Origin of the sequence: Streptomyces shenzhenensis, from assembly GCF_003688995.1 — a bacterium.
GTDB lineage: Bacteria > Actinomycetota > Actinomycetes > Streptomycetales > Streptomycetaceae > Streptomyces > Streptomyces shenzhenensis_A.
Genome location: NZ_PENI01000009.1, coordinates 114,585 through 172,255 on the forward strand (window position 1 = coordinate 114,585; position 57,671 = coordinate 172,255).

At 71.8% G+C, this 57,671-nt stretch carries 37 protein-coding genes and 1 pseudogene (2 of these 38 cut by a window edge); 30 read left to right on the top strand and 8 right to left on the bottom strand.

All coding sequences use genetic code 11. The features are described from left to right. The 7 genes from CTZ28_RS16840 to CTZ28_RS16870 all read left to right on the top strand — a co-directional run. Positions 1–657, top strand: partial view of a sugar ABC transporter ATP-binding protein gene (locus CTZ28_RS16840; protein ID WP_121890330.1) — the 3' portion only. It extends 891 nt beyond the left edge of the window; 657 of the gene's 1,548 nt are visible here — the last part of the coding sequence; its start codon lies off the left edge, out of view; the stop codon is at positions 655–657. Further along, a complete protein-coding gene (locus CTZ28_RS16845; RefSeq protein ID WP_121890224.1) occupies positions 654–1,655 on the top strand; it encodes an ABC transporter permease in 1,002 nt (333 codons plus the stop codon). The genes CTZ28_RS16840 and CTZ28_RS16845 overlap by 4 nt, the downstream gene beginning before the upstream one ends. A gap of 29 nt (positions 1,656–1,684) precedes the next feature. Then, positions 1,685–3,724, top strand: coding sequence for a hydantoinase/oxoprolinase family protein (locus CTZ28_RS16850; RefSeq protein WP_121890225.1), 2,040 nt, complete (start codon positions 1,685–1,687; stop codon positions 3,722–3,724). Next, positions 3,721–5,433: a hydantoinase B/oxoprolinase family protein gene (locus CTZ28_RS16855; RefSeq protein ID WP_121890226.1), complete on the top strand. Its 1,713-nt coding sequence runs from the start codon at positions 3,721–3,723 to the stop codon at positions 5,431–5,433. The genes CTZ28_RS16850 and CTZ28_RS16855 overlap by 4 nt, the downstream gene beginning before the upstream one ends. Then, positions 5,430–6,626, top strand: a complete 1,197-nt coding sequence (locus CTZ28_RS16860) for a metal-dependent hydrolase family protein (protein WP_183154431.1) — start codon at positions 5,430–5,432, stop codon at positions 6,624–6,626. The genes CTZ28_RS16855 and CTZ28_RS16860 overlap by 4 nt, the downstream gene beginning before the upstream one ends. Further along, a complete protein-coding gene (locus CTZ28_RS16865; protein WP_121890227.1) occupies positions 6,623–7,501 on the top strand; it encodes an LLM class flavin-dependent oxidoreductase in 879 nt (292 codons plus the stop codon). Before CTZ28_RS16860 ends, CTZ28_RS16865 begins: the two co-directional genes overlap by 4 nt. 201 nt (positions 7,502–7,702) lie before the next feature. Continuing rightward, the gene (locus tag CTZ28_RS16870; protein WP_121890228.1) at positions 7,703–8,380 is read left to right on the top strand and encodes a GntR family transcriptional regulator; all 678 of its coding nucleotides are present in this window, start codon (positions 7,703–7,705) and stop codon (positions 8,378–8,380) included. A gap of 5 nt (positions 8,381–8,385) precedes the next feature. On the opposite strand, the pseudogene CTZ28_RS48300 reads toward CTZ28_RS16870, so the two are convergent. Next, positions 8,386–8,641: pseudogene (locus CTZ28_RS48300) on the bottom strand (tautomerase family protein); the annotation flags it as partial. Between the two features lie 121 nt (positions 8,642–8,762). Further along, positions 8,763–9,356: an NADPH-dependent FMN reductase gene (locus CTZ28_RS16880; protein WP_121890332.1), complete on the bottom strand. Its 594-nt coding sequence runs from the start codon at positions 9,354–9,356 to the stop codon at positions 8,763–8,765. A 114-nt stretch (positions 9,357–9,470) separates the two neighbouring features. Between CTZ28_RS16880 and CTZ28_RS16885 the strand changes: the two genes are divergently transcribed. Further along, positions 9,471–10,307, top strand: a complete 837-nt coding sequence (locus tag CTZ28_RS16885) for a helix-turn-helix domain-containing protein (protein WP_121890229.1) — start codon at positions 9,471–9,473, stop codon at positions 10,305–10,307. Positions 10,308–10,363: 56 nt separating this feature from the next. On the opposite strand, the gene CTZ28_RS16890 is transcribed toward CTZ28_RS16885, so the two are convergent. The 4 genes from CTZ28_RS16890 to CTZ28_RS16905 form a co-directional block, all read right to left on the bottom strand. Continuing rightward, positions 10,364–12,334 (bottom strand): phosphocholine-specific phospholipase C, encoded by a 1,971-nt coding sequence (locus tag CTZ28_RS16890; protein WP_121890230.1) that lies wholly within the window; start codon positions 12,332–12,334, stop codon positions 10,364–10,366. A 30-nt stretch (positions 12,335–12,364) separates the two neighbouring features. Beyond that, entirely contained in the window at positions 12,365–14,128 is a 1,764-nt protein-coding gene (locus tag CTZ28_RS16895) for a hypothetical protein (protein ID WP_121890231.1), read from the bottom strand. Positions 14,129–14,550: 422 nt separating this feature from the next. Next, the gene (locus CTZ28_RS16900) at positions 14,551–17,199 is read right to left on the bottom strand and encodes a DEAD/DEAH box helicase (RefSeq protein WP_121890232.1); all 2,649 of its coding nucleotides are present in this window, start codon (positions 17,197–17,199) and stop codon (positions 14,551–14,553) included. Between the two features lie 525 nt (positions 17,200–17,724). After that, positions 17,725–18,009: an SHOCT domain-containing protein gene (locus CTZ28_RS16905; RefSeq protein WP_259471663.1), complete on the bottom strand. Its 285-nt coding sequence runs from the start codon at positions 18,007–18,009 to the stop codon at positions 17,725–17,727. A gap of 353 nt (positions 18,010–18,362) precedes the next feature. Between CTZ28_RS16905 and CTZ28_RS16910 the strand changes: the two genes are divergently transcribed. Further along, positions 18,363–20,582 (top strand): DUF262 domain-containing protein, encoded by a 2,220-nt coding sequence (locus CTZ28_RS16910; RefSeq protein WP_183154432.1) that lies wholly within the window; start codon positions 18,363–18,365, stop codon positions 20,580–20,582. Positions 20,583–20,767: 185 nt separating this feature from the next. Here the strand turns inward: CTZ28_RS16910 and CTZ28_RS16915 are convergent, their stop codons facing one another. Continuing rightward, the gene (locus CTZ28_RS16915) at positions 20,768–21,523 is read right to left on the bottom strand and encodes a GntR family transcriptional regulator (protein ID WP_121890234.1); all 756 of its coding nucleotides are present in this window, start codon (positions 21,521–21,523) and stop codon (positions 20,768–20,770) included. 278 nt (positions 21,524–21,801) lie between these two features. Between CTZ28_RS16915 and CTZ28_RS16920 the strand changes: the two genes are divergently transcribed. The 11 genes from CTZ28_RS16920 (at position 21,802) to CTZ28_RS16970 (ending at position 33,576) form a co-directional block, all read left to right on the top strand. Then, positions 21,802–23,028, top strand: a complete 1,227-nt coding sequence (locus CTZ28_RS16920) for an ABC transporter substrate-binding protein (RefSeq protein WP_183154433.1) — start codon at positions 21,802–21,804, stop codon at positions 23,026–23,028. After that, entirely contained in the window at positions 23,025–23,900 is an 876-nt protein-coding gene (locus tag CTZ28_RS16925) for a carbohydrate ABC transporter permease (protein ID WP_183154434.1), read from the top strand. Before CTZ28_RS16920 ends, CTZ28_RS16925 begins: the two co-directional genes overlap by 4 nt. Next, on the top strand, positions 23,897–24,736 hold the full coding sequence (locus CTZ28_RS16930) for a carbohydrate ABC transporter permease (protein ID WP_121890237.1): 840 nt from the start codon (positions 23,897–23,899) through the stop codon (positions 24,734–24,736). The genes CTZ28_RS16925 and CTZ28_RS16930 overlap by 4 nt, the downstream gene beginning before the upstream one ends. 41 nt (positions 24,737–24,777) lie before the next feature. Then, positions 24,778–25,941, top strand: a complete 1,164-nt coding sequence (locus CTZ28_RS16935) for a mandelate racemase/muconate lactonizing enzyme family protein (protein WP_220795353.1) — start codon at positions 24,778–24,780, stop codon at positions 25,939–25,941. A gap of 2 nt (positions 25,942–25,943) precedes the next feature. Beyond that, complete coding sequence (locus tag CTZ28_RS16940; RefSeq protein ID WP_220795354.1) at positions 25,944–26,894, top strand: aldo/keto reductase; 951 nt, start codon at positions 25,944–25,946, stop codon at positions 26,892–26,894. A 67-nt stretch (positions 26,895–26,961) separates the two neighbouring features. Next, positions 26,962–27,990 (top strand): Gfo/Idh/MocA family protein, encoded by a 1,029-nt coding sequence (locus tag CTZ28_RS16945; protein ID WP_121890240.1) that lies wholly within the window; start codon positions 26,962–26,964, stop codon positions 27,988–27,990. A 266-nt stretch (positions 27,991–28,256) separates the two neighbouring features. Continuing rightward, positions 28,257–28,478, top strand: coding sequence for a ferredoxin (locus CTZ28_RS16950; protein WP_121890241.1), 222 nt, complete (start codon positions 28,257–28,259; stop codon positions 28,476–28,478). A 121-nt stretch (positions 28,479–28,599) separates the two neighbouring features. Continuing rightward, positions 28,600–30,186, top strand: coding sequence for an ABC transporter substrate-binding protein (locus CTZ28_RS16955; RefSeq protein ID WP_121890242.1), 1,587 nt, complete (start codon positions 28,600–28,602; stop codon positions 30,184–30,186). Continuing rightward, positions 30,183–31,133, top strand: a complete 951-nt coding sequence (locus CTZ28_RS16960) for an ABC transporter permease (protein WP_121890243.1) — start codon at positions 30,183–30,185, stop codon at positions 31,131–31,133. Before CTZ28_RS16955 ends, CTZ28_RS16960 begins: the two co-directional genes overlap by 4 nt. Then, complete coding sequence (locus CTZ28_RS16965) at positions 31,130–31,987, top strand: ABC transporter permease (protein WP_121890244.1); 858 nt, start codon at positions 31,130–31,132, stop codon at positions 31,985–31,987. Before CTZ28_RS16960 ends, CTZ28_RS16965 begins: the two co-directional genes overlap by 4 nt. Further along, complete coding sequence (locus CTZ28_RS16970; protein ID WP_121890245.1) at positions 31,984–33,576, top strand: ABC transporter ATP-binding protein; 1,593 nt, start codon at positions 31,984–31,986, stop codon at positions 33,574–33,576. The genes CTZ28_RS16965 and CTZ28_RS16970 overlap by 4 nt, the downstream gene beginning before the upstream one ends. 62 nt (positions 33,577–33,638) lie before the next feature. On the opposite strand, the gene CTZ28_RS16975 is transcribed toward CTZ28_RS16970, so the two are convergent. Continuing rightward, positions 33,639–35,291, bottom strand: coding sequence for a (2,3-dihydroxybenzoyl)adenylate synthase (locus CTZ28_RS16975; protein ID WP_121890246.1), 1,653 nt, complete (start codon positions 35,289–35,291; stop codon positions 33,639–33,641). A 184-nt stretch (positions 35,292–35,475) separates the two neighbouring features. Between CTZ28_RS16975 and CTZ28_RS16980 the strand changes: the two genes are divergently transcribed. The 10 genes from CTZ28_RS16980 to CTZ28_RS17025 all read left to right on the top strand — a co-directional run. Continuing rightward, the gene (locus tag CTZ28_RS16980; protein WP_183154435.1) at positions 35,476–42,309 is read left to right on the top strand and encodes a non-ribosomal peptide synthetase; all 6,834 of its coding nucleotides are present in this window, start codon (positions 35,476–35,478) and stop codon (positions 42,307–42,309) included. Further along, positions 42,306–47,834 carry a non-ribosomal peptide synthetase gene (locus CTZ28_RS16985; RefSeq protein WP_121890247.1) on the top strand — a complete coding sequence of 1,843 codons (5,529 nt, stop codon included), beginning with the start codon at positions 42,306–42,308 and terminating at the stop codon, positions 47,832–47,834. Before CTZ28_RS16980 ends, CTZ28_RS16985 begins: the two co-directional genes overlap by 4 nt. Next, positions 47,831–48,988: a saccharopine dehydrogenase NADP-binding domain-containing protein gene (locus CTZ28_RS16990; protein WP_121890248.1), complete on the top strand. Its 1,158-nt coding sequence runs from the start codon at positions 47,831–47,833 to the stop codon at positions 48,986–48,988. The genes CTZ28_RS16985 and CTZ28_RS16990 overlap by 4 nt, the downstream gene beginning before the upstream one ends. Then, complete coding sequence (locus CTZ28_RS16995) at positions 48,985–51,039, top strand: Gfo/Idh/MocA family oxidoreductase (protein ID WP_121890249.1); 2,055 nt, start codon at positions 48,985–48,987, stop codon at positions 51,037–51,039. The genes CTZ28_RS16990 and CTZ28_RS16995 overlap by 4 nt, the downstream gene beginning before the upstream one ends. A gap of 9 nt (positions 51,040–51,048) precedes the next feature. Beyond that, a complete protein-coding gene (locus CTZ28_RS17000) occupies positions 51,049–52,314 on the top strand; it encodes a cytochrome P450 (RefSeq protein WP_121890250.1) in 1,266 nt (421 codons plus the stop codon). Continuing rightward, positions 52,311–53,141, top strand: a complete 831-nt coding sequence (locus tag CTZ28_RS17005) for a thioesterase II family protein (protein WP_121890251.1) — start codon at positions 52,311–52,313, stop codon at positions 53,139–53,141. Before CTZ28_RS17000 ends, CTZ28_RS17005 begins: the two co-directional genes overlap by 4 nt. A gap of 109 nt (positions 53,142–53,250) precedes the next feature. Further along, positions 53,251–53,979: a class I SAM-dependent methyltransferase gene (locus tag CTZ28_RS17010; RefSeq protein WP_121890252.1), complete on the top strand. Its 729-nt coding sequence runs from the start codon at positions 53,251–53,253 to the stop codon at positions 53,977–53,979. Continuing rightward, a complete protein-coding gene (locus CTZ28_RS17015) occupies positions 53,976–55,823 on the top strand; it encodes an ABC transporter ATP-binding protein (RefSeq protein ID WP_121890253.1) in 1,848 nt (615 codons plus the stop codon). The genes CTZ28_RS17010 and CTZ28_RS17015 overlap by 4 nt, the downstream gene beginning before the upstream one ends. Then, entirely contained in the window at positions 55,820–57,577 is a 1,758-nt protein-coding gene (locus CTZ28_RS17020) for an ABC transporter ATP-binding protein (RefSeq protein ID WP_121890254.1), read from the top strand. Before CTZ28_RS17015 ends, CTZ28_RS17020 begins: the two co-directional genes overlap by 4 nt. A 58-nt stretch (positions 57,578–57,635) precedes the next feature. Then, positions 57,636–57,671 carry the beginning of a salicylate synthase gene (locus tag CTZ28_RS17025; RefSeq protein WP_121890255.1) on the top strand. The gene runs 1,362 nt beyond the window's last position, so only the first 36 of its 1,398 coding nucleotides appear in the window; its start codon is at positions 57,636–57,638; its stop codon lies off the right edge, out of view.

Consider the following 57,671-nt stretch of genomic DNA (forward strand, 5'->3'; position numbering starts at 1 on the left):
GAAATCGCCCGCGCCCTGATCGGCGCGGACCGGGTCACCGCCGGGCGCGTCACCCTGGCCGGCCGCGCCCTCGGCCGCACGACACCGCGGCACAGCCGTGACGCGGGCCTGGTGCTGGTCCCCGAGGACCGGCACGGGCAGGGCCTCGTGCTCCAGCGCAGCGTCACCGAGAACATGACACTCGCCTCGCTGGGCCGCTTCTCCCGGCTCGGCGTGATCGACCGGCGGGCGGTCAGCAGGCAGGTCGACGAACTGGTCCGCCGGCTGGAACTGCGCCCCGCCAGGCCCGAATTGCCGGTACAGAGCTTCTCCGGCGGCAACCAGCAGAAGGCGCTGATCGCCAAGTGGCTGGTCGGCGACCCGAAGCTGGTGATTCTCGACGAGCCGACCCGCGGCGTCGACGTCGGCGCCAAGCTCGCCATCTACGAACTCATCGCGGACCTGGCGGCCCGCGGCATCGGAGTACTGCTGATCTCCTCGGAACACGAGGAAGTGCTCGGCCTCGCCCACCGGGCCCATCTGGTCAGCCGCGGCGAGGTCCTCGACGAGGTGGACCCGCGCCACCTGGCCGTCGAAGACGTCCTGCGGCGGCTGTTCGACGTCGCGGACACGGCCCCAGCAGGCGACGCAGGAAAGGCAAAGGAGCCCAGCCCATGACCGCCACCGAAACCGCGCCCGAGGCCGGCGCAGGCGCGGCCGCACCCGGCCACGCCCCGATCGGCCCGCGCGTCATCGCCTTCGCCCGGGACTACGCCGCACTGATCCTGCTGGCCGCGATCTTCGTGACGCTGTCGGTCATCTCGTCGTCGTTCCTGTCCTTCACCAACGTCATGAACATCCTCAACCAGAACGCGCCGCTCGCGATCATCGCCGTGGCCGGCACGTTCGTCATCGTCTCGGGGGCGTTCGACCTGTCCACGGCGGCGATGTACGCGGTGGCCAGCGTGGTCGCCGCGTCGATCGCCACCTCCACCGGCAGCACCTGGCCGGCCCTGCTCGCCGCACCGGCGCTGGGCCTGGTGATGGGCGCGCTCAACGGGCTCGCCGTGACCCGGCTGAACGTGCACTCCTTCCTCGCCACCCTCGCCTCCAGCCTCGTCTACAAGGCCGTCGCCGTGCTGGTCACCGGCGGCTCGCTGATCACCGTGACCACGAGCGGCTTCTCCGACCTCGGGCGCGGCCAGGTCGCCGGGATCTTCTACTCGGTGCTCATCCTGCTGGCCGTCTTCGCCCTCGCCTGGCTGCTCCTCAACGGCACGGTCTTCGGCCGGCACGTGTTCGCCGTCGGCGGCAACGCGGACGCCGCGCATCTCTCCGGTGTGCGCGTGGACCGGGTCAAGGTCATCGTGTTCGCGCTCAGCGGCCTGGCCGCCGGCATCGCCGCCGCGATCGGGGTCTCCCGCCTCGCATCCGGCCAGCCGCAGGCCGGCAGCGGCCTCGACCTGCAGGCCATCGCGGCGATCATCCTCGGCGGCACCAGCATCTACGGAGGTGTCGGCGCGGTCTGGCGCTCGCTGGTCGGCGTCTACCTGATCGCCCTGATCGGCAACGGCTTCGACATCCTCAACGTCAATCCGCAGATGAAAGACCTGGTCACGGGTGTCATCATCCTCGCCGCGGTGGCGCTCGCGGCCGCCGACCGCCGCCGGCGCTGACCGGTTCCCCGAACGCAGAAAGGTTCGACATGGCTGAAGTACGCGTCGCCATCGATGTCGGCGGCACCTTCACCGACGTGGTGAAACTCGTCCCGCACAGCGGGGAGCTGCGGTTCGAGAAGGTGGCCACCACCCCCGCCGAGCCCACCAAGGGCGTGCTCGCGGCCTTCGCCGCCGCCGAGGCCGCACTGAGCGAGGTGACCACCTTCAACCACGGCTCCACGCTCGGCCTCAACTCGCTGCTCACCCGCACCGGCGCCAGGGTGGCGGTGGTCGCCACCGCGGGCTTCCGCGACGTCTATCTCCTCGGGCGCACCGACCGGCGGCCGATGTACGCGCTCACCTACCGCAAGCCGGAGGCCCTGCTCAAGCGGCGGGACACCTTCGAGGTGACCGAGCGTTCCCTGTTCGACGGCAGCGTCGCCACGCCGTTCGACGAGGCCGGCGCACGCTCGGTCGCCGCCGAGATCGCCGCCGGCGGCTATCAGGCGGTCGCGGTCGCCTTCCTGCACGCGTACGCGAACCCGGCGCACGAACTCGCCATGCGGGAGGTGCTGCACGAGGTCGCACCCGGCGTCGAGGTGACCCTCTCGCACGAACTGTCCGGCGAGTACCGGGAGTACGAGCGCACCTCGACCGCCGTACTGGACGCCTACATCAAGCCGATCATGCGGACCTATCTGGAAGCCCTGACGCGGCGCCTTGACGAGGGCGGCTTCACCGGCCGGTTCCTGATGTCGCGCTCCGGCGGCGGTGCGATGACGGCCGCCGCGGCGACCCGGCAGCCGGTCAACCTGATCCTGTCCGGACCGGCCGGCGGCGTCGTGGGCGCCGCCTCCCTGGCCAAGGTCATCGGCATCCCCGACCTGATCACCATCGACATGGGCGGCACCAGCCTGGACGCCTCGCTGGTCCTCGACGGCGAGCCGGTGCTGCACCAGGGCGCCGAGTTCGAGGGCCTGCCCATCAACACCACGTCCCTGAACATCCACACCATCGGCGCGGGCGGCGGCTCCATCGCCTGGCTGGACGCGGCCGGTGCGCTCCAGGTCGGCCCGCAGAGCGCCGGGGCATCCCCGGGACCTGCGGCGTACGGGCGGGGCGGCACCCAGCCCACCTTCACCGACGCCGCGCTGACACTCGGCTACATGGGCAGCGACGTACCGCTCGGCGGCTCGCTGGTCCTCGACCACGATCTCGCCGCCAAGTCGTTGCAGCCGGTCGCCGACCAGCTCGGGATGAGCCTGCGCACGGTGGCCCGCGGCATCGTCCGCATCTCGACCACCAAGATCGTCGGCGCGGTCCGGGCGATCACCGTCGAGCTCGGCCGCGACCCGAAGGACTTCGCGCTGCTCTCCTTCGGGGGCGGCGGCGGCCTGGTCGCCGTGGACGTGGCCCGCGAACTCGGCATCCCGACGGTCATCGTGCCACCGGGCCAGGGCGCGTTCTCGGCACTGGGCATGCTGATGGCCGACGTGCAGCACGACTACGCACGCACCGACGTCCTCCCCCTCGCCTCGACCCCGGACACCTACTTCGAAGAGGCGTTCACCGCGATGGAGGCCGAGGCGGACACGGCCCTCGGCGACGAGGGTTTCGCCCCCGAGAAGCGCAGCCTGCACCGCTCGGTCGACCTGCGCTACGCCGGCCAGGAACACGCGGCGACCGTGCCCTACCCGGAGGGGGACGTCGCCGACAGCCTCGCGGCAAGCTTCCGCGAACTCCACGCACGGCTCTACGGCCACGTCATGGACGACCCGGTCGAGATCGTGACGCTGCGGCTGCGCGCGGTCGGCCTGGTCGACAAGCCCGCCTGGCCCCTGCACCCCGAGCGCACCGCCGGCCGGCCGCCGGTGCTGGGCCGGCGCCAGGTCTTCGCCCACAGCGACACCGGTGTGCCCTACCAGCTGGTCAGCCGGGAGTCCCTGCTGGCCGGCGACGTGATCGACGGACCCGCCGTGGTCGCCGAGCACACCGCCACCACCGTGCTGCACACCGGCGACCGGTTGCGCGTGGCCGAACACGGCGAACTCGTCATCAGCGTCAACGCCGAGGAGAAGGACCAGTGACCGACGCGATCACCCTCGAGGTCATCCGGCACGCCCTGCTCGCCACCGCCGAGGAGATGGCCCGCAACCTGTGCCGGACCGCCTACAACACCGTGGTCTACGAGATCCACGACTACGGCATCGGCGTGCACGACGCGAACGGCAACGTGGTCGCCGACGCGCCCGGCATCGCGATCTTCACCCGGGGCAACGACCACGGGATCCACCGCGCGATCGAGCACCTCGGCGCCGACAACATGGCACCCGGCGATGTGTTCCTGCTGAACTACCCCTACTGGTCGTCGGCGCACACACTCGACACCCTCGTCTTCGCACCGATCCACGCCGACGGACAGCTCATCGGCTTCGCCTCGTGCCGCATCCACGTACTCGACCTGAAACAGAAGAACCCCGGATACGTGCTCGACTCGACCGACATGTATCAGGAAGGCATGTTCTTCCCCGGCTCGCGCCTTTACCGCGCGGGCGAACCCAACCAGGAGATCTTCGACATCATCCGCTTCAACTCGCGGATGCCCGAGCGGACCATCGGCGACCTGCAGGCCCAGGTCTCGGCCTGTGTGACCGGAGTGCGGCGCACCCAGGAACTGGCCGCCAAGCACGGCACCGACCACCTCGTCGCCGCGATGCGGTCGATCAACGACCACGGCGAGCGGCTGGCCCGGCTGGCCCTTGCCCGGCTGCCGCGCGGCACGTGGAGCGCCACCGACATGGTGGACTCCGACGGCGTCGACACCGAGCGCGAGATCCTGCTCAAGGCCACGGTCACCATCACCGAGGACGAGTTCGTCGTCGACTGGACCGGCAGTGAACGCGACGTACGCGGCCCCATCAACCTGCCGGTGGGCCAGACGATCGCCCTGTCCAGCCTCGTGTTCAAGGCACTGACCACACCGGACACCCCGGTGGTGGCCGGCAACTTCGCCCCGCTGCGGGTGATCACCGACCCCGGCAGCGTCATGCACGCCGTGCCGCCGATGCCCACGTTCACGCTGTGGACCGGGCTGCTCGCCGGCGAAGTGATCCTGAAGGCGCTCGCCCAGGGCATGCCGGAACGCATCCCGGCCTGCTCCGGCGGCGACGTCTCGTCCATGATGGGACTCGGCACGAACCCCAGAACCGGCCAGCCCTGGCTCGAAGCGACCAACGAGGCCGTCGGGTTCGGCGGCCACGCCGGCGGCGACGGAGAAGACGGCATCATGCACATGTCCGAGCCGGGGTGCCGCAACAATCCGGTCGAGGTGCTGGAACAGAAGTCGCCCATGTTCATCGAACGCTACGGCTATGTGCCCGACACGGCAGGCCCGGGCCGGCACCGCGGTGGCGTCGGCGTCCAACGTGTCTACCGGTTCACCGCGCCGTCCACCGGCATCGCGCTGGTCTACCGCACCAAGTCGGCCCCGTGGCCGATCGCCGGCGGGGAACCCGCGACCCCCGCCCGGATCGTGCTCAACCCGGGCACCGACCGCGAGGTCGTCACCCGCGGCAGCTACAACACGCTCGAAGCGGGGGACGTCCTCGCCAACGTCACCGGCGGCGGGGGCGGCTACGGGCCCGCGTCCGCACGCGAGCCCGCGAAGGTGCTGGAGGACGTGATCGACGGCTTCGTGTCCGTCGAGGCGGCCCGGTCCGCCTACGGGGTCGTCATCACCGAAGGACCGTGGGCCGTCGACGAGCCGGCCACGGCACGGCTGCGGGCGGCCCGGTGAGCACGGCCGACCTCATCATCACCGACGCGCTGCTGCACGAGGACGAGCCCGCCGAAGCCGACGTCGTCGTCCACGACGGACGGATCGTGGCCGTCGGCCCCGGCGCGGCCAAGGGCCACACGGCGGCACGGACCCTCGCCGCCGCAGGAGCATCACTCCTGCCGGGCCTCATCGACGCACACTTCCACGCCTACGCGACAAGCCTCGACGCATGGCGGCTGGAGAACACACCGCTCAGCTACGTGGCACTGGCCGGCGCCCGGAGACTGCGCCGGGCACTGCACCGCGGCTTCACCACGGTCCGTGACGTCGCGGGCGGCGACGCCGGCCTGGACCGGGCCGTCACCACGGGACTGATCGAGTCCCCCCGGTACCTGTGGACCGGCCCCGCGATGAGCCAGACGGGCGGCCACGGGGACCCGCGCGCCGCCGACACCGGCATCTGCTTCCACTCCGGACCCATGAACCAGGTCGTCGACGGCGTGGACCAGCTGCGGGTCGCGGCCCGCGACCGGTTCCGCCGCGGCGCGCACGCCCTCAAGATCATGACCTCCGGCGGCGTGGTGTCGCCCACCGACCCGATCCGGGTGCCGCAGTACTCGGCCGAGGAGATCCAGGCGGTCACCGGGGAAGCCCGGCGCCGCGGCAGCTACGTCGCCGCCCACGCCTACTCACCCGAGGCGATCCGGCACTCGATCGCCAACGGGGTGCGCTCCATCGAGCACGGCAACCTGCTCGACGAGGACACGGCCACCGCGATGGCCGCGGCACAGGCCTTCCTCGTACCGACCCTCGCGGCCTACGACGCGATGGCCCGGCGCTGGCAGGAGGTGGCCCTGAGCCCCGTGCAGCGCGCCAAGAACGCCGAGGTCCTCGACTCCGGCCGCATGGCGGTGCAACGGGCCCGGCAGGCCGGGGTGCGCATCGGTTTCGGGACCGACCTGATGGCCGACCTGGAGGACGACCAGCTGCGCGGACTGGAACTGCAGGCCGAAGCGATCGGCTGGCAGGCGGCCCTGCGCTCGGCGACCCGGACGAACGCGGAGCTCATCGGCCGGCCCGACCTGGGCCGCATAGAGGTGGGCGCGACCGCCGACCTGCTTCTGCTGGCCGGCCCCCTCACCGAGGACGAGACCCTGCTCTGGGACGAGCGAAAGGCCCGCACCGTGGTGCAGGGGGGAGTGCTGAAATGACGGTTCCTGTCCTGTCCTGCCTGGTCCTGCCCGACCAGGCCCCGGCGGAGTTCCTGGCCCGGGTACGCGACGCGGAACAGGCCGGCGCGCGCACGGTCTGGACGTACGACCACCTGTCCTGGCGGGACCTGGCCGACGGCCCCTGGTTCAGCACGGTGCCGCTGCTCGCGGCGGCGGCCGGGGCGACCTCCACCGTGCGGCTCGGCGCGCAGGTGGCCACGCCCAACTTCCGGCATCCGGTGCCGTTCGCGAAGGAGGTCATGACCCTCGACCATGTGGCCGCGGGACGGCTGGAGCTGGGGGTGGGAGCGGGCGCGGAGGACGCGGACGCACGCGTGCTCGGCCAGACACCGCTGTCACGCAAGGAACGCGGCGACCGTTTCGAGGAATGGGCGACACTGCTCGCCACCCTGCTGGAACAGGACCGCACGGAGTTCCACGGGTCCTTCTACAGCGCCCGCGACGCACGCATGATCCCGGGATGTGTGCAGCGGCCCCGGGTGCCGCTGACCGTCGCCGCGGCGGGCCCACGGAGCATGCGGCTGGCGGCACGTCTGGGCTCGGCCTGGGTGACGTACGGGCCGTACCGCCAGTCACCCCCGCCGCAGGAGTGGCTGGCGGCGATCGCGGAGCAGAGCCGGAGCCTGGACACGGCGATCGCCCAGGTGGCGCCGGGCAGGCGGATCCGCCGCATCGCACAGGTGGCGCTCGACGAAGCCCGCCCGTTCAGGGACGCGGACACCTACCGGCGGTTCGCCGAGAACGTGGCGGCGGCGGGATTCGACGAACTCACCGTGCACTGGCCCCGCCCCGACGGCCGGGGCGTGCCCGCCGCCGCCCTCGACATGGTCGTCGCCACCCACCACGGACCCTGAACGGCGGGCGGTTCCGGCGGGATCCGCCCGCCGGAACCACCGGCCGCCGCCCGCCCGCCACGTCACACAACGCGACCCCCGGGGCGGGCCGTGTCCCGGTGACGGCCATGCCGCCCGGCCCGGCGGACGACCCGATCGGTAAGATGTGCCATTGCACTGGGAAAGACAGGTATCGGCCGCTCATAGGTGATGGGGATATTCATGGTGACCGCGGACAGCGACTCTCTGGCTCCGCTCGCGCCCGCGAGCAGCCTGCGTGAGCGGGTCGAGGAGGCGATCGCCGCGGCCATCGTCTCGGGCCAGATGCCCGCCGGTGAGGTGTTCTCCGCCCCCACTCTGGCCGCCCGCTTCGGTGTCTCGGCCACACCCGTCCGCGAGGCGATGCTCAACCTCGCCAAGCGCGGCCTCGTCGACATCGTCCGCAACAAGGGCTTCCGGGTCACCGCGGTGAGCGAGAGCGAACTGCGCGCGATCGTCGACGTACGCCAGCTGCTCGAAGCACCGGCGGTCAGGCGGCTCGCGGGGGGACTGTCCAAGGCCGACCTGACCCGCCTGCGCGGCCTGGCCGAGGAGATAGTGCGGGGAGCCCGGGACGCCGACCTGACCCACTACCTACAGGCCGACACGACCTTCCATCTCACGCTGCTGGAACTGGCCGGCAACCCGAGACTGCACGACATCGTGGCCGATCTGCGTGCGCAGACGCGCCTGACGGGCCTGGCGGACATGGTGGCGACGGAGGAGCTCCAGGCGTCCGCCCGGGAACACCTCGACCTGCTGGACCTGCTGGAGGCGGGGGCGGCCGAGGAGTGCGAGCACCTGATGGTCCGGCACATCGGCCATGTGCTGGGCTGGTGGGCCGGCCACACGGAGGCGTGACACCCCGCCGTGGCCGCCGGGAGCGCGGCGGCTTCCAGGACGGTCCGGGTGACGTCCCCGACCAGGCCGGCCCTGCGGCGCTCGGACAGCGCGCCCCTGGGGCGCGGTCACGTCCACGAGGAAACGGGGCAGGTCGTCCCCGGCCGTGGTCTGCGCTCCTTCGGGCAGTTCGATCAGGTAGCTCCAGGCCTGGGCGCGGAAGAACGCGGTGTCGGGCGCGCCCTCCCAGCGCAGCAGTACGGCGGCCAGATCACCCCGGATAGCAGCAACTGGCCGCCGAGGCGGTGCAGCACACGGGAGAGACGGCCGCCCGCATCCTGCGCAGGGAACTGGACGCGGGACCGGCCGCCGGTCAGCGCGCGTTCCTGTATGGGATGCCGCCTCACACCGGATAAGGAACGGCCGCGCGGGCCGAGCGGAGCGCGCCCGCCCACCAGGCCAGCCGGCCGAGCAGGGCCTGGGCGTAGCGAGAGGCATCGGGATCGAGCGGACGGCCCTCCCGCCACGTGCTGAAGTGGTTCGGGAAGACCAGACCGTCGCGGATGGTCACGGCCTGCAACTCGGTCAGGACGTTCTCCAGATGCAGCACCGCGTGCCGGCCGCCCGCCGCTCCGCCGTAGCTGACGAACGCGACGGGTTTGGCCGTCCACTGGGTGAAGTGCCAGTCGATGGCCGCCTTCAGGGACGCGGGATAGCTGTGGTTGTACTCGGGCGTGACCATGATGAACGCGTCAGCACCCGCCAGGGCCTCCGTCAGGCGCGCCAGGCCGGCCGGCCGTGGGTAGTCGGCGCCGGCGGCCTTCGGCGACACGGCGGGCAGGGCCAACGGGATGTCGAACGCGGCGAGATCGACGACGTCCACGTCAAATCCACTGTGGCGCCGGGCCTGTTCGGCGACCCAGGCGGCCGCCACCGGCCCGAACCGCCCTTCGCGGACGCTGCCGACGATGATCACCAACTTGTGCGTGCTGTCCATGCCCACCACGGTCGGGCCTTCGCCACGGTCGCGGCCAGACCGTGCTCAGGATGGCCCCCGCAGGGCCACCCTCAGGCCCTCCGTGACCGGCCGGTGCCGCCGTATCCTCTCCTCATGGGCACGCCGTTGGGGGATTTCGTCCGGGCCAAGCGTGACAGCACGCAGCCGCAGTCGCTGGGGCTGCCGGAGCGCGGACGCCGCCGGTCACCGGGGCTGCGCCGGGTGGACCTCGCCACCCGGGCCGGTATCAGCGTCGAGTACCTGACCCGCATCGAGCAGGGACGTGACCGCAATCCCTCGGTGGCCGTGGTGAACGCCCTCGCCGACGCGCTCGTCCTCGGCCCGCCCGAGCGCGACCATCTGCGCTACCTCGCGAAGATCACCGGCGGTGTGTGTTCCGCCCACAGCCGCGCCGCACCACCGCGCCGGGACGTGCGACCGTCCGTCCGGCAGACGCTCCGCCTCCTGGAACCGGGCCTCGCCACGGTGACCAACCAACTGGGCGACATCCTCGCCCACACGAGCGGATACGCGGCCGTGACCGGCGCGGCCGGGCTGCTCGACGGCGACAGCCCGAACCTCACCCGCTACGTCTTCACCGACCCCCGCGCCAGGACGTTCTTCGCCGACTGGGACGCGGTCGCCGACGAGCAGGCCTTCGACCTGTGGCGGGGGCCGTCCGCCGAGAGCTTTGCGTGGTTCACCGCACACCTCGCCCCCGTGGCCGGCCCCGACTTCACCCGCCGTCTGCACGGCCACACGGTCCCGCAGCGCGGAGTCCTCCGCCTCGACCACCCGGCCGGACACAGGCTCAACCTGCTGCGCGAGACACTCGAACTCCCCGCGGACGCACAGCAGGTGGTCGTCCTCCTCCCCGCGGACGGCCTCACGGCCCAGGCGGTCGACCACCTGTGCGGCACGGCCCGCGCCCGGCTCCGCGCCATCTCGTAGGAGGCCGCCGGCGGGCCGCCCGCCGGCGGCCCGTCAGCGACCCCGGCCACCGTGTCTCAGCCCGTGTGGACGGTTCCCGCGTACCGCTGGACGAACCGGGTGCCGGTACCCGCGGTGACGGTGACGTCGTACCGTCCGTCGTCGGTACGCCAGGTCAGCCGGGTGCGGTCGCCGGCCCGGACCCACACGGTCTGCTCCTTGCCGGCGAAGTCGTTCGGCGTGAGCGTGAAGGCGACGTCGGTGCCGCCGTCGTTGCGGAGGTCGAAGTCCACCGTCGCGTGCTGCGGCCGCCCGGCGTGCCGCAGGACCGCCGTGACCGCCGGTACGGCGACATCGTCCTGGCCCTCACGGACGAGGGTGCCCGAAAAGCGGCGGACGAACCCGTCGGCGCCGTACACGGAGAAGTCGTAGCGGCCATCGGTGTCCGCCGCGTCCCACACGTAGGTGCCTGACGAACGCGGCGGGACGGTGAACGGCGTGCCGGTGAAGGGCAGACCGGTGTTCGGCAGCACGGTGAAGTGGTAGCCGACGCTGCCGTCGTTGGTGAGGGTGCAGGTGACCGTGCCGGCGGCCCGGTCGACCGTGATGCCGGCCCACGGCCGGTACGGCAGCGGGCGGTGCGGGCGCTCGCCCTCCTCCTGCCCCGGCATGGACTGCTCCGTGGGGACCTTGACACCCGGCAGGGACTTGCCGGCGTCCGCCTTCGCCATGAGCGCGACCGTGTCCGGGAGGCCCGGGATGCTGTAGTCGGGCTTGGTGAAGTCGAAGCAGCTGGTCAGGTCGCCGCAGACGGTGCGCCGCCAGTCGGAGATGTTGGGCTCCCGCACACCGGTGACGCGTTCCAGGAACCGCAGCACCGACGTGTGGTCGAACACCTGGGAGTTGACCCAGCCGCCGCGCGACCACGGCGACACGACCCACAGCGGCACCCGGCTGCCCAGGCCGATGGGCTTGCCGTTGGCGAACTCGTCCTTGGTGCCCGGCTCGGGGAACGGCGGGATGACATGGTCGAAGTACCCGTCGTTCTCGTCGTACATGAGCAGGAAGGCGGTGTGCTTCCACACGTCGGGGTTGGAGAACAGCGACTGCAGCGCGGTGTTGACCCAGTGGGCGCCGTAGTCCGGGCTGGCCGCGGGGTGCTCGCAGAACAGGTACGGCGCCACCAGCCAGGAGACCGTGGGCAGGGTGCCGTCCTTGCAGTGCTGGTCGAACGCCGTGAGGTCGAACTTCGTCATGGCGTTGATGTAGCGCGGGTCGTCCTTGGGGAACGCGTGGAACTGCTTGAAGTACGACAGCGCGTTGTCGTCGTAGTCGCCGTAACGGTCGTCCGAGCCATCGGGGTTGTGGTAGACGCGCCAGCTGATGCCGGCTTCCTCCAGGCGCTCGGCGTAGGTGGTCCAGTCGGCCACCGGGTTGCCCGTGACCGGGGTGTTGTCGGTCCACGGTCCTGTGGTGCCGTCGATGCCGGGACCCGCGGTGCCGGTCCACAGGTAGAGGCGGTTGGGGTCGGTGGGCCCGTTCAGCGAGCAGAAGTAGCCGTCGCAGAGGGTGAAGGCGTCGGCCAGGGCGTACTGGTAGGGGATGTCCTCGCGGGTGAAGTAGCCCATGGTGCGCTCGCCCTTGGCGGAGACCCACTTGTCCATGGCGCCGCCGTTGACGGCCGTGTGGCCGGTGTCCCAGTCGTGCGGGAGGCCGCCCGCGTTCTGCGCGTTGTACTTGGTGGTGTCCATACGGAACGGCAGGAGATGCCCGTCCTTGCGGCCTCTGGCGGGCTGGCGGAACACCGGGTCGCCGTTCGCCAGGACGCTGGCCTGGCGGTCATCGAAGCCCCGTACGCCGTTCAGGGTGCCGAAGTAGTGGTCGAAGCTGCGGTTCTCCTGCATCAGGATCACGACGTGCTTGACGTCGGCGATGCTGCCGTGCCGGTCGTCGTGTCCGGCTGCCTGCGCGGTGCCGGGGAGTCCGGCGGCGACGGCGGCGCCGGCTGCGGTGGTGCCGATGAAGGTGCGGCGGCTGATCTCGGTCATGGGAGGAAGATCCTTCGGGGTGTCGCGGGGTCAGCCGCGGGCGGACAGGGAGAAGGTGACGACGGCGGCCGCGTGGTCGGAGGGCCAGCCGTTGGCGGCGGTGTCCGGTACCGGCCGGGGCCAGCCGGTGAAGAGGCTGTGCGCCTCCAGGACCTTCAGCCGCCCCGCGTACTGGATCTGGTCGATCCGGTCCTGCGGTTCCGTGCCGCCGCCCTCGCGCTGCGGCCTGACGGGGGACCAGGTGGTGCCGGGCGCCTTGACCGGGTCGGGGTGGGCGGCGCGGTAGGCGTCGACGAGGCCGGCCTGCTCCAGCGTCTCGGTGACCGGCCAGCGGACCCGCCCCACTCCCGCGTGCGCGGATGCCGTCCGGCTCGTCCAGTCGTGGTGCGACGGCGAGGCGAGACCGGCTGCCAGCACGAGGGGGGTGCGGGAGGCGAGATCCGCCCGCATCGCGGCCACCAGCGCCTGTGCCTGCCGGTAGCGTGCCGTCCCCTTCTCCTCGGCCTCGGCCTGCGCGGCAGTCCGTCCCGCCAGCAGCGCGTACGGGCCGTAGTCGGCCTCGTCCAGCTGGGCCGTCCACAGCCGCACGGCGCGGTCCCCGGGCAGGTGCAGCGTCGCCGCGGCGGCCGGGAGACCCGCGGCCGGGGTGAGGGTGTCGCCGAGCGGGTGGCGGCTCACGATGCCGAGGCCTGCGGTCTGGTGCGCATGCCAGCCGAGCGCCTCGGCGAGCTTCGCGGCCCCGTCGGTACCGCATTCCTGGAGCGCTACGACGTCCAGGCCCTGGGTGAGGACGAGCCGCAGCTGCTTCTCCAGGAAGCCGTCGACGTGGGTGCCCGCGTCCCAGAGGTTCAGCGTGGCGACCTTGAGCCGGAGCCGGTCCCGCGAGGCGCGCACGGGCACCTGGACGGTGACGGTGTCGCTGCCCACGGCGCTGTCGGTGACGGCGACCGTCACCCGGCCGGGCGTCCGCGGCGCGAAGAGCGGAGCCTTTCCGCTGACCGTGCCGTCCGCCGCCACCGACAACCACGCATCGCCCGCGACGCGTTCGAAGGCCGCGCTGCCGGCGGCATTGCCCTCCGGCCGGATCCACAGCCCGCCCAGCCGCACCGAGAAGGACGTGCCCGCGGTCTGCGGGGCGGTGGTGAGGGCGTCCACCACCGCGTGCGGGCGCGGGATCACGGGGCGGACCGCGAAGCTGAACGCAGCGGTGCGGGCGAGGATGCCGTAGCCGTCCTTGGCGAGCAGATAGGCGGTGTACGGTCCGCCGCTCAGGCCCGAGGTGTTGATCGTGATGTCGCCGGTGGCGCCGGGCGTGTACTCCCAGGCGAGAGAGGCACCGTGCCCGGGCTGCCGGTCACCGTCGTAGACGCCGATCCAGTTCTTCGTGTCGGGTGCGTCGGTCGTCCAGTGGAAGGAGACCTTGTCGCCCTCGTAGGGGGCGGGGGTCGTCAGCACGATCGAGTCGCCGGTGGGTGCGCCGGCGAAGCTGAACGGCTCCGTCCGGGCGAGGACGCCGTAGCCGTCCTTGGCCAGCAGGTAGGCGGTGTACGGGCCGCCGCTCAGTTTGGAGGTGTCGAGGGTCGTCTGCCCGGAGGAGCCGGAGACGTACGTCCACACAAGGGAGTTGGTGCCGCTGCCGGGTTGCCGGTCGCCGTCGTAGACGCCGATCCAGTTCTTCGCGTCGGGTGCGTCCGTCGACCACGTGAAGGTCAGTTTGTCGCCGCGTTGCGGGGGCGCTGTCGAGCTGGTGGTGATGCTGCTCCCGGATGCGGCGACCTCTGAGGGGGACGGCATGGTGGTGGATCCTCTCCGCCCCCGGATACCGCACGCGGTGGCACCGGGGTGAGCAAAGTTGTCTGGATAAGTTCGCTCCCAGCAAGCAGTCCCACGGCGACGGGCCAGTGAACGACGGGTTGCTGCCGGCCGGGAAACAGACGGAAATCTGAGGATTCCGTGTGCGGGCCGGCCGGCGCCCCCGCACTCCCGGCAACCCGGAGCTGTGCACACAACCGGTCACCACTACGGTGCGGCTCGGCCGGCGCGAACTGTCCGCCGACACATCTGCGCTCGCCGTCCCCGGAGGGCGGGGAAGGTGCCGGGTGGGAGGTTCTGCGCAGCGGTAGGCGAGATCCGTGCCCGTGGGCAGTGCCCAGGGGCCAGGCGGGCATGCACCGTCAACCGACGTGCATCCCCTCAGGCGATGGCCGTGCGGCGATCTACTCCGTCGCCCACTCCATACCCAGCTCCCGCAGGGCGGCGTGCTGCTCGGGGGTCAGTCTGTCCCGCCGCTGCCTGGTGTTGGAGACCCACACGCCCAGCTTCACGGCCACCGGCACCGTCTCGCCGTCGACGGTGATGTGTTCGCTGTGGCCGCGCGGTACCGGCCGGTGGCCTTCCCGCTTCACCCATTGCGCGAGGGCTGCCAGGCCGCGCTGGAACGCCTGCTGCGCTTTGCTCGGGCCCTTCCCGGCGTACTTGGTCACCGGGGCAGGGGCGGGTCGTTCGGCGGGTTTGATGCCGAGTTCGGCGAGCCGCCGCTGCTGCTCGGTGGACAGCTCTGCCCAGGATGTGGCCTGTCGTCGGATCCATCGTCCGAGGTCGTCGCCTTCGAAGAGGACGCCGGGGGCGATGTCGGGCAGGCTGCCGTCGGCGTCGACCAGGTCCGCGAGTACCTGGCGGTGGCGTTGCCAGTCCAGTGGCCAGGGGCAGTTCCAGTCCGGGTCGATCGCCTCCAACTGCTTCGCGCGCGCCTCCGCCCGCTCCGCGTTCTTTCCCAGGCCGCCCTTCCGGCGCAGATTGGCCATGTGCTGCCCGATGGGCACCATCGCCTCACCCTCGCCCCACATCGCGTCCTGCCGGGGCGCGAGGTGTCCCGTGGCGCGCCGGTAGGAGCGGAAGACGGCGAGTTTCTTCTCCCAGGCCTCTTCACCCGGCTCCCACACCATCCCGGCTTCCGGCGCGTCCAGCAGTTCCTTGCGCCGCGGCTCGAGTTCCCCGGCCCGCAGCGCCTTCCGCTGCTGATGCACCCACCTCCCCAGCGGGAAGTCCTTCGTGACGCCCACTGTCGTCACGGTGTCGTACGGGACGGCGTACAGGCCGGTGATCTGGTGCTCCGCCCGCCACCGCAGCAGGGCCTGATAGCCGTCCAGCCACACCAGTGACTCCGGCCGGTAGACGCGGGTGCGCAGGAACGCGGCGATGGTGGCGGGATCGCGTGGGCTGGAGAACTGCAGGAGCTCGGATTCCGTGCTGCTGCTCTCCCGCTCCTGCTCCTTTGGACCGGTGGCGGCGATGATGCGGCCTGCGTCGTCCCGTTGGAGGTGTGCCGTGCGCCGGCCGCTGCTCAGGGCCCGGTTGGCGAGTTGCTCGACGAGGTGTTCGGAGTGGGAGCGCAGGCCCTGGAGGACGGCCACGAGCGGTGCGTAGGAGGCGCTGGCGACCATGTCGGTCGGGTCTTCGCCGGGCTGGAGGAAGACGGGCACGATGATCCGCGCGACCTTCGTGGTGCCGTCGGGGTTGGGCCGCAGTGCCCGGCCGATGTTCTGGACGATCTCGACCTGGGAGGTGCGGGTGTCGGCGAAGCAGACGGCCTGGACTCCGCGTTCGCCGGTGATGTCGACACCTTCGCCGAGCACGCGGCAGCTTGCCAGGAAGGCGCGGTGGACGCGCCGGCCGTCGGCGTCGGTGCCGGCTCCGAACTGCCGCAGGACCTCGCGCCGTTCGGCGACGAGGTGGTCGCCGCACAGCCACTTCGACCACACCCGTTCCGGGGGTACGTGGCGGCCGGCCTCGACGTCGCCGGGTCCGGCGCCGAGAGTGGAGGGCGGACGGGCAGCAGCCTCGTCGAGGGCGCGGGCGGTGACCTCGCCGGCGTACAGGTCGGCGGCTGCCCTGGGCAGGTTGACCGCGAAGGCCTCGGCTTCCTCGACCCGGCTGTGGAAGGTCATCACGGTCTTGATGTTGCGGGCGCCGGCGTGTTCCAGGAGCGCGGCCTGCAGCAGCGCCAGCCGCCGGCCGCGCCGTGCCTCGTCGGACAGGCCGACGAAGTAGTCCGGGTCCTCGATCTCCAGGACGTCGATCTCGAACCCGGCGAGGATTCCGCGTTCGATCGCTTCCGCGAGGCCGAGTTCGGCCAGCCACGTGCCGTAGGTACCGTCCGGGTCGTCGGCCATGGTCGCGATCTCCGGCTCGCGTCCGGCCGCGCCCTTCTGCGGCCTGGGCGGGGCGAGGATGCGCGGGGTCGCGGTGAGGTAGAGCCGGAAGTCGGCGGGGATCCGCTGGTTGTCGTGGATTGCCGCCCACGGCCGCCCGAGATCACCGGCGGTGCCGTGAGCCTCGTCCACGACCGCGAGGTCGAAGCCGTCCATCGACTGCCCGTACAGCCGCTCCCCACCCGCCAGAGCCGCCTCCAGCGGCCCGCGGACCTTCTCCTGACCGAACGGTCCCTCCGGGTCCTCACGGTCCACCAATGAGGCGTAGGTGGCGAACACGACGACCGGCCCGTGCCCCGCCCACAGCGCCAGCTGGATCGGGTTGGTGGTGGTACGCACCCCCAGCTCCTTCAGCACCGGGTCGTTCTCCAGCGAGCACACTGCGACCATGGGGGAGCGGTGGCCCACCAGGCGCCACGCCTGGGCGGTCTGCACGAGCAGGTCCAGGGTCGGCACGGTCACCAGGATCCGCCCGCCCGGGAAGCACTCCACCGCGCACGCGGCGGCGGTGATCGTCTTCCCCGACCCGGTCGCGGACACGATCGTGCCCCGCGCACCCTGCGCGGGCACCGGTGATCGTGCAGGAAATCCCACCCACCGACGGAAGCCGGCCTTCTGCGCCACCTGGTGTTCCCGAAGCTGAATACCCGGCACTTTCCTGATCCTCCGCGACCTTCTGTTCTGCCCGCTACGGGAATCAAAGGGACGGCGTGAGCGGCTGCACGGACACCGTACCGTCCCAGCTCACCACGGCCCGCCCGGCAGGCCGCGTCAGCACCTGTGATGACCGCGGCCCCGCGAGGCTTCTGCGTGGCGACGGTGGCCGAGCCCCTTGAGCCGGTCACAGCAGCTGTCGGGATGCGGATTCCGCGGGACCTCGTAGCGGCCGGGGCGAAGGGTCAGGTCGGTCCAGCCGGTCGCACCGGAGATGACACCGTGACCTGCGCCCGCGCCGCAGCTGCGTGACGCTTCGCCCGGACTGCCCGCCTCACTGACCTTCCCGTCCGAGCCGGCCGGAAGCGGCAGCACGATCATGGGTGAGCCCTCCGAAGTCGGCCACCCGCAGCGATACGGTGCCGGCGTGAACCGAACTCGGGGCGAGCAGCCACATCATGCCCCTGCGTCGGCGCGGCGATCAGACCGGCGGCGACGGCCGTACCCCGCGGCGCCGACCCGCGTTCACCGGTGCTCCCGCAGCAGCGCAAGGCGGCGTTTGTACTCCTCCTCGTCGATCTCCCCGCGGGCGAACCGCTCGGCGAGCAGGTCTTCCGCTCGCCTGCTGCCCCAGCCCAGGTCACCCGATGCGGGAGGCGGCCCGGCCTGGGGGCCGCGACGGGCAGCCGTGAGGTAGCGGACGAGCGCGATGACCGCGGCGATCGCCACGGCCCAGAACAGCACTGTGATCACGAGCATGAGGAACCAGCCGCCCCATCCCCAGCCGTCGTACCACATCACCCCGATCACCTTCCTTCGGCTGATGCGGAACTCCCTGTCCCCAGGATCGGTGACGAACGGCTCGGCCGGGCATGGGACACATGGTCCCCACCGGGGCCGAACGGCCCGTCGACCGCGTCCACGCCGCCCTCAGTCGGCCTCCGGGTGCGCGGTGGGCAACGCGTTGACCGACGCCGTGGTGTGGAGCGCGACGTCGACGGCGCTCGGCTGCCTGCGAGCGGGTCGGCGCCGGGCCCCACCGCCGGCACATTCGCCTGCCCCGGCATGGTGTGTGCCGCCCAGCCGACTCCCGCTCAGTCTGTACGGCACGGCGTCGAGTTGGGAACATGACGGAACGTGCCGGGCAGGGGAGGTGTGGTTGCGTGGGGGCGGACGAGATCAGGTCCCAGGGCTTCAACCTGAATGAACTGTTCCGTGATGTGACCTATGAGATCGACTACTACCAGCGTGACTACACCTGGGGCGAGGAAGAAGTCCGCACCCTGCTGCGGGACCTGTGTGATTCGTTCCGGAACTGGTCGGGCGACTCGGCATACCGGCGCCGCCCGCACACCGCACCGCAGTACTTCCTTGGGCCCTTCGTCTACCACGAGCCGTCGAGGAACCGCCGCTACCTCGTCGACGGCCAGCAGCGGTTCGTCACCCTGCACCTGCTCTTCCTGCAACTGCGGCTGTGGGCCCAGGACGCCGGAGATCCACAAACAGTCGACCAGCTCAACCGCGTGATCACGACCGATGGGAAGCACTTCTGCGTCGGCATCACCGACCACGACCCCGTCGTGCGGGCCATCAGCGAGGGCCGCAAGTACGAAACGGGCGCGGGTGACTCCCTCTCCCGCCGCAACCTGTGGGCACGCGGCCAGCAGATCGAGTCCCAGCTCGCGGAGGAACTCGACGCCGAGGAACTCCACCATTTCACCGAGTGGCTCCTGAAACGCGTAGTCCTGGTCGGCATCCGCGCAGCCGGTCCCGACCACGGCTACCGCATGTTCGAGACGATGAACGACCGCGGCGCTCGCCTCACCGCCGTCGACCTTCTCAAGAGCCACTTGCTCTCCAACGTCGGCGCGGGCGAGGAACAGCTCAACAGCGAGTGGCAGGAGATGCTGCGGGAACTGTCCACCGACCGCGACGACCCCCAGGCGGCATCCCGCTTCATCAAGTCCTACCTCCTCGCCCGCTGCGCACGCGAGGGCCGAGACGAGGATCGCCGCCAGATCACCACCAACCTCAACGTGTGGGTGCGCCACAATGCCGATCACCTCGGCCTGATCACGGGACGCCCCGACCACTTCCTGCGGTTCGTGCAGGACCTGCTGAAGTCGGCCCGCCTGTACCGGCCCGTGCTCGCCGCCACCCGCACGCTGAAGAAGGACGGCGACCGCCTGGAGACGGTGCTCTTCAACGAACGCAACGGCCTCGGCGTCCAATCCGTAGCTGTGCTCGCCGCCATCGACCCTGACGACCAGCCCACCGACGCCAAGGACAAAGGCCGCCTCGTCGCCTCCTATATCGACCGCTGGTACGTCCTGCGGATCCTGCAGGACCTCCCCGTCCAGTCCGCCGACGCCGACGCCCTGGTCCACACCGAGCTCGTCCCCCTGTTGCGCGGATGCCGCACCGTCGCAGACGTCGCCTCGACGCTGGGCGACCTGGCCCACCACGGCGGGAACCCGGTACGCGAAGCGGTCACCCTGGGGCTACGGGGCAACAACGCTCACCAGATCCGCTATCTCCTCGCCCGCGCCACCGCCTATGCCGACGAGGCATGCAAGAAGACCTCCGACATCCTCGCCTACCTCGACCGCGACCAGTTCCACATCGAACACCTGTGGGCCAACCATCATCACCGGGTGGTCGGCGACATCCCCGACCCGGTCGTCTTCCGCAGCCGCCGCAACCAGCTCGGCGGCCTCGGACTGCTGGAGGGCCGCGAGAACTCCAGCATCAACGACCTGCCCTTCCACGACAAGAACCGCCTGTACGCCCGCGGCAACGTACTGCTGGGCGTCATGGCACCCGAATACGACCGCCGCAACCCCTACCTGCGCGACTTCATCAAGACACACCAGCTCGACAAGTACCTGCGGGCCTTCGGGCCGCGAGACACCATGACCACGGTCATCGCAACCCGGCAGGAGTTGTACCTACGTCTGTTCGAACATATCTGGAATCCCCAACGCCTGGGCCTGTCCGCCACTGCTGCTGCCGCCGCACTCCCGGCGAGCGGTTCCAGCCAGCTGGCCGCCCGCCCCCGCCAGGCCGCTCCGCGACGCAAACCGGCTTCGGGCCGACGCACGGACGTGGCCAGGATGGTCGACGCCCAGGTCCTGAAAGCCGGCACCCGGATCGTGCTCACCTACCGCGCCACCGAGCACTGGGCCACTATCGACGCGAACGGCGGCATCATCCTCACCGCGACCGGAGGCACCCCCTACGGCAGGGTCGACGAGGCCGGGGCCGTCGCCCGCGGTACCAAGACCTGCCAGGGCATGAACGAATGGCACATCGAAGACGAGAACGGGGTACGCATCAGTCTGCGCACCGTGCGCGACCGCGCAGCGGCGTCCGGCGCGCTGTAGCAGGACGGACGGTCTTTTGCCGGCGGGTGTCCCCATGCCGGCAGGGCGACAGCACCGCGAGGACGCGGAGGGCGGAGTGGCACACGACTCCAAGGCCCTGCAGAAGCTGTCGCCCAGCGGCACCGCCCTGGCGCTGGGCTGGTGCTGGCACACCCGCGGCAGGTGTATCGGTGAACTGCTCGCCCCTAGCGATCCGTTGCGTGGAACACGTCGACGTTCAGGCGGCTTCGGTCGCCGCGGTGGAACCCGGTGAACCGCTCGATCGGCCTTCCGGTCTGGTCGAAGGAGATGCTGCGCATGACCAGCACCGCCGCTCCCGCGGGACACCCGAGGGCCGATGCGACCGTGTCGTTCGCCAGGTCCGCTTCCACCGACCGGCGGGCGTGCTCGAACCGGATCCCGAACCGCCGTTCCAGGACGCCGAAGAGTGAGACGTCCTCCAGCTCGATGTCGAGCAGCCCCCGCCCGACTTCGAGGGGGAGGAAGGTGCGGGTGAACGCCCAGGGCACGCCGTCCACCTCACGGATGCGCTGGATCTCGACGACGTCGGCCCCGTCGGGCAGCGCGAGGTCGCGTGCCACCTGCGGGGAGGCGGTGACGATGCCGCGGAACAGCGTACGGGAGTGCTGCTCACCGGCGTTGCTCTGAATGTCCTCGAACGTGCCGACCAGCGCACCGCCGAATCCTTGCGACGTCCGCGGGTCGCCGACGAACGTGCCGCGGCCCTTCTCCCTGCGGACCACACCTTCGTGCTCGAGTTCCAGGAGCGCCTGCCGCACCACGGTCCGCGAGACCTGGTACCTGTCGCAGAGTTCGTGGTCGCCCGGCAGCCGGTCTCCGGGTTCCATGCCCCGTGCCGCGATGTCCTCCCGCAACAGTCGCTTGAGCTGCGCGTAGAACGGTATGTCCGAGCGCCGGTCGATCGACGGTGAAGTGCTCATGGGCTCCTCGGTTGTGGTGAGCCGGGCCGTGCGAAGCCGCGCGGGTGACGTTCCGAGCCGCCCTGCCTCCGTTCCGTTCCCGCTCATGTCACCGAAGCTCCTTGCCTGTGGGGAGAGCACGCGTCCGGCCGGAGCAAGATCCTAGCTTGAGCATGTGCGCCTTGAAGTCGATTGGCCGGCTCCTGTCGATCACGTCGGTTCGGAAAGAATGCTTGACATCCTGTAATGACAGGATACACGCTGACCCGAGCACTGAGCACTCGATCAACGGAGCGAAGATGGCAATGATGCCTCGGACCCGTGCCTTCCTGGGTGTGGTGGTCGCAGCAGTTCTCGCCCTCGCCGGTACGACGGCCTACAACGTCGTCGAGAGCGGAACACGCGACAACACCGTCGCCTGGTGGGTGCCCGACTGGGACCACAAGAAGGCCGTAGAACTCGTCAAGGAGTTCGAACAGCAGCATCCGGAGATCGTGGTCGACCTGGTGCAGACCACCGGTGACACCGTGGCGAACCGCACCTCCGTCGCGCTCGACTCGGGCAACGCACCCGACGTCATCACCGAGTCGCTGGCACGTGTGCGCAGCTATGTCAGCAAGGGACAGCTCGCCAGCGTCAGTGACCTGTACGGCACAGACATCCCGACCGCCGATTTCGCACCGGGGCTCATCGACTCGCTCACCTTCGACGGCAGCACCTACGCCGTGCCGTACCGGTGGGCGACCAACGCCTTGATCTACAACCCCCGCCTCTTCGAGGCGGCCGGCATCGACTCCCCGCCGCGTACCTGGGCCGACTTCGAGCGGGACGCGAAGCGGCTCACCAAGGGCAACGTGGTGGGAACGGCCTGGCCCATGCAGGGTGATCCCAACGACCTGACGCTGCGGTTCCTCGATTTCGCACTCTCCGACGGCACGAAGATCACAAATGGCTCGCCCCGGTTCACCCGGCAGTCGGCCGAGGCGGCCCTGCACCTGATCGGCGGGTCGATCCGCGAGGGATGGGCCGGCAAGAGCTCGTTCGAACTCGACAACACCGGCATCCGCGAGCTGTTCCTCCAGGGCCGGATCGCCATGTACCCCGCCGGCGTGTTCGATGTCGACACCGCGGTCGATCAGGGCGCGGACGTCGCGACGGCGCTGCTGCCGGGGCCGGACGGGCCGGGGACGGCACAAGGCGTCGGCTGGGGCTACATCGTCCCCAAGGCGTCCCGGCACAAGGAAGCGGCGAAGCAACTGGTGTCGTTCCTCGCACAGCCGAAGAACATGGCCGAGCTGACCGTGACCTTCCCCGCCCGGACCAGCGCGTCCGCGGACGCGAAGTTCACCACACCGCAACGGCGGCCGTACGCGGACCAGCTCGCCCGCCACTCCCTTCCGGCACCCAACAACCCGCAATGGACCGCCACCGTCCAGGCCGTGCACGACAAGATCCAAGAAGTCGCGCTGGGGCGGATCACCCCGGCCCAGGGCGCGGTCCAGATCCAGAAACTGGCGGCACGATGACGAACACGACAACAACCGCGGCCGTACGCCGTCGGCAACGGAACCACCCCGTCCTGCTGCTCCTGCCGGCCGCGATCGTCACCGCCGTCCTCATGGCGATACCCATCGTCACGACGATCGTGCGGGTCATCGCGGACGGCGGCACCGGGATCACCCGCCTCTTCCGGCTCCCCGACGTCGGCCAGGTCTTCCTCAACACGCTGTACTGGACCATCGGATCGGTGGTCGGCGCGATCGTCATCGGCTACGCCGGGGCCCTCGTGCTCCAGTCGAAAAAGCTCCGGCTCGCCGGGGTGTGGCGCTCCCTCCTGATGATCCCGTGGATCATTCCCGGCGTGGTCGGAGCCACCGTATGGCGCTGGACCCTGTCCACGGACTACGGGATCCTCAACCAGACGCTGCTGGATCTCGGACTCATCGCGGAGCCGGTCCGCTGGCTCTCCGATCCCGGCATCGTGCTGTGGGCGGTCGCGCTGATCCAGATCTGGGTCACCGCACCGTTCGTGATGCTCATGGTCTCGGCGGCACTGACCACCATTCCCGCCGAGCGCTACGAAGCCGCCCGTCTCGACGGGGCCGGGAATCTCGCCGTCCTCAGGCACATCATCCTGCCTGCGATCCGCCCGACCACGGGCATCTGCGTCCTGACACTCGCGATCTGGGCGCTGAACTCCTTCACCATCATCTGGGTCGCGACGAGCGGCGGGCCGGCGGGAGCGTCGACGATCCTGCCCATCCTTCTCTACCAGGCGTTCCAGAACGGAGATCAGGCACTGGTGTCGGCGGTCGCACTGGTGCAGGTGTTCATCGGAGCGGTCTTCGCCGTCTTCTTCGTACGGACCATGCGCACAGACCTCGAGGAGCAGACATGAGACACCTACTCGGCCGCGTATCCGCCCGCGCCGGGGTGTGGACAACCCTGGCCGTCCTGCTGGTGTGGAGTCTCGCCCCGATCGCCGTCATGGTCTTCACGTCGTTCAAGAAGCGAGAGGACATCTTCGCCGTACCGGTCCGCCTGCTTCCCTCCTCATGGACGTTCGAGAACTACAGCGCGGTCTTCACCTCGTCGTCGATGCCCCGCGCGCTGCTGAACTCCGTCATCATCGGCGGCCTCGTGGCCGTCGCGACCCTGTTGTTCTGCTTCAGCGCCGGCTACGCCCTGGCGCGGTTCCGGTTCAGGTCCGCCCGGCCGACGGCCCTGTTCATCCTGCTCGGTCAGGTGGTGCCGCTCACCGTGGTGCTGCTGCCCGTCTACCAGATCGTCTCGTCGCTGAAACTGCTCGACACGACGACGGGGGTGGCGTTCGCGCATCTCGCGATCACGGTGCCCCTGGTGACCTGGATGGTGCGCAACCAGATCGCCGCGATCCCCTACGACTTGGAGGAAGCAGTCCAGATCGACGGCGGTTCACGATTCGACGCCGTCAGCTACGTCACGCTTCCCGTGTGTGCGCCGGGCCTCGCGGCGGCGGGGATGTTCGCCTTCCTCCAGTCGTGGCACGAGTTCCTGTTCGCCTCCGTGATGGCGACGTCCACGGCTTCGCGCACCGCTCCGGTGGCACTGACACAGTTCGCCGGCGAATTCGATGTCGACTGGGGCGCGACCATGGCCGCGTCCGTCGTCCTCACACTTCCCATCGTGATCCTGTTCATGATCATGCAAAGGTATTTCGCGGCCGGTCTGACCGGAGGCGCGGTCAAGGGATGAAGATCACCGACATCCGATGCGCTCGAATCGGCCGATCGCCCGTGATCCGTGTTCTGACGGATGAGGGAATCGACGGTTTCGCCGAGATCGAACACTCCAAGGCCTATGTGGCCCACACCCTGGACGTGTACCGCCCGCTTCTGCTCGGGGCCGACCCGACACAGGTCGAGCGCTGCATGCTGCGCATCCGGAGAATGGGCGCGTCCAAACCGTGGGGCGCCGTCGTCTCGGCCATCGAGATCGCACTGTGGGACGTGGCGGGCAAGGCTCTCGGTGTCCCCGTACACCGCCTGCTGGGCGGCAAGGTACGTGATCGTATCCGCGTCTACAACGGAGGTGTGCGCACGTCGCTCGGCGCCCACACACCCGAGGACTATGCCGCGTCGATGGCGTACATGGCCGCCGCACCCGAGAACTTCTCCATCATCAAGGAAGGCGTCGGCCTGCACGGATTCATGGCCCCCCACACGCCGGACTTCCTCTACAACGATCTCCGCGAGGGACCCCTGCACCCCAACCGCGGGTCTCTGACACCGAGTGGCATCAGCCGCATCGTCGACGCGGTCGCCGCGATGAAGGACACACTGGGCCCCCACCGGCGCCTGGCGCTCGACATGGGACCGGGCTGGACCGTGCCCGACGCGATCCGTGTACTGCGTGAACTGGAACAGTTCGACATCGCATGGGCCGAGGACATCCTGACGGGCGACTTCGTGCCCTGGAACGACGCCGCGGGCTACCGCGAGATCACCACGGCGACGACGGTCCCCACGCACACCGGCGAACAGCTCTATCTGCGGCACAACTTCCGTGAGCTGATCGAGACACGCGCCGTGCGGGTCATCGGCCCCGACCCCGGAGACGTCGGCGGCCTCGCCGAGCTGAAATGGATCGCCGAATTCGCCGACCTGTACGGAGTCGGCATCGCGCCGCACGGCGTCAGCAACGGCCTGCTCGGGCTGGCAGCCCTGATCCAGGTGTCGGCGACCCTGCCCGACAACCTGATCGCCTTCGAATATCCCCTGGCGACAGACACATGGTGGTACGACATCGTCGACGGACTGACCGAGCCGATCGTGACGGACGGCTACGTCACCGTCGGCGACCGCCCAGGACTGGGCGTCGAGTTCGACCGTGCGGCCGCCAGCGCCTATCTGGACCCGGCAGACGCGGGGTTCTTCGACTGGACAACTGCGGAGGAATGACGATGCGTTGGAGCCCCCGAGCCCTGGGAGCCACCGGGCTCACCACAACACCGCTCATGGTCGGCGGTGCGCCGCTGGGGTCGATGCCCGCCAACTTCGGTTACGACGTGAGCGCCGAGGACGGAGTGGCGACAGCCGTCGCCGCACTCACCGGACCCATCCGCGGGATCGACACCTCCTGCGCCTACAGCCGCGGTGAGTCGGAACGGCGTATCGGAACGGCGATCACCCAAGTCGGCGGTCTGCCCGACGGCTACCTCCTCGCCACGAAGATCACCCGCGACCTGGACACCGGTGATTTCTCGGGCGAGCAGATGCGCCGGGCGATCGCGGGCAGTCTGCGGCGCCTCGGCGTCGACAGCGTGCCGCTGCTGTATCTGCACGACCCCGAGAACACGACGTTCGCCGCCGCCACCGCGCCCGGCGGACCGGTCGAGGTGCTGCGCGAGTTGAAGGACACAGGGGTGGCGCAGGCGATCGGGGTGGCCGGCGGTGATACCGCGACGATCAGCGAATACGTGGAGACCGGCCACTTCGACGTGCTCCTGACGCACAACCGGTGGACGCTCGTGAACCGGACGGCGGATCGGCTCATCGACTCCGCCGTCGAGCGCGGCATGGGAGTGGTCAACGCCGCGGTGTTCGGCGGCGGGATCCTGGCAGCAGGGACCAAGGCATCGAACCGGTACGGATACCGTGAGGCGCCCGAGGAACTGCTCAGGGCGATCCGCCGGGTCGAGGCCCTCTGCCAGGACGCCGGGATTCCCCTCTCCGCCGCCGCCGTCCAGTTCTCGACCCGTGACCCGCGGATCGCATCGACCGTCGTCGGTGTGTCGCGCCCCGCGCGGATCGCGGAGAGCGTCGCGGCGGTCGAACTCGACATCCCCGCAGGGCTTTTCGACGCGGTGGACGAGATCGCGGCCGGACTACCGGCCGGCCTGGGCCCGCGATGAGCACACGCCGACACACGCTGACCCGTGGACCGCACGACCACCAGCGGACAAGAGGACGGACCACTCCATGAGCGTCATTCGTACCGCCATCATCGGTTTCGGCACCGCGGGGCGCGTCTTCCACGCGCCGCTTGTCGCCGCGGATCCGCACTATGCGCTGAGCGCCATCGTCACCGGATCACCTGAACGAGAGCGAGCCGCCCGTCACTCGTACCCCCAGACCGACATACTCGCCGACACGGACGCACTCTTCGCCAGTGCGCGGGAATTCGACCTCGTCGTCATCGCCAGCCCCAACGACAGTCACGCGCCGCTCGCCCGCGCCGCACTCGAGGCCGGAACGCATGTCGTCATCGACAAACCGATCGCCGTGACCGCCGCCGGGGCCCGCGAGATCACCACCGCGGCCAGGGAAGCCGGGCGCGTACTGACCGTCTTCCAGAACCGGCGCTGGGACGGGGACTTCCTCACCCTCCGCGATGTCATCGCGCGCGGCCGACTCGGTGAGGTCCGCCAGTTCGACTCCGCCTTCGAATGGTGGCAGCCGGACACCGGCACCGGATGGAAGGACCTCGCGGGCCCCGACCAGGGCGGCGGCGTCCTCTACGATCTCGGGCCGCACCTGATCGACCAGGCACTCCAACTGTTCGGCGAGGTCACCGACATCCATGCCGAACGCGACCGGCGACGGCCCGACAGTCGCAGCGACGACGACTCCTTCCTCACCCTGCGGCACGTTTCCGGTGTGCGCACGAGACTGTGGATGAGCACGGTGGCGCCCGCCCCACGGCCCCGTTTCCGGGTCAGCGGATCTCGCGCCGTCTTCCGTTCGCACGGACTCGACCCGCAGGAGGCGCAGTCCATCGCCGGACGAAGGCCCGGCGAAACCGGGTTCGGACTGCACGACGACGGACGGGCCGCCGTAGTCGAAGACCCCCAGGGCACACAGAACGTGCCCCTGCACGCCGGCGACTACCGCGAGTTCTACCGCCGGCTCGCGGCTGCCCTGCGCGAGGGCGGTCCGCTGCCCGTCGACCCGAACGACAGCATCCGCGCACTGGAGATCATCGAGGAGGCGATCCGACAGACACGCTGAGGCACGGGATCGCGCCGACGGGCTGTCCCGGGCGCCTGGCCATGGAAGAGGGTGCTCTCAGCCCCGGCATCCACCCCGAACGCAACAGCCTCGGTGCCCACGCGGGTGTCCCACTCGCGCGGGCACCGAGGCTGTTGTGGTGGTTGACACGTTCGTCGCTGACCCGCCCGTATTCGGCCCAGGTTGTTGAATATGGAAGTCGTTATCGATTACTGTCTGGTTGCCGCACTGGCAGCCGCGTGTGCGGCGGCAGGGGAGGGGTCCGCATGACCTTGGCAGGCCGGGCGTCGGGTGACGGGACGATCAGCGCGGAGCGGGATCGGTGCGTGGGGGCGGGACAGTGTGTGCTCGCCGCGCCGGCCGTCTTCGACCAGGACGAGGAGGACGGGCTCGTGCGCGTCCTCGACGAGAGGCCACCGGTGTCCCAGTCGGACGCCGTGCACGAGGCCGTGCGGGCATGCCCGTCCGGTGCCCTCGACCTGCGGTAGCCCAGCAGCCCTTCGCTACGTGCACTCGTGCACCGGCCGCCTGTCTTGGTATCGGCCTCGGTTCACGCGCCGCGAACTTCCCCGGCGCCCGGTCCAGCTCAGCAGAACGTCAAGGAGAAGCATGTCCAGACAGTTCGATCGCCGTACCTTCCTCCGCCGCGGTGCGGCGGGAGCCGCCGCTCTGGCGGTGGGGCCCGGCCTGCTGGCGGCGTGCTCCACCGATGAGCCCGGCTCCGGCCGGAAGCCCGGACCGGGCTCCTCGCCTCGTTCGGGCGGCACCCTGCGAGCCGCCTTCGTCGGAGGGGGCGCCTCCGAGACGCTCGACTTCTTCAACGGCCCGTCCGCACTGGATCTGGTGCGCGCCCGGGCCTGGCACGGCACCCTGGGCAACCTCGATCCCAGCGGCCCCGACGGGGTGCGCTACGGCGTGCTCAAGGGCATCGACCTCTCCGCGGATCTGTCGACCTACACACTGCATGTGCGGCCCGGCGTCCGCTTCACGGACGGTTCCGAGCTGACCTCCGCCGACATCCTGCACTCGCTCAGCGTCCTCGCGGGCAAGAGCATGCTGCCCGTGTACCGGCTGGCCGCCGCGAACTTCGACCTCGCGCGCGCCAAGGCCGACGGTGACCTGAAGGTCGTACTGCCCACCCTCCGGCCCATCGCGGACGGCCGCATGATCCTCTGCCAGGGCAACTTCCTCGTCGTCAAGGACGGCACCAAGACCTTCCGCAAGGGCATGCCCAGTTGCGGGCCCTTCCGGCTCACCGAGTTCACGGCCGGTCAGGGATCGGCGTTCGAACGCTTCGACGACCACTACGGCAACGTGCCTCACCTGGACGGCCTGGAGCTGCGGTCGATCGCGGACTCGACCGCCAGGGCCGGGGCGCTCACGAGTGGTGAGATCGACTTCGCCCACGACCTCTCACCCGTCACCGCACGCACCCTCGCGGACGACGCGAAGGTCCGGCTAGTCCCGACGAAGAGCCCCTACCTGGTCGGGCTCTCCTTCCAGATGAACATGAGCGTCGAGCCGTTCGACGACCCGCGGGTGAGGGAGGCGTTCAAGCTCGCGGTCGACCGGGAGGCCATGGTGAAGACGGTGTTCTACGGAGACGCCGAGATCGGCAACGACCTGCCTTCCATGGGCTTTCCCGACTACGCGGAGAGCCTGCCCCAGCGGGCCCACGACCCGGCGCGGGCACGCGAACTCCTCAAGGAGGCCGGCGCCGACGGGATGAAGGTCCGGCTGACGACCGGCCCCGAGACACCGGGCATGGTGGAGATGGCCACTCTCTTCGTCGAGGACCTGAAGAAGGCCGGCGTTCAGGCATCGGTCCGCGAACTGCCCGCAGGGCAGCTCTACGCCGACTTCGCCACCTACGCGGCGCTGCCGCTGGCTGGTTCGTACCAGATGCCCATCCCCGCGCTCTCGACCTACCAGATGAGCACGGCGGGCGGATCGCCGTCGGCGTTCGGCTGGAAGGAGTCGGAGACCGACACCCTGGTGGCGAGGGCCCGTGCCGAGAGTGATCGGTCCAAGGCGAAGCAACTGGGCACGCAGGCGCAGCGCACGCGCTGGGAGGAGGGCAACCAGGTGCTTCCGGTCTTCAAGCCGAACCTGAACGCCCAGGCCGAGGGGGTCAGCGGGATACGCGACGACCTCTTCGAACAGTTCCCCGGCTTCTCCCAGGCGTCCCTGGCGTGAACCTGCTCGCGTTCGTCGGCCGTCGCCTCGCGGGGGCGGCCGTCCTGCTGGTACTGCTGTCGGCCGCGATCTTCGCGGCCACGGCCGTCCTCCCGGGAGACGCCGTCAGCGCGGTCGCCGGTGTGGACGCCTCCGAGGGACAACGCGCCGACGTCCGCGCCGAACTCGGTCTGGACCGGCCCGCCGCCGAGCGGTACGCGTCCTGGGCGGCCGACGCCCTGCGAGGAGATCTGGGCCGTGGCTTCATCGGGGAGCGGCCGGTCACCGAAGTCCTCGCCACTCGGCTGCCCAACAGCCTGCTGCTCGCGGGACTGACCCTCGCGGTCACCGCGCCGCTCGCCACGCTGCTCGGGCTGTGGACCGGGCTGCGCGGCGGCGGCGCCGACCGCCTGGTCTCGACAGGCGCTCAAGTCCTGGCGGCCGTACCCGAGTTCGTCATCGCGGCGCTGCTCATCGCGGTACTGGCGGTATGGCTGGAGGTCCTCCCGCGCGTCTCCGTCATCCCCCTGGGAGGCACCCCGCTCGACGTGCCACGCGCCCTGGCCCTGCCCGTACTGACGCTCAGCGCGGTCGGCCTCGCCGTCGCCACCAGACTGCTGCGCGTCTCCGTCGCGGACGCGGCGGCCACACCGTACTGCGAAGCGGCGCGGCTCAACGGAGTCCGCGGGGTGCGGCTCGCCGCTCGTCACATCCTTCCCAATGCCGCGGGACCCGCGGTTCAGGCGCTCACCCTCACCACGGGGGCGCTGGTCGGCTCCGCGGTGGTGGTGGAGAACGTGTTCGACTACCCGGGCATCGGCCGGGAGCTGCAACTGGCCGTCGCCGCCCGGGACGTGCCGATGGTGCAGGGCATCGCCACCGCGCTCGTCGCGGTGATGCTCGCGGTGCTCCTGCTGGGTGACATCTGCGCGCGTCTGCTCGGCGCGCGGGAGAGGCACGGCCGATGACCACAGTCCCGACATCGCAGCGGCGGGAGCGTCCGGCCGCTCACCGCACACCGTCCCGCCGCCGACCGCCGCTGCTCGTCGGCGCGGGAACGCTGCTCGTCGTCCTGTTCGCCCTGCTGGGCCCGCTGGCCGCGCCGTACAGCCCCACCGCGCGGCTCGCGGCGCCCTTTCAGCAGCCGGACGGACAGTTTCTCCTCGGCACCGACGTACTGGGCAGGGACGTGGCGAGCCGGGTGCTCAGCGGCGGCCGGACCATCGTGCTCACCGCGCTCGCGGGAACGGCGGCCGCCGGCGCCGTCGGGATGTCCGCCGGCGTCCTGGCGGCCATGGCGTCCCGGCGACTGGGCGACCTGATGGTGCGCTGCGTCGACGCCCTGGCCGTGCTTCCGGCTCTCCTGATCGTCCTTGTCCTCGCCGCCGGCTTCCCCGGCAGCGGCACGGCCGTCGTCGCCGCCGTGGCCCTGGCCACCGCGCCGTTCTCCACGAGAGTGTTGCGCGCCGCGGCGGACACCGTCCTGACCAGCGGGTACGTCGAGGCCGCCCTGGCCCGGGGCGACACCCGGTGGGCCGTACTGCGCCACGACGTGCTGCCCAACATCGCCGGACCGGCCCTGGTGGACACCGCGCTGCGCCTGGTCGCGTCCCTGCATCTCACCGCCACGGCGGGCTTCCTCGGGCTCGGGCAGGGCGGAGCGGCGCCCGACTGGGGCCGCATGGTGAGCGAGAATGTCCCCGGGGCGACGCTGGCCGCCACACCGTTCCTCGCTCCGGCCATGCTGCTCGTGCTGCTGTCCGTCTGCGTCGGTCTGCTGGCCGGGCGGCTGGCGGACACGGTGGGGCGGGGGGCGGCATGACCGGACACGTGCCGGGCCGCCTGACCGGCACCGGCCCGCTCGCCGAGGTCACCGGGCTGACACTCGGTCCGGCGACCGGCGGTCCGCCCGTCCTGCGCGACGCGGTCCTCTCGGTTTCGCGCGGGCAGGTCCTTGGGGTCGTGGGCAGGTCGGGATCCGGCAAGAGCAGTCTGGCGTACAGCCTGCTCGGACATGTCCGTCCGGGCCTGGAGGTCCGTGGTGGCACCGTCCGGGTGGCCGGCCTCGATCCGTTCGACCGTGGGGGCGCCCGCCGCCTGCGGGGACGAGTGGTGTCGTTCCTGGGCCAGGACCCCGCCTCGTCACTCAACCCCGCGCTGCGGATCGGCACGCAGATCGCCGAGGCGGTGCGCCTGCGCGCGTCCGTGAAGCGTTCGACCGACGTCCGGGCGCGGGTCGAGGAGCTGTTGCTGTCCGTGCGGCTCCCGGCCGACCGGGCGTTCCAGCGACGGCTGCCGGGTCAGCTCTCGGGAGGGCAGGCCCAACGTGTGGCCCTCGCTCTCGCGTTGGCGGGCGCGCCCAGCCTGCTGGTCCTGGACGAGCCCACCAGCAATTTGGACACGGTTCTGGCGGCCGGGATGCGGAGGCTCCTGGGCGAGGTCCTGGCCGCCGGGGACCGCTCCGCGTTGCTGGTCAGCCACGACCCGGCGTGGATCGCGTCCGTGGCGGACGACGTGATCCGTCTGGAGGGGGGCCGGATCGCCGCGGTCGGCGTGCCGAAGGCGCCGATGCCTGTGCTGCCGTCGGACGGGGTCGCCCATCCCCGCGGGGGAGATCCGCGGAGCGTTGCCCCCGCTGCCGCCGTCGGAGAGCTGTCCGTACACGGGCTGGACGCCGCGCACGGCCGCGTCTCCGTGCTGCACGGCATCTCCCTCACCGTCCCGGCGGGCCGCTGCACCGCCGTGGTGGGTCCCTCGGGGTCCGGGAAGACCACGTTCGCCCGGTGTCTCGCGGGACTCCACCGGCCCACACGGGGCAGCGTCGAGTGGCGGGAGCGCGGCGCGGGGCGAGGAGGCGGCGCCCCGGTGCAGCTCGTCGCGCAGGACGCGCGCGGCGCTCTCAACCCACGGGAATCCGTACGCACCGCACTCCTGCGGCCCCTCACGGGCATAGGGCGCCGGCCGGCTCAGGACGCGGCGCACGAAGCCGTACGGCTGCTCGGTCTGGTCGGACTGGAGCCGGATGTGTTGGGGCGCCGACCGGGGGAGTTGTCGGGCGGCCAGCGTCAACGCGTCGCACTGGCCCGGACGCTGGCCGCCCGGCCGAGCGTCCTGGTCTGCGACGAGATCACTTCGGCGCTCGATGCGGAGACGGCGAGCGGAATCCTGGAACTGCTGGACTCGCTGCGGCGGACGCTGGGGCTGACGGTCGTGATGGTGACGCACGACCTGGCAGCCGCCGCCCGACACGCGGAGCGGGTCGTCGTCCTGGCCGAGGGACGGGTGGCCGAGGCAGGCCCGGCCGACCAGGTGCTGGTGACCCCGGAGCACCCGGTCACCCGCGAACTGCTCGCCTGCGCCGACGGCCCGGTGCGCGCCGCGCCGGAGCAACGGAGCGCACACGGCGGGTGAAGAGCCTCTGACCGCCGCCGGGGGGAGCGCAACGCCCGCCGGGCGCTCCCCCCGGCCACGCCTCAGCGTCGGAGCAGCAGGGTCAGTGCTGTCTTGTCGACCTTCCCGACTGCGGTGAGCGGGAGGCTGGGGACCTGTACGACCTCGTCCGGGGCCTTGTAAGCGGCGAGTCCGCGCTCCTTGAGGTGCAGGGCGACCTCGCGCGTGCCGGGCGCCGCGCCCGCGCAGACGACGAAGGCGACGGACCGCTCACCCCACCGCTCGTCCGGTACGCCGACCAGGGCCGCCGCGGTGATGGCCGGATGTGTCAGCAACTGCTCCTCCACCTCGACCGCGGGGATCTTCTCGCCGCCACGGTTGATCTGGTCCTTGATCCGCCCCACCACCACGAGGTGCCCGGTCGGCAGACGCCGCACCACGTCGCCGGAACGGTAGTAGCCGTCCGGGGTGAAGGCCGTGCGGTTGTGTTCCTCGGCGCGGTAGTAGCCGCGCAGCGTGTACGGGCCCCGGGTGAGCAGCTCACCGGCCGTGCCGTCCGGGACGGGCCTGCCGTCCGCGTCCACGACGAGGACGTCGTCGTCCGGCGAGACGGGCCGGCCCTGTGTGGTGCAGACGAGGTTCTCCGGGTCGTCGAGTCGCGTGAGGTTGATCAGCCCTTCGGCCATGCCGAAGACCTGCTGCACGGTCACCCCGAGCGCCGGCCCGAGCTTGCGTGCGTGGTCCTCGGGCAGCCGTGCCCCGCCGACCTGCACCACCGCGAGGCTCCCGAGGTCCCAGGAGCCGGACGAGGCTTCGTCCATCCAGTGCGGAACGAGCGGCGGAGTCAGGGAGGTCATGGTCACGCGTTCCCGCTCGATGAGGGCGAATGCCGTCTGCGGGCTGGGGTCGGGCGCGACCACGACGGTTCCTCCGGCCATGAGGGTGCCCAGCACACCGGGGCAGGCGAAGGTGAAGTTGAATCCGATCGGCAGGACCGCCAAGTACACGGTCTGTGCGTCGAGCGCACAGATGTCGGCGCAGGCACGGGCGTTGTAGGCGTAGTCGTCGTGCGTCCGCGGGATGAGCTTGGGGAGCCCCGTGGTGCCGCCGGACAGCAGCAGGAGGGCGAGATCGGCGGAGTCTGTTCCGTCGGCGTCGGCGTCGGCGTCGGCGTCGGTGTGAGTGCTGGCCGCGGGCGATGCGTCCACCCGCACTGCATCGAACGGGACGAAATCGTCGTAGGGCCCGGGATCGCCGACCACGATGACATGCCGCAGCAAGCCGCCCGGCCCCTGCTCCGCCCGTACCTCGCTCATCAGCTGCCGGTGATCGAACCTGGCGTGCCGGTCGGGCACCACACAGGCCACGGCATCTGCCAGTCGCACCAGATGGCTGATCTCCCGGCGCCGGTGGCCGGGCATGGCGTGCACGGGAACCGCCCCGAGCCGCTGCAGTCCGAACCAGACGAGCACGAACTCGGCGCAGTTGGGGAGCTGGACCACCACACGGTCGCCCCGCCCGATCCCCAGCCCGCGCAGTCCGGCGGCGACGCGGTCGGCCTCGGCGTCGAGGTCCGCGTAGGTCCACCGCCGGTCGCCGTCGACCAGGGCGACGCGCCCTCCATGGAAGGACGCCGCCTGACGCAGGCGGGCGCCGAACGTCACCCCCTGCCAGTGTCCGGCGGCTCGGTAGCGCGCCGATTCGGCCTCGGACCAGGTCGGTTGAGTCTCGGTCATGGAGCTCTGCCTCTCATTGCCGGGCCTCGGGCTCTGGCGCCGGGCCCCGTCGTGTGACTACGATGTGAAGTATAGAAATGATAATCGTTTCTATCTGGACGTGGGGTTCGGCCCTGCGTGCGGGAGTCGTCAGCGTCCGCTCCCCGACCGACGCCCACCCCACCCGACCGGAAGGCCCCCAGTAGTGAGCGATGAAGCAGTCGTCAAGGTGCGGACAGCGGAAGGTGACATCGACAGCCGTGACCGCCACACGGCGGTGGAGGTGCGTGAAGCGGTCGCACGCGCGCTGGACATGGCGCCGCAGGAGCTGGACGACGACCGTGACCTCTTCGAACTGGGCCTCGACTCACTGGTGCTGATGTCCCTGGTCGGCGCCTGGCGACGCGAGGGGAGCACGGTCACCTTCCAGGACCTCACTCGCGTTCCGACCCTGGGGGCATGGACGGCCCTGCTCGGACGAGCCCCTCGCGGTGACGCGCCCGCCACAGCAGGGCCCGCCGCAACACGGCCCGCCACAACACGGCCCGCGTCGGCACGGACCGCCCCGGCCGGCGCCTCACCCGGAGCGGAGGGGGAATCCTTCCCGCTGGCGACGATGCAGCATGCCTACTGGATAGGACGCCAGGACGGGCAGCCGCTCGGCGGTGTCGCCGCGCACTTCTACGTCGAACTCGACGGCCGTGAGGTCGATCCGGCCCGGCTCGACACTGCCCTCCAGGCACTGGTGCGGCGGCACGGCATGCTGAGGGCCGTCTTCGACGAGGAGGGGCGCCAGCGCTTCGGGGCCTCGGGTGCGCCGCTGATCATCCACGACCTGCGCGAACGCAGGCCTGAAGAAGCCGAGTCCGAGCTGGAGTCGCTGCGCGAGCGCAACACCCACGCTCGTACGGACATCGCCGCCGGTGACGTCTTCCGCGTGGCCGTGTGCCTGCTTCCGGGCGGCAGGACCCGTCTGCAGATCGACCTGGACATGATGGCCGGCGACGCGCTGAGCCTGCGAGTTCTCCTGTCCGACCTGCAACGCTTCTACGAGTGTCCCGACGACCTGCCGAGCGAACTCGGCCTCGACTACCGCCGGTACCTCGCGGAGCACGACGCCCGGCGCAAGGCGGAACGCGAGCAGCACGCCGCCTGGTGGCGGGAGCGCCTGCACGAACTGCCGCGCGCCCCCCGACTGCCGACGACCGTCGATCCGCTCACCCCGGTCGGCACGAACGACACCGCGCTCACCCACTCCCGCCGCCTCCACCACTGGCTCGGCCCCGACGACAAGGCGGCGCTGATCGACGCCGCACGCCGGCACGGCCTCACCCCCGCCGCCGCACTCGCCACCGCCTTCGCCGAGGTCATCGCCGCCTGGAGCGACAGCCGGCGCTTCCTCCTCAACCTGCCGCTGTTCGACCGGGAGCTCTTCAGCCCTGAAGTCGCCCAGCTGGTCGGGGACTTCAGCAGCTCGGTCCTGCTCGACGCGGACCTGGGCGAGCCGCTGCCGTTCTCCCGGCAGGCCCGCCGTCTCCAGGAACGCCTTCAAGAAGGCATCTCCCACGGCGCGTACGGCGGCGTCGAGGTGCTGCGCGACCTCGCCCGCGTGACGGGCTCCCCGGTGCTGGCCCCCGTCGTCTACACCAGTGCCATCGGGCTCGGCGAGATCTTCGAGCAGGACGTCCAGAAGTCCTTCGGCCGCCCGTCCTGGATCATCTCCCAGGGCCCGCAGGTCTACCTGGACGCCCAGGTCACCGAACTCGACGGCGGACTTCTCCTCAACTGGGACGTCCGGGACGGCGTGTTCGAAGCCGGCGTGCCCGATGCGGCGTTCGACGCCTACCGCCGCCTCATCACCCGCCTCGTGACGGAACCCGACGCCTGGGCCGGGCCGGTGGACGGCCTGCTGGCACCCGATGTCCTTCCCCGGCGCGCGGTCGCGGCCCTGCCGCCCACGCCCGTCCAGGACCGCGCCCTGCACACCCGCTTCTTCCGGCTCGCCGAGACCGAGCCGGGCCGCACCGCGGTCGTCCGCACGACCGGCGACCCGCTCACCTACGGCGAACTCGCCCACGCGGCACGGCAGGTCGCCGCGCTGTTGCGGGAGCACGGCGTGCGGGAGGGCGACACCGTCACGGTGACCCTGCCCAAGGGCGCCGACCAGATCACCGCGGTCCTCGGCATCCTGGCCGCGGGCGCGGCGTACGCCCCCGTGGGCGTGGAACAGCCCGCCGTACGCCGGCGCCGCATCCACGCCGTGGCCGGCCCGTCCGCCGTACTCACCGACCGGGCCCACGCCCATCTCTGCGCGGACGCCACCTCCGTACCGGTGCTGCTCATCGAGGACGCGTCGGCGGCCCGGCCCGCGCCGGTCGTCCGGCCGGACCCCGCCCTGCCCGCGTACGTGCTGTTCACGTCCGGCTCGACGGGACTGCCCAAGGGCGTCGAGGTGCCGCACCGCGCGGTCGTCAACACCCTCGATGCGATGGAGGAGCAGCTCGGGCTCGGGCCATCGGACCGTACCCTCGCGATCTCCGCCCTGGACTTCGACCTCGCCACCTGGGACATCTTCGCCCCCCTGTCCCTGGGCGGCCAGGTGGTCGCCGTGGGACAGGAGCACCGTCGGGACGCCCACCACTGGGCGCGACTGGTGCGCACGCAGGGGGTGACGCTGGTGCAGTGCGTGCCCGCCCTGTTGGACCTGCTGATGGCCGCAGGCGACGACGAGGGCGCCGAGGGGCTAGGGACCTCCCTCCGCCTGGTCCTGCTCGGCGGGGACTGGGTCGGACTCGACCAGCCCGCCAGACTCCGGGCCCTCGTACCCGGCTGCCGCTTCGTGGCACTCGGCGGGATGACGGAGGCGGCGGTCCACTCGACGGTCTTCGAAGTGGAGGAGACCGACCCGGCCTGGAAGTCCGTCCCGTACGGCGTTCCGCTGCGCAACATGCGGGCTCGCGTCGTGGACGGACGGGGACGGGACTGCCCCGATCTCGTCCCCGGCGAACTGTGGATCGGCGGTCCCGGCGTGGCGACCGGTTACCGGGCGGACCCCGAGCGCACGGCGGAACGCTTCGTCGAGTACGACGGCGAGCGCTGGTACCGCAGCGGTGACCTGGCCCGCTACCGGCCCGACGGTGTGCTGGAGTTCCTCGGACGCGCCGACCACCAGGTGAAGATCGGCGGCCACCGCATCGAACTGGGCGAGGTCGAGTCCGCCCTGGAGGACGACCCCGCCGTCCTGCACGCGGTCGCCACCGTCCTCGACACGCCGGTGCGTCACCTCGCCGCGGCCGTGTCGGCCCGTGGCGCGGCACCCGGCCCGGACGCCGTTCGCGCCCGGGCGGCGGAACGACTGCCCGCCTACATGGTCCCCGAGCGCGTCCTGGTCCTCGACGACCTGCCGCTGACCGCCAACGGCAAGCTCGACCGGGCGGCGGTCCGCCAGGCCCTGACCGAGACCGCCGGCCCGGCGGGAGCCGGCACGACTGCGCCGGCCGGCCCGGTGGAGACGGCCGTCGCGGCCGAGTGGGCCGAACTGCTCGGGGTGGCCGAGGTGGGACGCGAGAGCAGCTTCTTCCTGCTGGGCGGCGACTCGCTCGTCGCGACGCGGATGATCGGCCGGCTGCGCGCCGCCGGGTTCCCCGGCGCCCGCGTGGCCGACCTGTTCGCCCGCCCCGTGCTCCAGCGCTTCTGCGAGACGCTGCACCCCGCGGCGGCGGCCGGCGAGCCGGCTTCGCCCGTCCTCGTGCCCGACCCGGACCACGCCCACGAGCCGTTCCCGCTGACGGACGTACAGGCCGCCTACCACACGGGCCGCGATCCCCGTTTCACCCTCGGTGGTGTCGGCACCTGGCACTACACCGAGTTCGACGGCACGGACGTCGACCTGGACCGGCTGGAGCGTGCCTGGAACACCCTCGTCCGGCGGCACGGCATGCTCCGCGCAATCGTCGAGGACGGACACCAGCGCGTCCTGCCCGACGTACCACCGGTACGCATACCGGTGGAGGACGCCTGCGCCGCGGACGCGTCCGAGGCCCTCGCCGGCCTCCGTGCCCGCCTGTCCCATCAGGTCCGCGACCCCGCGCGGTGGCCGCTCTTCGCCGTCGAGGCCGTGCGCTACCGCGACAGTGACGAGGACAGCACGGGCGGGACCCGTGTCCGGATCGGCGTCGGCCTGGACTACCTCGTACTCGACGCGCTCTCCATCACCACGCTCTACGCCGAACTGACCGCGCTCTACGCCGACCCCGGACAGGAACTGCCGCCCGTCGACGTGACGTTCCGCGACTACCTGGCCCGCCCCGCGGCGGACCCGGAGTCGGCCGGCCGGGCGCGCGCACACTGGCAGACCCGGTTGTCCGAACTGCCGCCCCCTCCGGCCCTGCCCTTCGACCGGGATCCGGCGACGCTCGACGCACCCGTCTTCACCCGGCGCCGGCTCGCTCTGCCCGCCGAGGACTGGCAGGCCGTCAAGGAGAGCGCGGCCCGGCACGGCCTGACGCCCTCCACCGTTCTGCTGGCCCTGTACGCGGAAGTCCTGGCGGCCTGGAGCGGAACCGACGCCGTGACCGTCACGCTCACCCTCTTCAACCGGCGTGACGTACACCCCCACATCCACCGGGTGCTGGGCGACTTCACCTCCCTGTCCCTCGCGGGGCACCGGCGCGAAGGCGCGTCCTGGCTCGCGGCGGCCGGCGCGCTGCAGCGCCGTCAGGCGGAGGACCTGGACCACGCCGATGTGCCGATCGACTGGCTGCTGAGGGAGTTCGGCCGTCGCACGGGCACGGTGGACGCCGCCGCACCCGTGGTGTTCACCAGCGCCATCGGCGTGGGCGACGCGACGCTGGCCGGACCGGGCACGGGCTTCCCCGAGAAGGTCTGGGGCATCTCCCAGTCCCCGCAGGTCTGTCTGGACAACCAGGTCACGGAGGAGTCCGGGAACCTGATCGTCACCTGGGACGCGGTGGAGACACTGTTCGCCGAGGGCGTGCTGGACGCGATGTTCGACGCCCACGCACGGCTGCTGCGGCACCTCGTCACCGGCGACTGGGCGGCACCGCTGCCCGACCTGCTGCCCGCCACCCAGCGCGAACGGCGTGCCGCCGCCGCACGGGAGTCCGCCCTGGAGCCGGTCGCGCCGCGCCTGCTGCACGAGCCCTTCTTCGCCCGTGCGACCGGCCGCCCCGACCGTACCGCCCTCGTCACGACGGCAGGGGAGGAGGTCACCTACGGAACCCTCGCCGAGCAGGCGCTGCGCACCGCCGCCGCGCTCGTCGACGCGGGCGTACGGCCGGGAGACCTGGTCGCGGTCACCCTGCCCAAGGGATCGGAACAGATCGCGGCGGTCCTCGGTGTCGTCGCGGCCGGCGCCGCGTACGTGCCCCTCGGCCTCGAACAGCCCGCCGCCCGGTTGGCGCGGGTTCACACCACGGCAGGGTTCCGTGTCGTCCTGGGAGACTGGCCCGACCCGGACGGCACAGGCCCCCGCGCCCTCCCCTTCCCCGGCACACAGAGCCGCGAGCCGCTGCGGGCGCCGCACGAGCTGTCCCCCGAGGCGCTCGCCTACGTGATCTTCACGTCGGGTTCCACGGGGGAGCCCAAGGGCGTGGAGATCTCCCACGCCGCCGCCTGGAACACGATCGCGGACATCAACGCCCGGCACGGCATCGCGGAGGACGACCGCGTCTTCGCCCTGTCCGCCCTGGACTTCGACCTGTCCGTGTACGACCTCTTCGGCCTGCTCTCCGCAGGCGGTTCCCTCCTGCTCCCCACCGAGGACCAGCGCCGGGAACCAGCCCGCTGGCCGGGCCTGCTGGACCGGCACGGCGTGAGTGTCTGGAACACCGTCCCCGCCCTGCTCGACCTGTTGCTCGACGCCGACGAACAGGGCGTCCGGGGCGGTCAGGAAGGCGGCGTACGGGGACTGCGGACCGCACTGGTCTCCGGTGACTGGATCGGCCTCGACCTCCCCGCCCGGCTGCGGGCCCGGACCACGCGGCCCTGCGCGTTCGTCGCCATGGGCGGAGCCACGGAAGCCGCCATCTGGTCCAACACCCTGACCGTCACCGAGGTGGATCACCGGTGGGTGTCCATCCCCTACGGCCGCCCCTTGACCGGGCAGCGCTACCGGGTGGTCGACCCGGACGGGCGGGACTGCCCCGACTGGACACCTGGCGAGCTGTGGATCGGCGGCGAGGGACTGGCCCGCGGCTATCTGGCCGACCCGGTCCGTACCGCCGAGAAGTTCGTCGTACGGGACGGGCGGCGCTGGTACCGGACGGGCGACCTGGGCCGGTTCCGGAGTGACGGACTGCTGGAGTTCCTGGGCCGCCTCGACAGCCAGCTCAAGATCGCCGGCCACCGCATCGAGGCGGGCGAGATCGAGGCCGCGCTGGAGGCACACCCCGCCGTCGCACGGGCCGCGGTCGTGGCCGTGGGGGAGCGCACCGCGAAACGGCTCGTCGCCTTCGCCGTACCGCTGGACCCCCGGGCCGTCGGTCCGAAGCCGCCGTCCGGCGACGGGGCCGCGCTCACCGAGGCCGCCGCACCCGTCGGGGAGCCGGGCCGCCCCGAGGCCGGCGCGCCAGCCGTGGACCTGAACCTCGTCGAGGACCTCTTCGGGCTGCTCGCGGAGCGGGTGCCCGGCTACGCCGTCCCGTCCCGCATCCTGCTGCTGCCCGCCCTGCCGCTCACCGCGAACGGCAAGGTCGATCGCAACGCGCTGGCCGGCACCGCGGGCCCCGAGCCGGTGTCCGCCGGCGCCGAGCCGCCACACGGTGAGACCGAGACAGCCCTCGCCGAACTCTGGCGGGAGCAGCTGCCGGAGCCCGTGCCGGACCGCAACGCCAACTTCTTCACCCTCGGCGGCGACAGCCTCTCCGCGCTGCGCCTGCTCACGGCGATCGAGCGCCGCCTGGGAGCCACCGTGCCCGTCCGCCGCTTCTTCGCCGCACCGACCATCGCCGCGCTCGCCGCGGACGTCACCCGAACGCTCGCGGCCCACGAGACCGCCTACGAGACCGGAGAGCTGTGAACATCGCTGAACTGCTGGCCCGTTACGCCGACGAGGGCGTGGTCCTGTGGGCCCAGGACGGACAACTGCGTTTCCGGGCCCCCCAGGGCCGGCTCACCGACACGCACCGAGCCGAACTGCGCACGCACAAGGACGCCATCCTGCGCCACCTGGAGGCCGAGGAGCCCGCGCTGCGCAGCGACCCCGAGAACCGCCACGACCCGTTCCCGCTGACGGACATCCAGGCCGCCTACCTGATCGGCCGCACCGACGCCTACGCCTACGGCGGCGTCGGCTGCCATGCCTACGTCGAACTGGAATACCCCGACCTGGACGTGGACCGAGTCACCGCCGTGTGGCGTGAGCTGGTCCAGCGGCACGACATGCTCCGCGCCGTCATCCACCACGACGGCTACCAGCAGGTCCTGCCCGACGTGCCCGCCCTCGCCGTCGGGTCCGACGACCTGACCGCGCTCCCGGCCGCCACCGCCGAGGCCGAGGTGAAGCGCACCCGGGCCCGACTGTCGACACGTCAGGCCCCCACCGACCAGTGGCCGCTCTTCGACGTTCACGTGAGCAGGACCGCCGGGCGGGCCGTGCTCCACCTCTCCTTCGACATGCTCGTCGTCGACCACGCGAGCCTGCGCATCCTGCTCGCCGAGTTCCAGTACCGCTACGGCGGTGCCGCCCTCGCCGAGGCACCGCGGATCACCTTCCGCGACTACGTCCTGGCCCGCCGGGCCCTAGCCGACACCCACGGCCACTCCCGTGACCGTGCCTACTGGACCGAACGGCTCGACACACTGCCGCCCGCCCCCGAACTGCCCCTCGCCGAACCCTGGGAGGCCGCCGTGAGCGCCCCCGGAGAAGCGAGCCGTCCGCTCGCTTCCGGCGCCGCGGTGACGTTCCGCCGACTGGAGGTCCTGCTGCCCGCGGCCGACCGGGAACGTCTCACCGAGCGCGCCGCGCGGCGCGGACTGACCGTGTCGACAGCACTGCTCGCCGCCTACGCCGAGACGGTCGGCCACTGGTCGCGGACCAGCCGGTTCACCCTCAACGTGCCCACGGTCGACCGGCCCGACCTGCACGAGGACATCGGCCGCCTCGTCGGAGACTTCACCTCGCTCGAACTGCTCGCCGTCGACCTCGACGCCCCGGCCACCTTCGCCGAACGGACCAGGACCGTCGGGCAGCAGCTCCTCGAAGACCTGGCGCATCCCCTGTTCACCGGCTCGGAGGTGCTCGCCGAGCTGTCCCGCAGGGCCGGCGCCCCGGTCCTGATGCCGGTCGTCTTCACCAGCGCCCTGGGCGGGGGCGGCACCGCCGAGGGCGTACCCCCCGAGGTGACCTACGCCGCCACCCGGACGCCGCAGGTATGGCTCGACTGCCAGGTCATGCACCGCGGCGACGCACTGAGCCTGTCCTGGGACATCCGGGAGGGAGCCCTCAGCCACGGGGTGGCCGAGGCCATGTTCGGCGCCTGGACGGCACTCGTGCGCCTGCTGTCGGCCGAGGGCGAGACCGGTGAGGCCGCCTGGGACGCACCGGCCCGCATCCCTCTCCCCGAGGCGCAGCAGGCCCGCCGAAGCGCGGTCAACGCGACCGAGGGACCGCTGCCTGACGCCCTCCTCCACGCACCTCTGCTCGCCCAGGCGCAGGCGACGCCGGACGCGATCGCGGTCCGGACGCCCGAAGTGGCGCTCTCCTACCGGCAGCTCGTCGCCCGGGCGAGTGGTGTCGCCGAGTCGCTGGCGGCGTCCGGACTGCGGCCCGGGGAGCCGGTGGCCGTCTGGATGGACAAGGGCTGGGAGCAGGTCGCCGCCGTCCTCGGCACGCTCATGGCGGGTGGCGCGTATCTGCCCGTCGACACGGCCCAGCCGCCGGCCCGCCGGGACACGATCATCGCCGACGCTGGCGTACGCACGGTCCTCACCCAGTCCTGGCTCGCCGAGACCGACGACCTCCCGGCGACCGTGTCGGCCGTCGCCGTCGACCTCGTCCCCGAAGCCACCGCCTCCGGCACGACCGTGCCCCGCCGCGACCCGGACGAACTCGCCTACGTCATCTACACGTCGGGCTCCACCGGCACGCCCAAGGGCGTGATGATCAGCCACCGGGCCGCCCTCAACACCGTTCAGGACATCAACCGTCGCTACGCGGTCACCGACCGCGACCGCGTTCTCGGCATCGCGGGACTTGGCTTCGACCTGTCGGTCTACGACCTGTTCGGGCCGCTCGCGGTGGGTGCCACCCTCGTCCTTCCCCAGGCCGACCGGCGCGGAGATCCCTCCCACTGGGCCGAACTCGTCCGCGACTTCGGCGTGACGGTGTGGAACTCGGTGCCCGGCCAACTGCACATGCTGTGCGACTGGCTGCGCTCCGAGCCCCCCACCGACGACGGCTCGCTGCGGCTCGCGCTGATATCCGGCGACTGGATCCCGGTCACCCTGCCCGACCAGGCCCGCGACCTGCTGCCCGGGCTGGAGATCATCTCACTCGGCGGTGCCACCGAGGGCTCCATCTGGTCCATCGCCCACCCGGTCGGCGAGGTGGACACCGCCCGCCCGAGCATCCCGTACGGCAAGCCCCTGACCAACCAGACATTCGCCGTACTCGACCACCGGCTGCGGCCACGGCCCGAGTGGGTGCCGGGCGAGCTGTACATCGGCGGTGCCGGCGTCGCCCTGGGCTACCTCGGCGACGAGGCCCGCACGACGGAGCGGTTCCTCACCGACCCCGTCAGCGGACAGCGGCTCTACCGCACCGGTGACCTCGGCCGGTATCTCCCCGACGGAACCATCGAGTTCCTGGGCCGGGAGGACGCCCAGATCAAGATCCGCGGCTACCGGGTCGAACTCGCCGAGGTGGAGGCCGCCGTGCAGGCCCACCCCGCGGTCGCGGCGGGCGCGGTCGTCGTCGACGATTCGGCCGCGGGCGGACGGCGCCTGGCCGCGTTCGTGGAGACGGCACGCAAGGACGGCGCCGAGCCGGTTCCGCCGGGCCCGGAACAGGCGCGCGCGGCAGCCGCCGACGCCGTACGGGACGCCTCCGCGGCTGTCGACGCCGCACGGCTGAAGGACTTCCTGGCCGCCCTCGACGAGGTGGCACTCGCCGAGATGACCCGCGTCCTCGCGGGCAGCGGAGCGTTCGAGGACGGTGCCGCGCGCACGGCGGAGGAAGTGGGCACGGCGCTGCGCGCCACGCCCCGCCACCGGCACATCGTGCGCCGCTGGCTGCGCGCCCTGGCCGCGCGGGACCGGCTCACCCACCGGGACGCCGACGACACCTACGCCGGGCTCGTCCCCGTCCCCGCGCACGGGACGGAGCGCCGCTGGCGGCTGGCCGCCGACCTGGAACACGAGGTCGGGTGGAGCACCGGGCTGCTCACCGTCATGCGCACCTGCGCCGAGCGGCTGCCCGAGCTGATCGCCGGGGAGGTGGGCATCCGGGACCTGCTCTTCCCCGGCGCGGCGACGGAGGCCGCGGACGCCGCCTACCGGGACAACCTCGCCATCCGGCACCTCAACCGCGCGGTGGTCGCCGCGTTGCGCGAGATCGCCGCGAGCCACACCGGCGAGGAGCGGCTGCGCGTGCTGGAGGTCGGCGGCGGCGTCGGCGGCACCACGGGCGAACTGGTGCCCGTCCTCGCCGAGTACGGCGTCGACTACCTGTTCACCGATGCCTCGGCGTTCTTCCTCAACGAGGCCCGCGAGCGCTTCGCCGACCACACCTGGGTCCGGTATCAGCGCTTCGACGTCGACGAGGACCCGCGTTCCCAGCACCTGCTGCCCAACACCTTCGACGTCGTGGTCTGCGCCAACACGCTGCACGCCGCCGCCGACGCCGACGTGGCCGTGGGCCGGCTGCGGGAGCTGCTCGTGCCGGGCGGACAACTCGTGTTCGTGGAGAACACCCGCGACGAGAACCTGCCGCTGCTGGTCTCCATGGAGTTCCTGGAGGTCGCCGGCCGGGCGTGGACGGACGTGCGCGAGCACACCGGACAGTCCTTCCTCACCCACGCGCAGTGGCGTGAACTCCTCGGCCGGCACGCCGCGTCCGACGTCACCTCGCTGCCGGAGGGCCAGGACGCTCTGGCGCTCACCGGCCAGGAGGTGTTCATCGCCACGATGAAGGACGACCGGCACCAGGTGCCGGCGGGGGAGCTGGCCCGCACGGCGGCCACCCGGCTCCCGGAGTACATGCTCCCCTCGGTGTGGCAGGTCGTCGACACCCTGCCCCGCACGGCCAACGGCAAGACCGACCGAGCGCGCCTGCGGACCTGGCTGCCCCGGGAGAGCGCACCGGTCGTCGTGGACGAGCGGCCGAAGGACGAGCTGGAGAACAGCCTGGCCGACCTGTGGACGGAACTCCTCGCGGTCGAACACGTCACCCGCAACGACGACTTCTTCGACCTCGGCGGCGACTCACTCCTGGTGGCCCGGATGGTGGGCCGGCTGCGCGAACGCGTACCGCAGGCGGCGGACCTGGAGTGGGAGGTCGTCCTGCGCCACATGCTGCGCCGCCCCACGGTCGCCGGCCTCGCCGGCTTTCTGCGCGGCCTGGCCGGCCCGGAGGACGCGCCCGCGTCGGGTGCCGTGCGCACGGACCCGGTGCTCCACCTGCACGGCGCCCGGTCGGCCGATGAGCCCACGACCGTGCTCGTGCACGCCGGAACCGCGACGATCATGCCGTACCGGGCGCTGATCACCGAGATCAGGCGGCGCTCACCCGGCCTCGCCGAGGTCGTCGGCGTGGAGGTCCCGGACCTGAACGGGTTCCTCGCCGCCCCGCCGGAGGGACTCATCGAGCAGTTGGCGTCCGACTACGCGCGGGCCCTGACGGCGGACGGGCGCAGCCGCTTCCATGTCGTCGGCTACTGCCTCGGCGGCCTGATCGCCACCGAGGTGGCCCGTAACCTGGCCGAGTCCGGGGCAGAGGTGGAGAGCCTCACCGTCATCAGCAGCCACAGCCCCCGCTTCCGGCTGGACGACGAACTGCTCGCCGAGTACTCCTTCGCCGTCATGATGGGCATCGACCCCGCCGAACTCGGCTTCCCTGACGACCAGTACCGGGTGGCCGCGGCGGCCGACGCCGTCCTGGCCGCCAGCCCCGGCGTCCTGCCGGACGGCGGACTCGCCGCGCTGCCCGAGGAGTTCGAGGACGTCGCGGGCTGCTTCCGGCGGCTCACCGACATACCCCGCGCCACCCGTATCGCGCGGATGTGCGAGGCGGTCCCGGCCTCGGCCGGCACCTACGAACCCGACCACATGACGCGGCTCTTCCTCGCCTTCCGCCAGAGCGTCTTCGCCATCACCCGGTACGACGCCGAACCCTACGCGGGTGACATCACCTTCCTGCGGCACGACGGTGCCTACCCCTTCCCCGGCAGCAAGGACGCCGTCACGACCTACTGGGAGGAACTCACCCTGGGCGACCTGGACATCGTCGACATCGGCGGCGACCACTACAGCTGCCTGTCCGTCGAGCACGCGCCCGGCATCCTCAAGACCCTCGGTGAACTGACCCGGGGGGCGATCACCCGATGACCCGGCACAAGCCTCTGATCGGGGTTCTGGGGGCCGCCGGGGCGGTCGGCCGGGCCGCCGTACGGGAACTGCGCGCACTCGGCCACACCGGGCTCCGCCTCGGCGGCCGGACCGCATCGGCCCTCTGCGCGGTCGCCGAGGAGGACCCCACCGGCCATGACGAGACCGTCTGGGCGGACGCCACCGCACAGGACGGCCTGCGTGCCTTCACCGAGGGCTGCGACATCGTCCTCAACTGCGTCGGCCCCACCTACCTGCTCCGCGCCACGGTGGCCTCGGCGGCACTCGCCGCCGGCGCCCACTGCGTCGACGTGGCCGGGGACGATCCGGCCGCCGAGGACCTCCTCAAGGAAGGCGACCCGGCCCGCGACGGCCGCACCGTCGTCCTGTCGGCGGGGGCCCTGCCCGGCCTGTCCAGCCTCCTGCCCCGCTGGCTGTCCGTGCAGGGCCTGGACAGCGTCTCCGCGCTGACCGCGCACTGCGGCGGCCTGGAGACCTGTTCGCCGACGGTGGCACGCGACCTCATGCTCTCCCTCACCTCCGGCGGGGCGGCAGGCGCCGCCTACGGCGAGGCCCTCGCGGCCGTCCGCGGCGGCCGGCGCGTCCCGCGCGCCCTGCGCACCGCCGAGGACACCGAACGCGACGGCTTCCCCGGCCGGGTGGCCGTACAGCCGTATCTCAGCGGTGAGAGCGAACGCCTCGCCGGCGTCCTGGGCCTCGACCGGCTCGACTGGTACAACGTCCACCCCGGTCCCCGCGTACGCGCGCTGCTCAATCTCCTGCCGGCAAGCCTCGCCGCCGGAGACGAGCCGGCGGAGCTGGCGGACCGTCTGATCCTCGCCGCCGACCTCGACCTGGCCGGACGCAGGCCCTACTACGTCATGGACTTCGCGCTGTCGGGCACCGCGTCCGGACAGCCGTCCACGGCGGGACTGACGCTGCGCGCGGCCAGCAGCTACCGGCTCACCGCGGCTGTGGGCGCGCTGGCGGTGGACGCCGTGCTCCGGGCCGAGGTCCGGGCCGGCGTGCACTTGGCCTGCGACGTGCTGGACCCCGACACCGTGGTGCGGCACCTGCGGTCCCGAGGAGCCGCGGAGCTACGGCTCACCGGAGCGGCTGCCGACACCGAGCAGGCGGAAGAGGGTGTGCTGTGAGCGCCCCGGCTCCTTTCCGCGTGCTGGTCTGCGGCACCAACTTCGGCCGCTTCTACGCCGAGGCGGCACACCGGCGTCCCGGATACGCGCTGGCCGGCATCCTCAGCCGGGGTTCGGCCGCCTCCCGGGCGTACGCCAGGACCCTCGGCGTCCCGTACTACACGGACCTCGACGACCTCCCGGCCGGCATCGACGCCGCGTGCGTGGCGGTGAGTTCCTCCATATCGGGCGGGCAGGGCACCGAGCTGGCCAAGGCGCTCATGGACCGGGACCTGCACGTCCTCCAGGAACACCCCGTCCACCTCACCGAGTTGACGGACAACCTCAGACACGCCCGCCGCCGAGGGGTGCAGTACCGCCTCAACACCCACTACCCGCACGTCGCCCCGGTCCGCGCCTTCATCGACGCGGCCCGCAGACTCGTCGCACGGCAGCGACCGCTCTTCGTGGACGCCGCCACTCCGGTCCACCTCATGCATCCGCTGGTGGACATCCTCGGACAGGCACTGGGAACCCTGCGGCCCTGGCGTTTCGCGGACCCGGCACCGCTGCCCGCCGACAGCGGGCCGCAGCCGTTCCGTTCCCTGCACGGCGTGTTCGCAGGCGTCCCCCTCACCCTGAGAGTGCATCACCAGCTCGACCCCTCCGACCGGGACAACCACGCCCTGCACTGGCACCGGATCTCCCTCGGCACGGAAGGCGGAGTCCTCACCCTGGCCGACACCCACGGGCCCGTCCTGTGGAGTCCCCGCCTGCACATCTCACGCGACGCCGACAGGCGCTTCGTCCTGGACGGGCCGGGCACCGGCCGCCTGGGGCTCGGCACCACGTCCGTCGTCGGGAACACGGGAACCTTCCGTACCGTCTTCTCCGACCTGTGGCCGGAGGCCATCGGGAGTGCCCTCGACGGGCTCCGTGAGGCCGCCGAGCGGGGCGGCGACGCCCTGCGCACGGGGCAGTACGAGCTGGCCGTGTGCCGCATCTGGACCGACCTCGCGGCACGGCTCGGACCGCCCGAGATCGTCCGGCCGACCGTCCCGCGGCCCCTGGCGGTCAGTGACATCTTCCCGGTGCCGGAACAGCTCCTCGACCACACATTTCACGGCCCCGGCGCCGGACGGACCCCGGCCGTCGTGCGTGCCGGCACCGAGCCTCTCCTGCCCGATACGCATTCCGGTACCCGCCCCGGCCCGAGCCGGGGCGGTGGAACCGGCCCCGAGGACACGGCGCCCTACACCCCGTCGGCGGAGTTCTTCGACCTCGTCGCGGCCGAGCACACCGCGACCGCGAGCGCCCCAGCGATCGCCGCGCTCCTCGCCGACGCCGACCTGAGCACCGGGCCGGTGGTCGACATCGGCGCGGGCACCGGCCTGGTGACCGAGGCCGTCGCCCGGACCCGGCCGGACGCGGAGATCATCGCCTGCGAACCGGCGGTCGGCATGCGCGCCGTGCTCACCAGCCGGGTCTTCAGCGATCCGGACCTGCGCTCCCGGGTCACGGTCACGGCGGACGCAGCCCCCGACCTGGACCTCCCCGACCAGGTCAGCGTCGTCCTGCTCTGCGGGGTTCTCGGCCACCTCGACGCCCGCGGCCGGGCCCTGCTGTGGCGGCGGCTGACCCGCCGGCTGGCCCCCGGCGGGCTCGTGGTCGTCGAACTCATGGGCTTCGAGGAACCGCTGACTCTTCCCGAGACCAGGCTCGCCACCGCCACGGCCGGACGGCACCGCTACGAGTGGTCGTTCGGCGGAGCCCCCGACGACGCGGAGGACGGCGTGATGCGCCTGCACTCCACCTGGCGCGTCTACCGGGACGACGCCACGGAAGCGGTACGCGAAGTACACGACTCGTACCGCTGGGCTCCCTTCGGCCTGAAGGACGTGGAGGCCGAGTCCGGCATGACCGCACACACCCTGCCGACCCGCCCCGGCGCACCCCCGCTGGCCGTACTCACCCGGGCACCGGACGCACCGAACTCGCCGTACGAACCGGACGCGCCGGAGACCTCCCGCACGACCGAAGCATCCCCTACCTCTTCCCCCACCGACGCCTGAGGACCACCGATGAGCACCCCCGTATCCCCGACGACGTCCGACACCCCCGACGAACCCGTCACCGGGGCCGCGCCCCACCGCGCAGTCCCGCCCCGCGACTTCCCGATCCGGCGCGGCTGTCCCTTCGCGGCACCCGAGGAGTACGGCGCACTGCGCACCGAGGACCCGGTCGCCCGCGTCACCCTGCCGACCGGGCGGGAAGCCTGGGTGGTGACCCGCTACGACGACGTACGCGAACTGCTCTCGGACCCGCGCGTCAGCGCGGACATCCGCCGGGCCAACTTCCCCGCCCTCGGGGAGGGCGAACAGGAGGCCGGGGCCAGGTTCCGGCCCTTCATCCGCACCGACGCCCCCGAGCACACCCGTTACCGGCGGATGCTCCTGCCGGTGTTCACCGTGCGCCGGGTGCGCGCGATGCGACCCGCCGTGCAGGCACGCGTGGACGAGATCCTGGACGGCATGCTCGCCGCCGGCGGCCCCGCGGACTTCGTCTCCGCGTACGCCAACGCCGTCTCCACGTCGGTGATCTGCGAACTGCTCGGCATACCCCGGGAGAACCTCGAGTTCTTCCGGGACGTCACCCGGATCTCGGGCTCGCGTCACAGCACCGCCGAACAGGTCTCCGAAGCCCTCGGCGGCCTCTTCGGCCTGCTCGCCGAACTGATCGCAGAGCGGCGGGAGGAACCCCGCGACGACCTGATCTCCAAGCTCGTCACCGACCACCTGACAACCGGCAACGTGACGATGGACCAGCTGCTCTCCACCCTCGGCATCACGATCAACGCCGGCCGCGAGACCACCACCAGCATGATCGCCCTGAGCACCCTGCTCCTCCTGGACCGGCCGGAGCTGATGGAGGAACTGCGCCACGACACCTCGCTGTTGCCCGCCGCCGTCGACGAACTCCTGCGCGTGCTGTCCGTCGCCGACTCCATACCGCTGCGCGTGGCCGCCGAGGACATCGAACTGTCCGGCCGGACCGTCCCCGCCGACGACGGTGTCATCGCCCTCCTCGCCGGGGCCAACCACGACCCCGAACAGTTCGACCACCCCGAGCGGGTCGACTTCCACCGCACGGACAACCATCACGTGGCGTTCGGCTACGGCGTGCACCAGTGCATCGGGCAGCATCTGGCGCGGCTGGAGCTGGAGGTCGCCCTGGGCACGCTCATCCGCCGTGTCCCCACACTCCGCCTCGCGGGGGACCGGGACCAGGTCGCCTACAAACACGACTCGGCCACCTTCGGCCTCGAAGAACTGATGGTGACCTGGTGACCGACACCTTCTCGCCGAGCGCCGCCACCCGTGCCGCCCGGGCGGACAGCCGGTGGATCAGGCGGTGGAGCGACGGAGCCGCGACCCGGCTCACGCTGATCTGCCTGCCCCACGCGGGCGGCAGCGCGACCTTCTACCGGCCCTGGACGGCGCTGACGCCCCCCGAGGTGGAACTCCTCGCCATCCAGTACCCGGGCCGCGAGGACCGCCTCGAGGAGCCGGCGGTCGACGGCATGAGTGAGCTGGTGGCCGCTGTGGCGGACGCCGTTGTGCCGCTGCTCGACCGGCCGTACGCCCTCTTCGGGCACAGCATGGGCTCCGCCGTCGCCTGGGAACTGGCCCATGAGCTGGACCGCCGCGGAGCACCGGGCCCGCGCCGGCTCTTCGCGTCGGGCCGGGCCGCTCCCGGCACCGCGGTGACCGGGCAACTGCACCGCCAGAACGACGACGTACTGAGCGCGGAACTGGGCCGGCTCGGCGGCACGAGCCGTGAGATCCTCGACGATCCCGGGCTGCGGGCCATGATCCTCGGGACCGTACGCCACGACTACCGGATCATCGAGACGTACCGGCCCGACCCCCGGCCGCCGCTGGCCTGTCCCATCCATGTGCTGACCGGCAGCGCGGACCCGGAACTCGGCGAGGAACGCTGCCGCGACCGGGCCGGCGGCTGGGCGGACCTCACCACCGCCCGCACCGAGGTGCGTTTCTTCCCCGGCGACCACTTCTATCTCACCCCGCGACGCCGCGAGGTGGTCGCCACCGTCCTGCGCAGGATGGACCCCTCGCTGACCACGGGTGCGCGCACCTGGCCGAGCACCCCGTGAGCCGCCACCGCCCGGCTGCCCGCACACGGCCCGCCTCGCCCGGCGTCCCGGCCGCGCCCTTCCGTCCGGCCAGGTCCGCCCACCCGGCCACCCACGCCTGGAGACCGTCGTGATCGACTACTACTCGACCTCGGCCGAGTTCTACGAGCTGGTCGCCACCCGGCACACCGCCAGCAGCGGCCCCCCGCTGACCCGCGTCCTCACGGGCCTCGACGTGTCGCGCGGCCCCGTCCTGGAGATCGGCGCGGGCACCGGACGCGTGACGGAGGCCATCGCCTCCGCACTGCCCGAGGCGGAGATCGTCGCGGCCGAGCCATCGGCCACCATGCGCGCCATGCTCACCTCCCGGGTCGCCCGCGACCCGGACCTGCGGCGCCGGGTGACAGTGGTCGACGGCGCCGCCCAGGACCTCGTCCTGCCCGAACGGCTCTCCGCCGTCGTCATCTTCGGCGTGGCCGGTCATCTCACCGTCCCCGAACGCGTGGCGCTGTGGAAGCGGCTCGCGGCCCGCCTGCCGGACGGGGCGCCCATCGTCGTGGAGCTGATGGGGGTCTCCGCACCACGCGTCATCCCACCGGTGATGTCCCTCAGGGAGACCATCGGACGCCAGACGTACGAGTGGTGGATCGGCGGCGAACCCACCGAGGGCGACGCCATGCGGTTCACCACCACCTGGAAGGTGCTGCGCGACGGCCGCACCGTCCGCGAGGTCGCCGACAGCTACGACTGGCACACCTTCGATGTAGCCCAGCTGGCCCGAGAGGCCGGCATGACCAGCCGCCGCATCACCGAGGCGGGCGGCAGGCCCATCCCCGAAATCGGAGTACTCGTCAAGTGACGTCACAACCGTCCGGGCCCGGCCCGGACCCGGAACACCCCGGCGCGGGCACCGAGACACCCCCGCCCCCGCTGCGTACGCTGGCCGAACCCGTCCGGGGCCGACTGGCCCTCGCCGTCGGCCTCCAGGCCGTCGCGGCCCTCGCCGGAGTGGTCCCGTTCATCGCCGTCTCGCTCATCGCCGACCGCCTCACCGAAGGGTCCCCCGCCGCCGGTGACACCCTCTGGCCGCTGGTCACGCTGGCGTGTGCGGCGGGCCTGCTCGCCCTGGTGTGCGGAACAGCGGCCGGCGCGCTCGCCCATGTCGCCGACAACGACCTCCAGCTCACCCTCCGCCGCCGGCTCGCCCGGCACATCGGGCGGCTGCCCCTCGGCCGGCTCACCGGCAGAGGCACCGGCGAGGTCAAGCAGGCGGTGCAGGACGATGTGAGCGCGCTGCACACCCTGTTCGCCCACACGCTGCTCGACGTCGTGGCCGTGCTCACCGCCCCGGTGCTCGCACTGGGCTACCTGTTCACCGTCGACTGGCGCCTCGCCCTGGTCACCGTCGTGCCCCTGGTACTCGGCGTGCTCCTGTTCAGCCGGGCCATGTCCGGCGCGGCGGCGCAGATGGCCGAGTTCGGTGCCGCGCTGGGGCGGATCTCCGCCGCCGCCGTGGAGTTCGCGGCCGGCATCGCCGTCTTCAAGAGCTTCGGGCGCGGACGCAAGGCCCACGAGCGTTTCGTCGGCGCGACCGAGGGGTTCGCCGACTTCTTCTCCGGCTGGGTCCGGGCCACCCTGGTCAGCTCCACCGCCGCTGTCCTGGTGGTCGCCCCCGCCGTCGTCCTGCTGCTCCTGTCCGTGGTGGGCACGGTGTTCGTCACCAACGGATGGATGACCGGCGCGGAACTCGTCCCCTTCCTGCTGCTCGGCCCCGCCGTCGCCGCCCCCATGGGCGTCGTCGGCCCGCGCATCCAGCAGATCCGGGCCGGCCAGGCCGCCGCCGTACGCATCACGGAACTGCTGGCCACCCCCGCCCTGCCCGAGCCCACGGCCCCCGCCCTGCCCGACGGTCACCACATCTCGATGCGCGGGGTGTCCTTCTCCTACGACGGGCGGACCGACGTCCTCAGCGGCGTCGACCTCGACCTCGCGCCCGGCACGGTCACCGCGCTGGTCGGCCCGTCCGGTTCGGGCAAGTCCACCCTGGCGTCGCTGCTGCCCCGCTTCCACGACGTCACGGCGGGCAAGGTGACCCTCGGCGGCGCCGACCTGCGGGACATCCCCGCGACGGAGCTGTACCGCCGGGTCGGCTTCGTCCTCCAGGACGTACGGCTGCTGCGCGCGAGCGTCGCCGACAACATCCGGCTGGGCCGCCCCGACGCCACCGACGAGGAGGTCGAGCGGTGCGCGCGCGCCGCCCGCATCCACGACCGCGTCATGGCCCTGCCCGACGGCTACGCGACCCAACTCGGCACGGCCGTCACCCTCTCCGGCGGAGAGGCACAACGCCTGTCCATCGCACGGGCGTTGCTCGCCGACGCCCCCGTCCTCGTCCTCGACGAGGCGACCGCGTACGCCGACCCGCACTCCGAGGCACTGATCCAGGACGCGCTGTCCGCGCTCGCGGCCGGCCGCACCCTGCTCGTCATCGCCCACCGGCTGTCCACGATCCGCTCCGCCGACCGGATCGTGGTGCTGGAGGACGGACGCATCACCGAACAGGGGCGCCACGACGACCTGCTGGCCGCCAAGGGCCGTTACACCACGTTGTGGGAGGCCCAGCGGACCGCACAGCCGCACCGGACCGCCCCCGCGGGCGGCGACCGCGCGGCGGACGACATCCGACAGGGAAGTGCACGATGATCCGTCAGCTCTACCACGTCCTGGGGCCGGAGGGCTCCCGCCCGCTGAACCGGCTGCTCGCCCTCCAGTCCGGGGCGGCCGTCCTCCAGGGCGTCGCCTTCGCCCTCCTGGTGCCCGTCCTGCGGGCCCTGCTCGGCCCGGACCCCGACGACGTGTGGCCCTGGCTGACGGCTGTCGTCGGCTGCTCGCTCGCCCACGCCGTGCTCCAGGGCGCCGCACTCAGCGGCGGGTTCACGGTCGGCTCCCAGCTCTCCCGGGTGCTCCACCGCCGCATGGCGGACCAGGCACTGCGACTGCCCCTCGGCTGGTTCACCGCCGGCCGCACGGCCGAGTTCAGCCGGCTGGCCGGGCAGAACGTCATCCAGGTGATGAGCACACCGGCCCACCTGCTGCGCCCGTTCATCAGCTCCTTCCTGACCCCGGCGACGCTGGTGGTCGCCACCTTCTTCTTCGACGTCCGCACGGCCCTGGTGCTGCTGGTCTGCGCCCCCGTGCTGTTCGCCGTCCAACTGGCGAGCACCGCGGTGATGCGCCGGCTCGACCTCGGCCGTGACGCCGCGATCGGCGAGTCCGCCAACCGGGTCCTGGAATACGCGCGCAACCAGCCCGTCCTGCGGGCCTTCGGCCGGACCGTGGAGGGCTACGGGGCGCTGGACGACGCACTGGTGGCCGAGGCGCGCGCGGACCGGCGGCTCATCGCACGGGGCCTGCCCGGTCTCGTCTCCTTCTCGTTCGCCACCCGGCTCGTGTTCGCCCTGCTGCTCGCGCTGGGAGTCTCCTGGCAACTCGACGGATCACTCACCGTGCCCACCCTGCTGGCACTCCTGGTGCTGCTGGTCCGGCTGATCGACAGCGTGTCGTCCGCCGCCGAGGCCGGCGCGGGCATGCGCATCGCCCGCAACACCCTGGAACGGCTCGGCGCTGTCCTCGACGAACCGCCGTTCCCCCAGCCCGCGGAGCCCAGGACGCCCCGGGACGCGAGCGTCGAGTTCACGGGGGTGGGCTTCAGCTACGACAGCGGCGCGGCGGACGGGGCAGCCGGACGCCCGGTCCTGCGCGACGTGACCTTCCGCCTGCCCGAGCGCAGCATGACGGCGCTGGTCGGACCCTCAGGCGCGGGCAAGACCACGGTCGCCGGGCTGCTCGCCCGCTTCCGGGACACCACCGAGGGCACCGTCCGCATCGGCGGCGTCGACGTCCGCGAGATCACCGCCGATGAACTGGCCGCCCACGTCTCCCTCGTCTTCCAGGACGTCTACCTCTTCGACGGAACGATCGAGGAGAACGTCCGGATCGCCGCACCGGACGCCGGTCCCGGCGAACTGGCCACGGCCGCGGCCCTGTCGGGGCTGGACCGCGTGATCGAGGAACTGCCCGACGGGTGGGCCACGAAGGTGGGGGAGGGCGGCGCCCGACTGTCCGGCGGGCAGCGTCAGCGCGTCTCCATCGCCCGCGCCCTGCTCAAGGACGCCCCGATCCTCGTACTCGACGAGGCCACCGCCGCGCTCGACCAGGAGAACGAGGCGCTGTTCGCCGAGGCCGTGCGCACCCTGGCCGACCGCAAGACCCTCCTGGTCATCGCGCACCGACTGAGCACCGTCGCGAGCGCCGACCAGATCCTCGTCCTGGAGGACGGCGAGATCACCGAACGGGGCACGCACGACGACCTGGTCACGGCGGGCGGCACATACGCCTCCTTCTGGGAGCGACGGGCCCGGGCCCACGGCTGGCGGCTGGAGGCGGCACGGACATGACCCGTCACCCGGCATCAGCGATGCACCGAACCCAGCGGAACAGGGAAGGCACGACACGATGAGCACCGGTCCTCGGCCCACCTGGGAGGCATGG

Bases quoted from the DNA above. Each gene is read 5' to 3' on its own strand.
- CTZ28_RS16845 (WP_121890224.1), top strand. From the start codon at position 654: ATGACCGCCACCGAAACCGCGCCCGAGGCCGGCGCAGGCGCGGCCGCA.
- CTZ28_RS16850 (WP_121890225.1), top strand. From the start codon at position 1,685: ATGGCTGAAGTACGCGTCGCCATCGATGTCGGCGGCACCTTCACCGAC.
- CTZ28_RS16865 (WP_121890227.1), top strand. From the start codon at position 6,623: ATGACGGTTCCTGTCCTGTCCTGCCTGGTCCTGCCCGACCAGGCCCCG.
- CTZ28_RS16870 (WP_121890228.1), top strand. From the start codon at position 7,703: ATGGTGACCGCGGACAGCGACTCTCTGGCTCCGCTCGCGCCCGCGAGC.
- CTZ28_RS16880 (WP_121890332.1), bottom strand. From the start codon at position 9,356: ATGGACAGCACGCACAAGTTGGTGATCATCGTCGGCAGCGTCCGCGAA.
- CTZ28_RS16885 (WP_121890229.1), top strand. From the start codon at position 9,471: ATGGGCACGCCGTTGGGGGATTTCGTCCGGGCCAAGCGTGACAGCACG.
- CTZ28_RS16890 (WP_121890230.1), bottom strand. From the start codon at position 12,334: ATGACCGAGATCAGCCGCCGCACCTTCATCGGCACCACCGCAGCCGGC.
- CTZ28_RS16895 (WP_121890231.1), bottom strand. From the start codon at position 14,128: ATGCCGTCCCCCTCAGAGGTCGCCGCATCCGGGAGCAGCATCACCACC.
- CTZ28_RS16915 (WP_121890234.1), bottom strand. From the start codon at position 21,523: ATGAGCACTTCACCGTCGATCGACCGGCGCTCGGACATACCGTTCTAC.
- CTZ28_RS16920 (WP_183154433.1), top strand. From the start codon at position 21,802: ATGGCAATGATGCCTCGGACCCGTGCCTTCCTGGGTGTGGTGGTCGCA.
- CTZ28_RS16925 (WP_183154434.1), top strand. From the start codon at position 23,025: ATGACGAACACGACAACAACCGCGGCCGTACGCCGTCGGCAACGGAAC.
- CTZ28_RS16930 (WP_121890237.1), top strand. From the start codon at position 23,897: ATGAGACACCTACTCGGCCGCGTATCCGCCCGCGCCGGGGTGTGGACA.
- CTZ28_RS16940 (WP_220795354.1), top strand. From the start codon at position 25,944: ATGCGTTGGAGCCCCCGAGCCCTGGGAGCCACCGGGCTCACCACAACA.
- CTZ28_RS16945 (WP_121890240.1), top strand. From the start codon at position 26,962: ATGAGCGTCATTCGTACCGCCATCATCGGTTTCGGCACCGCGGGGCGC.
- CTZ28_RS16950 (WP_121890241.1), top strand. From the start codon at position 28,257: ATGACCTTGGCAGGCCGGGCGTCGGGTGACGGGACGATCAGCGCGGAG.
- CTZ28_RS16955 (WP_121890242.1), top strand. From the start codon at position 28,600: ATGTCCAGACAGTTCGATCGCCGTACCTTCCTCCGCCGCGGTGCGGCG.
- CTZ28_RS16965 (WP_121890244.1), top strand. From the start codon at position 31,130: ATGACCACAGTCCCGACATCGCAGCGGCGGGAGCGTCCGGCCGCTCAC.
- CTZ28_RS16970 (WP_121890245.1), top strand. From the start codon at position 31,984: ATGACCGGACACGTGCCGGGCCGCCTGACCGGCACCGGCCCGCTCGCC.
- CTZ28_RS16975 (WP_121890246.1), bottom strand. From the start codon at position 35,291: ATGACCGAGACTCAACCGACCTGGTCCGAGGCCGAATCGGCGCGCTAC.
- CTZ28_RS16990 (WP_121890248.1), top strand. From the start codon at position 47,831: ATGACCCGGCACAAGCCTCTGATCGGGGTTCTGGGGGCCGCCGGGGCG.
- CTZ28_RS17000 (WP_121890250.1), top strand. From the start codon at position 51,049: ATGAGCACCCCCGTATCCCCGACGACGTCCGACACCCCCGACGAACCC.
- CTZ28_RS17020 (WP_121890254.1), top strand. From the start codon at position 55,820: ATGATCCGTCAGCTCTACCACGTCCTGGGGCCGGAGGGCTCCCGCCCG.